The 45,232-nt window shown below is 53.2% G+C and carries 39 protein-coding genes and 2 pseudogenes; 23 read left to right on the forward strand and 18 right to left on the reverse strand.

Going from position 1 to position 45,232, the window contains the following annotated elements; all coding sequences use genetic code 11:
* Positions 1-234 precede the first annotated feature (234 nt).
* A complete protein-coding gene (locus tag AC53L6_RS23885) occupies positions 235-1,701 on the reverse strand; it encodes a restriction endonuclease (RefSeq protein ID WP_496909638.1) in 1,467 nt (488 codons plus the stop codon).
* Between the two features lie 416 nt (positions 1,702-2,117).
* Between AC53L6_RS23885 and AC53L6_RS23890 the strand changes: the two genes are divergently transcribed.
* From AC53L6_RS23890 to AC53L6_RS23900, 3 genes are all read left to right on the forward strand, one after another.
* Positions 2,118-2,354, forward strand: a complete 237-nt coding sequence (locus AC53L6_RS23890; protein WP_496909639.1) for a hypothetical protein — start codon at positions 2,118-2,120, stop codon at positions 2,352-2,354.
* A 519-nt stretch (positions 2,355-2,873) separates the two neighbouring features.
* Positions 2,874-3,221 (forward strand): helix-turn-helix transcriptional regulator, encoded by a 348-nt coding sequence (locus AC53L6_RS23895; RefSeq protein ID WP_496909640.1) that lies wholly within the window; start codon positions 2,874-2,876, stop codon positions 3,219-3,221.
* Positions 3,208-3,678: a hypothetical protein gene (locus AC53L6_RS23900; RefSeq protein WP_496909641.1), complete on the forward strand. Its 471-nt coding sequence runs from the start codon at positions 3,208-3,210 to the stop codon at positions 3,676-3,678. Before AC53L6_RS23895 ends, AC53L6_RS23900 begins: the two co-directional genes overlap by 14 nt.
* A 186-nt stretch (positions 3,679-3,864) precedes the next feature.
* Here AC53L6_RS23900 and AC53L6_RS23905 read toward each other — a convergent pair whose 3' ends face one another.
* The 3 genes from AC53L6_RS23905 to AC53L6_RS23915 all read right to left on the reverse strand — a co-directional run bounded on the left by AC53L6_RS23905 (position 3,865) and on the right by AC53L6_RS23915 (position 10,572).
* A complete protein-coding gene (locus AC53L6_RS23905; RefSeq protein ID WP_496909642.1) occupies positions 3,865-8,778 on the reverse strand; it encodes an SPM autocatalytic domain-containing protein in 4,914 nt (1,637 codons plus the stop codon).
* A 487-nt stretch (positions 8,779-9,265) separates the two neighbouring features.
* Positions 9,266-9,745, reverse strand: coding sequence for a hypothetical protein (locus tag AC53L6_RS23910; protein WP_496909643.1), 480 nt, complete (start codon positions 9,743-9,745; stop codon positions 9,266-9,268).
* 62 nt (positions 9,746-9,807) lie between these two features.
* Complete coding sequence (locus AC53L6_RS23915) at positions 9,808-10,572, reverse strand: helix-turn-helix transcriptional regulator (protein WP_496909644.1); 765 nt, start codon at positions 10,570-10,572, stop codon at positions 9,808-9,810.
* Positions 10,573-10,690: 118 nt separating this feature from the next.
* Here AC53L6_RS23915 and AC53L6_RS23920 point away from each other — a divergent pair, with 118 nt between their 5' ends.
* From AC53L6_RS23920 to AC53L6_RS23940, 5 genes are all read left to right on the forward strand, one after another.
* A complete protein-coding gene (locus AC53L6_RS23920) occupies positions 10,691-11,836 on the forward strand; it encodes an MFS transporter (RefSeq protein WP_496909645.1) in 1,146 nt (381 codons plus the stop codon).
* A gap of 570 nt (positions 11,837-12,406) precedes the next feature.
* A complete protein-coding gene (locus AC53L6_RS23925) occupies positions 12,407-13,174 on the forward strand; it encodes a hypothetical protein (RefSeq protein ID WP_496909646.1) in 768 nt (255 codons plus the stop codon).
* Positions 13,175-13,391: 217 nt separating this feature from the next.
* A complete protein-coding gene (locus AC53L6_RS23930; RefSeq protein WP_496909647.1) occupies positions 13,392-13,751 on the forward strand; it encodes a hypothetical protein in 360 nt (119 codons plus the stop codon).
* Complete coding sequence (locus AC53L6_RS23935) at positions 13,751-15,826, forward strand: type IV secretory system conjugative DNA transfer family protein (RefSeq protein ID WP_496909648.1); 2,076 nt, start codon at positions 13,751-13,753, stop codon at positions 15,824-15,826. The genes AC53L6_RS23930 and AC53L6_RS23935 overlap by 1 nt, the downstream gene beginning before the upstream one ends.
* Positions 15,827-15,846: 20 nt before the next feature.
* The gene (locus AC53L6_RS23940; RefSeq protein ID WP_496909649.1) at positions 15,847-16,653 is read left to right on the forward strand and encodes a replication-relaxation family protein; all 807 of its coding nucleotides are present in this window, start codon (positions 15,847-15,849) and stop codon (positions 16,651-16,653) included.
* An 84-nt stretch (positions 16,654-16,737) separates the two neighbouring features.
* Here the strand turns inward: AC53L6_RS23940 and AC53L6_RS23945 are convergent, their stop codons facing one another.
* Positions 16,738-20,016, reverse strand: coding sequence for a DEAD/DEAH box helicase family protein (locus tag AC53L6_RS23945; RefSeq protein WP_496909650.1), 3,279 nt, complete (start codon positions 20,014-20,016; stop codon positions 16,738-16,740).
* Between the two features lie 53 nt (positions 20,017-20,069).
* Positions 20,070-23,354, reverse strand: a complete 3,285-nt coding sequence (locus AC53L6_RS23950) for a site-specific DNA-methyltransferase (protein ID WP_496909651.1) — start codon at positions 23,352-23,354, stop codon at positions 20,070-20,072.
* Between the two features lie 351 nt (positions 23,355-23,705).
* Here AC53L6_RS23950 and mobQ point away from each other — a divergent pair, with 351 nt between their 5' ends.
* Together mobQ and AC53L6_RS23960 are read left to right on the forward strand one after the other, a co-directional pair.
* Positions 23,706-24,488 (forward strand): MobQ family relaxase, encoded by a 783-nt coding sequence (mobQ, locus tag AC53L6_RS23955; RefSeq protein ID WP_496909652.1) that lies wholly within the window; start codon positions 23,706-23,708, stop codon positions 24,486-24,488.
* A complete protein-coding gene (locus tag AC53L6_RS23960) occupies positions 24,485-24,619 on the forward strand; it encodes a hypothetical protein (RefSeq protein WP_496909653.1) in 135 nt (44 codons plus the stop codon). The genes mobQ and AC53L6_RS23960 overlap by 4 nt, the downstream gene beginning before the upstream one ends.
* A gap of 101 nt (positions 24,620-24,720) precedes the next feature.
* On the opposite strand, the gene AC53L6_RS23965 is transcribed toward AC53L6_RS23960, so the two are convergent.
* Positions 24,721-25,350, reverse strand: coding sequence for a choice-of-anchor Z repeating domain-containing protein (locus AC53L6_RS23965; RefSeq protein WP_496909654.1), 630 nt, complete (start codon positions 25,348-25,350; stop codon positions 24,721-24,723).
* Between the two features lie 740 nt (positions 25,351-26,090).
* Here AC53L6_RS23965 and AC53L6_RS23970 point away from each other — a divergent pair.
* Positions 26,091-26,849 carry a M12 family metallopeptidase gene (locus tag AC53L6_RS23970; protein ID WP_496909655.1) on the forward strand — a complete coding sequence of 253 codons (759 nt, stop codon included), beginning with the start codon at positions 26,091-26,093 and terminating at the stop codon, positions 26,847-26,849.
* Positions 26,850-26,870: 21 nt separating this feature from the next.
* Here the strand turns inward: AC53L6_RS23970 and AC53L6_RS23975 are convergent, their stop codons facing one another.
* The 6 genes from AC53L6_RS23975 to AC53L6_RS24000 all read right to left on the reverse strand — a co-directional run bounded on the left by AC53L6_RS23975 (position 26,871) and on the right by AC53L6_RS24000 (position 32,529).
* Positions 26,871-27,632: a hypothetical protein gene (locus AC53L6_RS23975; RefSeq protein ID WP_496909656.1), complete on the reverse strand. Its 762-nt coding sequence runs from the start codon at positions 27,630-27,632 to the stop codon at positions 26,871-26,873.
* On the reverse strand, positions 27,629-27,961 hold the full coding sequence (locus AC53L6_RS23980) for a hypothetical protein (protein ID WP_496909657.1): 333 nt from the start codon (positions 27,959-27,961) through the stop codon (positions 27,629-27,631). Before AC53L6_RS23980 ends, AC53L6_RS23975 begins: the two co-directional genes overlap by 4 nt.
* A 59-nt stretch (positions 27,962-28,020) precedes the next feature.
* Positions 28,021-29,106, reverse strand: a complete 1,086-nt coding sequence (locus AC53L6_RS23985) for a hypothetical protein (protein WP_496909658.1) — start codon at positions 29,104-29,106, stop codon at positions 28,021-28,023.
* A gap of 346 nt (positions 29,107-29,452) precedes the next feature.
* Positions 29,453-30,094: an eCIS core domain-containing protein gene (locus AC53L6_RS23990; protein ID WP_496909659.1), complete on the reverse strand. Its 642-nt coding sequence runs from the start codon at positions 30,092-30,094 to the stop codon at positions 29,453-29,455.
* Between the two features lie 515 nt (positions 30,095-30,609).
* Positions 30,610-31,950 (reverse strand): IS1182 family transposase, encoded by a 1,341-nt coding sequence (locus AC53L6_RS23995; protein ID WP_496909660.1) that lies wholly within the window; start codon positions 31,948-31,950, stop codon positions 30,610-30,612.
* Between the two features lie 66 nt (positions 31,951-32,016).
* Positions 32,017-32,529 (reverse strand): GNAT family N-acetyltransferase, encoded by a 513-nt coding sequence (locus tag AC53L6_RS24000; RefSeq protein WP_496909661.1) that lies wholly within the window; start codon positions 32,527-32,529, stop codon positions 32,017-32,019.
* 894 nt (positions 32,530-33,423) lie between these two features.
* Here AC53L6_RS24000 and AC53L6_RS24005 point away from each other — a divergent pair.
* The 3 genes and pseudogenes from AC53L6_RS24005 to AC53L6_RS24015 all read left to right on the forward strand — a co-directional run bounded on the left by AC53L6_RS24005 (position 33,424) and on the right by AC53L6_RS24015 (position 34,902).
* Entirely contained in the window at positions 33,424-34,218 is a 795-nt protein-coding gene (locus AC53L6_RS24005; protein WP_496909662.1) for a hypothetical protein, read from the forward strand.
* 15 nt (positions 34,219-34,233) lie between these two features.
* A pseudogene (locus AC53L6_RS24010) lies at positions 34,234-34,473 on the forward strand (hypothetical protein); the annotation flags it as partial.
* Between the two features lie 147 nt (positions 34,474-34,620).
* Complete coding sequence (locus AC53L6_RS24015) at positions 34,621-34,902, forward strand: hypothetical protein (protein ID WP_496909663.1); 282 nt, start codon at positions 34,621-34,623, stop codon at positions 34,900-34,902.
* Positions 34,903-34,953: 51 nt separating this feature from the next.
* Here the strand turns inward: AC53L6_RS24015 and AC53L6_RS24020 are convergent, their stop codons facing one another.
* The 3 genes from AC53L6_RS24020 to AC53L6_RS24030 all read right to left on the reverse strand — a co-directional run bounded on the left by AC53L6_RS24020 (position 34,954) and on the right by AC53L6_RS24030 (position 37,580).
* Positions 34,954-36,324 carry a hypothetical protein gene (locus tag AC53L6_RS24020; protein WP_496909664.1) on the reverse strand — a complete coding sequence of 457 codons (1,371 nt, stop codon included), beginning with the start codon at positions 36,322-36,324 and terminating at the stop codon, positions 34,954-34,956.
* A 358-nt stretch (positions 36,325-36,682) separates the two neighbouring features.
* Entirely contained in the window at positions 36,683-36,943 is a 261-nt protein-coding gene (locus AC53L6_RS24025) for a hypothetical protein (protein ID WP_496909665.1), read from the reverse strand.
* 4 nt (positions 36,944-36,947) lie between these two features.
* Positions 36,948-37,580 (reverse strand): tyrosine-type recombinase/integrase, encoded by a 633-nt coding sequence (locus AC53L6_RS24030; RefSeq protein WP_496909666.1) that lies wholly within the window; start codon positions 37,578-37,580, stop codon positions 36,948-36,950.
* Here AC53L6_RS24030 and AC53L6_RS24035 point away from each other — a divergent pair.
* The gene (locus tag AC53L6_RS24035; RefSeq protein ID WP_496909667.1) at positions 37,555-37,980 is read left to right on the forward strand and encodes a helix-turn-helix domain-containing protein; all 426 of its coding nucleotides are present in this window, start codon (positions 37,555-37,557) and stop codon (positions 37,978-37,980) included. The genes AC53L6_RS24030 and AC53L6_RS24035 overlap by 26 nt on opposite strands.
* Before the next feature lie 160 nt (positions 37,981-38,140).
* On the opposite strand, the gene AC53L6_RS24040 is transcribed toward AC53L6_RS24035, so the two are convergent.
* Complete coding sequence (locus AC53L6_RS24040; protein ID WP_496909668.1) at positions 38,141-38,743, reverse strand: TetR/AcrR family transcriptional regulator; 603 nt, start codon at positions 38,741-38,743, stop codon at positions 38,141-38,143.
* A 111-nt stretch (positions 38,744-38,854) separates the two neighbouring features.
* On the opposite strand from AC53L6_RS24040, the gene AC53L6_RS24045 reads away from it, so the two are divergent.
* From AC53L6_RS24045 to AC53L6_RS24080, 8 genes are all read left to right on the forward strand, one after another.
* A complete protein-coding gene (locus tag AC53L6_RS24045) occupies positions 38,855-39,445 on the forward strand; it encodes an SRPBCC family protein (protein ID WP_496909669.1) in 591 nt (196 codons plus the stop codon).
* 43 nt (positions 39,446-39,488) lie between these two features.
* Entirely contained in the window at positions 39,489-39,878 is a 390-nt protein-coding gene (locus tag AC53L6_RS24050; RefSeq protein ID WP_496909670.1) for a hypothetical protein, read from the forward strand.
* On the forward strand, positions 39,878-40,366 hold the full coding sequence (locus tag AC53L6_RS24055; RefSeq protein WP_496909671.1) for an SRPBCC family protein: 489 nt from the start codon (positions 39,878-39,880) through the stop codon (positions 40,364-40,366). Before AC53L6_RS24050 ends, AC53L6_RS24055 begins: the two co-directional genes overlap by 1 nt.
* Before the next feature lie 17 nt (positions 40,367-40,383).
* The gene (locus tag AC53L6_RS24060; protein ID WP_496909672.1) at positions 40,384-40,806 is read left to right on the forward strand and encodes an MAPEG family protein; all 423 of its coding nucleotides are present in this window, start codon (positions 40,384-40,386) and stop codon (positions 40,804-40,806) included.
* Positions 40,803-41,486 carry a methyltransferase domain-containing protein gene (locus tag AC53L6_RS24065; RefSeq protein WP_496909673.1) on the forward strand — a complete coding sequence of 228 codons (684 nt, stop codon included), beginning with the start codon at positions 40,803-40,805 and terminating at the stop codon, positions 41,484-41,486. The genes AC53L6_RS24060 and AC53L6_RS24065 overlap by 4 nt, the downstream gene beginning before the upstream one ends.
* Positions 41,487-41,772: 286 nt before the next feature.
* Positions 41,773-42,366 (forward strand): SRPBCC family protein, encoded by a 594-nt coding sequence (locus tag AC53L6_RS24070; protein WP_496909674.1) that lies wholly within the window; start codon positions 41,773-41,775, stop codon positions 42,364-42,366.
* A gap of 334 nt (positions 42,367-42,700) precedes the next feature.
* The gene (locus tag AC53L6_RS24075; RefSeq protein ID WP_496909675.1) at positions 42,701-43,420 is read left to right on the forward strand and encodes a hypothetical protein; all 720 of its coding nucleotides are present in this window, start codon (positions 42,701-42,703) and stop codon (positions 43,418-43,420) included.
* A gap of 4 nt (positions 43,421-43,424) precedes the next feature.
* Positions 43,425-44,333 carry an ImmA/IrrE family metallo-endopeptidase gene (locus tag AC53L6_RS24080; RefSeq protein WP_496909676.1) on the forward strand — a complete coding sequence of 303 codons (909 nt, stop codon included), beginning with the start codon at positions 43,425-43,427 and terminating at the stop codon, positions 44,331-44,333.
* A gap of 801 nt (positions 44,334-45,134) precedes the next feature.
* Here the strand turns inward: AC53L6_RS24080 and AC53L6_RS24085 are convergent.
* Positions 45,135-45,232, reverse strand: a pseudogene (locus tag AC53L6_RS24085) (IS5/IS1182 family transposase); the annotation flags it as partial.

Below are 45,232 nucleotides of genomic sequence, written 5' to 3' on the forward strand. Positions count from 1 at the left end.
AGACGCGTCATCTGCGCATCCGTGAGCCAGAAAAGGTCAGACATATTCACCGCTCGTTTTCGAACCGTGAATCACGCCACTAGGCGAAAATCAATGGGTCCTGACCCTAAGCCGCGTAACGCCACAAGGACAGCGCGCAGCCCAAAACCGACGTGGTTCACCGGAACTAAATAAAACAAAGCACAAGGAATTCTACCAGCGCACGAGCAAGCAGAGATATCGTCAATCACCTTGCTATTTGTGTTCCCACTGACGCCGGTAACAGTCTCGAACCTCGATAATCGTATAAACGTCATCGTCGCTTGGCTCCCGTTCGATCTGCTGCTGTACCTCCCACATCCAATCGGGATGATCTCGTTCGAGGTCCATTTTTGCCTGCTCGTACCTATGGGTGATTTGAATGAATCGGTCACGCTCCTGGCCAAATCTGACCACAGCAACATCGGTTAGCTTTAGATAGTCAAACCTGCCATCCGGATCGAATAGTCTCTTTAGCCCGCTCCGATGGTTCACGTGTGCCTGCGCTACCATGTTAGGCAATGCTATGGCGTCATCGTCGTAGATCGTCCCAAAAGCTGGCGGCGGAAAATTGTCTGGGAAAACACCTGTGTGCTTGAGACTTTCGATGGCATATTCCGCACCGTTCTGTTCGAGGTAAGCCACTGTTCGACGAACCGGCGATCCATCGACGAAGTCCACAAAGACATGTGGCAGCGCGTTCCAAGTGTCGCCTTTGTCGTCGATCACCAATATGTCTTCGTAGCGGATAATGCCATGCAGATAGAACATGCTTTGGTTCTTGAGCGGCAGGCGCTCCCAATAATCTCGCACCAACTCAACGCGCTCTCGCTCCGAGCGTTCTAGCTCAAAGTCATTCACTCTGTTGTATGGATTTCTGTGAATAATCTCCGGTTCGGCAATATCAAAAGTCCCGGCAGCTTCGTCCAAAAACGCATAGCAGTGCTTGAGGCGAACGATTACGCCACGCGGATGCAGTTCGGTGACTTCGAATTCTTTCCAGCGCGGCATGTCTTCGAAGTCTTTGTATTTTTTCTCATAGGGATACTCTCGATCCTTGGAATCTCGCGCCAAAATCCACTTATTGGCGGGGTTATCACCAAGCACCCGCATGATCTTGTTTTTGTTGATGACCTCAGAACGAATTTCCGTGGCGCGGGATCTTCGGCGACGCACGTTCGAGATACCGAAGAAGGTGAACAAAATGCGGTCGTTTTTAGGTTGATATAGCTCGGTTTCCAGTGTGGCCTTACCCCAAAGCTGGAACTCCTGCACACCACGTACGATCAACCCGTCGCGGAACGCGTCATACGCCTTCTTAGAAAAATCGGTCGCCGCTGCGAGAATGTAACCATGCGGTGGGTTGTCGGGATCGATATCTTCGAGGATTTTTTTGATCTTGTTCGGAGGCAGGGATTTTTCGCGCTTGCACTGGATCATCCATAGACTGCCCTCAACAGGCCGGATGACCTCATTTCCATCATCGTCAACAGTTGTTCGGCTCTCACGCTCGTACGCTCTTATATCAAAACCGTCGTCGTCACCGCCTTTACCGGTCGCCTCAATGGTCTGCCAATCGCGGAAATCGTAGATCAGTTCTCGAACAAGGTCTTCGAATCTTCGAGGATCAAGGTCTTCGAAATGGAGTGGGTTGGTTGTTTTAGTTGGCTTAGCGTTGGACATACTCTGAGGACACTAATTCGCGAAAACCGAAGAAGTGTAAGAGAAGCAAAGCGCAAGCTCTGTGACAAGTCTAATAGTGAGACCGGCTCGCTACATTCGTCAGACGGTGTCAACGTTGGTTCCGGGCCGCATCTAGCTCAAGAAGCGGCATAGCTCTGCAACTTTGCAGTGTCCGCTTACTGCGCAATGCGGCATTCACTACCAGTGCTGTATTGGTCGACTAGACTCTAGTTGGTATTCGCCGAGCAGCCCCAAAAACCGCTGCGTAATTTTGAGCAAAGTCTTTCAGACGCAGAAAGCAATACCGTTGCTGCTCTCAAAACCGATGCCGGGAACTCAACGGTTTCGCTGCTCACCATGGGGAGAGGTATGTATCGCTCGCGCAGCGCGCGATTTATGTTATAATTTAGATACTTATGACATCCCTAACAATCAATGACACACATGCAGCGGTCAAAAACCTGATCGCCAAGGGGGCTTCCAAAGAACTGGCGGAAGAAATAGTGGCCCTGGTCCAGACTGCTGAGATCAAAGGTGAACCAGCGACAAAAGCAGACTTGGCTGACCTAAAGACCGATGTATACAAGGCTATGCTGGTCCAGACCGGCACTATCATCGCGGCTGTGATTGGTATTCTCGCCCTGTTTTTCTAAGTATTGAGCTGATGCAACCTGTCTGTTGAGGCGGGTTTTGTACCCTGCGCCCGTACAGACCAGCAGCATGCAACACGCGCTGTGGTGATGAGCTTTGGCAAAGCTCCATGCCAAGACCTAGGGCACAACAACATCGAACAACGTGCTGCTTCTAGCCCACGCAGCGTTTTTGTACTCGGGTGGTTCTGGCTTGAAAGTTTTTTGCTCAAATTTCGTCAAGGCTTAGACAGCCAGAGAGGTGGTCAGTCGCCACCGCTCTTGGCTCTATGCATCAGTCGTTTCCAGTCGCGCTGCTGAACCGCTTGTATAACGTGGATGACGTGTTGGCGCTGTGCGGGCGTTGGTCGCCAGCATGCTTCCTGCATGCTGGTCCCCATACGCGCGCATGGCATCAAAATGTTCGTCCCTTCCTCTGTAACCACTCACCGTATTGTCCTCCGCGATACCCTGCCTGCTAGGGTATCCTTGTCTCTCACCATAGACTGACGCTCTAGACGATTATCCAATAACCCAAAGTCTATGAGTACCCAATTCGCCCTCGACCTGCGCCTTGCGCGCAGGAAGGCGGGCTATACCCAGGGAGATGTGGCCCATCTCATATCCGTAAACCAATCCTTGGTTTCCGAGCTTGAGACCGGCGTCAAACGCCCGGACCTTGAGCAGATTATCGATCTGTCGCTGATATACAGCCGCTCGTTCGAGAGTTTCTTTGGAGAGCTGCTGACAGCACGTCAGCACCGGCTGCAAGAGCGGCTGGAGACCCTGCCAGAGCTCGAGAAGCCTACGGCACATACCTTTAATCGTGCACACGCCCTGAAGCAGCTGAGACGGCGCGTGGCGAGCCAGATTGAGCATGGCGGCGCTTAGTGTTCTATCCGTCGCTGTGGCGACGGGACGCGCAGGCTATGTCTTCTTGAACGATGGTCAGCTGCAGGACTGGGGCATGACAGTGAAGTCTGTCCGGTCCAACAATGATCTGGTTGGTTTTGCGCAAAAGCTCATCAATGACCTGCAACCCGATGTGTTTGTGACCGAAGATGTCTCGGCAGGCAGTTGCCGCAAAGGCAGACGCGCCAAGACGATGATCACCGATCTCGCCACCCTGGCCAGCCATAACGAAGTGCTGGATGTGTCCGTGGCGCGTCCAAGGACATACCCGTCCAAGCATGAAGAAGCTGAAGCGCTAGCAGGAACACATCCCGAACTCACGGGGTATCTGCCAGCCCGCAAGCGGCGGATCTTCGATTATGAGCCACGCGGCATGATCCTCTTTGAAGCGCTGGTTCTGGCCAGTGAAGTAACTAGTGAACCAGAAGCGCGATAAGCACGTTGAGCCTCGCGAGACGGCACATGTTCCTTACAAAAAACCGCCCCAAGGGGCGGTTTTCCTTGTTGGTTTCATAGCAATTCAAAGGCGATAAACGATGCGATCGTTGCCTCAGACACTCCCGTGACCGCATTGCCTGAGCTTTGCCGCCGAGACAGTCCAGCGTGTCACGCTGCATGGAGCCTACCCCACGAGAATATCATCGCTGAGTGCTGCAAGCGTTGCATCCCGGACGGTCAGAGCATCGCCATTGCCAAAGTCGAACACAACGTCGTCACCGACTTGAGACGCGTGGGACATCGCGTCTGCTGCGTCGATTAACCCAAAGGCTTCAAGGCGAATGGTGTCGACGTCATCTTCAAAATCGAGGACTTCGTCGTGATCATAGTTGATCCGGAAATAGAACGTATCAGCACCCGTTCCCCCAGACAGAGCGTCATCGCCTGTCCGACCATAGAGGAGATCATCACCGATCCCACCGGAGATCCTGTTGTCACCGGAGTCTCCCCGCAACGTGTCGTTGCCATTGCTGCCAGTCAGGTTTTCGATGCTGATGTAGACATCGCCCGCAGCGGTTCCTGTGTTGGCATGAGAAAACTGCAGGTCAGCCAGGACAGCTTCGCTGCCGTTGTACTGCGCCCGGTCGAGACCGTCGCCGCCATTCAAAACGTCAGCGCCATGCCCACCCAGAAGGATGTCATTGCCATCGCCACCCAAAAGAGTGTCATCGCCCTCCCGGCCAAAGAGGATGTCGTTTCCTAACCCTCCGGACACTTCATTGGCTTGCGCGTCGCCTCGCAAGTTATCTGCGAAGTCGGAACCGCTGACATTCTCGATGTCGAAGAATGTATCGCCCATGGCGTCCCCAGTGTTCAGGCTGTCGAATTGCAAATCGACCCGAACACCGGAAACGGCATTGCTGTAGCCCGCCGTGTCGATACCTTGACCGCCATGCAGTGCGTCTGCACCACGCCCGCCCGACAGGACGTTTGCTGCATAATCGCCAATCAATACATCGTCGTAGCTGGAACCTGTCAGATTCTCGATGCTGACAAAGCTGTCGCCCGCCGCATCGCCGGTGTTATTGCCTGGAACCGCCAGGCTGACCGTTACACCTTCCGTTGCTTCACCATAGTCTGCCGTGTCTGAACCAGCGCCGCCCGACAGTTCATCGGCCCCGGCCCCGCCAGACAAGACATCATGACCGGTGCTACCATAGAGGCGATCATCTCCAGCGCCGCCATAGAGAGCATCTTCACCCTCCTGGCCGTGCAGGTCGTCAGCACCTTCGCCACCAAACACTGTGTCTGCGCCAGATCCACCCTGCACATGGTCAGTGCCAAAACCGGCTTCGATCAAGTCATCGCCATCCCCACCGTCGATCACGTCGGAGAAGTATTCAGCAACCGTCACGTTGTCAGTCACGGGTCCAACCAATCCGCTGGTCAACAGATCCACAAACTCGTCGTCTGTGTCGGGCCCGCTCACTGAGAGTTCAAGCACTTCGTCATTAAATCGTTCAAAGTAGCGGATCGTGAACTCGTGTGTTCCAGCTTCTAGAACAATCAACCCCGTTGCTTCGGAAGCCGCATGTGTCCCGTTGTGATCAATGACTTGTTGATCTCCAACCCAAAAGTCGGATCCATCATCAGAGTTCAGCAGGAACGAGTAGCTTCCTGCAGTCTCTATTTCGATTACACCCCGAAACACGACACCGAACTCTTCGCCGTTGCTGCCTTCGATGTCGGCTAAAGCCGTGACATCGATACGAGACACCAGTCCCATCCCATCCGCTACTAACCCTTCCAGCTCGGACAGATTGGAAATGGCAGTTCCTGACCGATCAAAAAACTCGTATTGTAAAAGCCCGCGTGGCAATCCGACCAAATCTCCGGTGATCCGGTCGTGGCCTGCGCCAGCATTGATGACGTCGGCCCCAAGTCCACCAACAAGTGAATCATGACCGTCCCCGCCCGACAGCGTGTCATGGCCATTGCCGCCATCCAGCACGTTGTCCTGGGCATCACCGGTCAGTTGATCATGGTAACTTGAGCCAACGAGGTTTTCTATGAGTGAGATTGTGTCGCCTTCGGCGTCCCCGCCGGAAGCGGTGCCTGCGGCCAGATCAATGGAAACCCCCTCCCTGGAGCCAACATAGCTGGCGGTGTCAAGAACACCTGCACCGCCATTAATGACATCCGCACCGGCGCCGCCTTGCAAAAAGTCGCGACTGTTTCCGCCATGAAGTGTATCGGCACCATCGCCACCGTAAAGCCAGTCATCATCCTGCCCACCGGAGAGGGAGTCATTACCGTCTCCGCCGTAGAGGGCGTCAAATCCATCATGGCCGATGAGCGTATCGTTGCCATTGCCGCCATAGAGCTCATCCGCTCCTTGCTGCCCGTTCAAGCTGTCATGGCCGTCGCTGCCAGAAAGAACATCACGTCCGCGGCCGCCCAACAGCGTGTCGTTGCCATCACCCCCGTACAGGCTGTCATCCCCTTCGTGGCCGTTCAGCGCGTCATTCCCGTCGTCTCCGACGAGCAGGTCGCTCCCACTTTGGCCAAACAAGCTGTCGTTACCGCTGCCACCCCAAATCTGGTCGGCACCACTTTCGCCGTAAATTTCATCAGTGCCCGCGCCTCCAGAGAGAACATCGGCGCTGGAGCCCCCTCTTAGTGTGTCAGCACCAGTGCCGCCGAAAAGCTGATCTGAGCCGCCTGCTCCATTCAGGGCGTCATTGCCGCCACCGCCAACGACAGTGTCGTGGCCGGAACCGCCATGGGTATGCCCCGAGTTGTTGTTGCCCCAAAGCCTGTCGTTGCCGGCCCAACCATACAACGCGGATCCGTCCCAATAATTGCCCGGGCTGTTTGTGAAATAGTAATGGTTGTTACTCCCCTCGTATTGAGAACCGTCGCCTCCACCAAACCGATTCACACCCGCGCGGATGTAATCGTCGCTCGTGTCCAGTGTTATATCCGTACTGAGGCTTAGTCGGCGACCATCGGCGAACTCAATCCGCTCAATATCCTGCATGTCTACAACAAAGCCTGAACCACGGTCGTCCAGGTCATGGTGTAGCTGCCATTGGTTGTGTCCGAGATAACGGATGTGATCAACAGTACTGAAGTCTAAGTAAAGCGTGTCAAACCCGGCTCCACCTTGAACAATTGACCAGCCAACCGCCGCTTCATTCCCGTAAAGGCCCTGAGCGTCCATGCGGAAGACATCGTCGCCAGCACCACCGCTGAGATTATTGTCACCGCGCCAGAAGTATAAAGTATCGTTCCCGTTGCCCCCGCGCGCAGTGTCATCGCCAAAGCCGGTCAGCAGTAGATCCGCGCCGGTATCGCCATCAAGGACATCATCGCCGTAGCCACCGATAAGTGTGTCGTTTCCGTCTCCGCCGAACAGCCTGTCGTCGTTGCCTTCACCGCTTAGGCTGTCATGGCCGTCGCCACCAAAAAGCTGATCATCGCCGGTTCCGCCGCTGAGTGTATCTGCGCCAATGTCACCAAAGAGAAAATCCGTCCCTAGCCCGCCGACAATCGCGTCACTTCCGGTGCCTCCCCGGAGGATATCGCCGCCATGGCCACCGGTGATTTGGTCGTCACCGCCACCCCCGGAGATCGACAGATTATCTGACAGACCTTCGCCCGATAGGGTGTCATCGCCAGCGGCCCCGACGGCGCCTTCCAAGCCGTGATCCAACAGAGTGACATTCACCGCGTCAGTGCCCGTGACAATCATCGTGTCGATGCCATCACCACCCGAGACACTGCCACCAGCAAAATCATCGGCGTCGACAAAAAGAACATCATTGCCGTCGCGTCCCTCAACGATGTCTGCGCCTGCATCGCCAGAAATCAGGTCGTCGTTTTCGCTGCCGCGCACCGTGTCATTGCCGTCACCGCCAGAGATTTGAACGGACCGCGTATGACCCGAAGCATCAAGGTTGTTGTCGCGTAAATCGCCTGTTGCACCGTCCAACACGAGATCATCAAGATCGACATGCTGTTCGCCTTCACCGTTCAAAACGGCGTATTCAAAACTCTCGCCGCTTTCGAATTCAATCGCGTATCCCAAGGCCGTCGCGGTTACGCGGTAGCCAAGTGCGTTGTACGATAGCGATACATCACCAACTCCACCCTCAAGAGTGTATACTCCATCGACTGCGACGGTGTCGTCAGAAACAGCGATTCCTGAGCCATCGTGAAGGAATGATGCCGACCCATGCAGCGTGTTGCCAAATATCGTTATGTCATCGGATGTATCAGTGTATTCGGAGCCGTCGTCGTAACCGAGATTGATCTGGGTGATTCCCCAGTCATCCAACGTGCGCAACTCGCCCGCATCGGTTACTCCGTCCTGATCCAGGTCTTGCCAGATACGCAGTTGGGACCAGATATTATCGTCCAGGGCATTGAGAAGGCCGTCATCATTTTCGTCGAATGCACGGCGCAAGGCTTGCAAATCAGTATCGCCTTCTTCACCCCACAGCGACCATACTAACTCGCGTGCTTGATCAATGACACCATCGCCTTCACCGCGGCTGCCATCAGTGTTGAGGTCAAGCACCAGGAACCCATCATCTGAGGAGGCCCAAGAACCTTGTTCCAGAAACCCGTCACCGTCGAAATCGAAGTAGGTCTCCTGTCCGTAACTGATCTCAACCCCATCGCCATCCAGATCAAGTATGACAGGCTGTGGTCCGCCAATATCTGGATCATAGGTAGGGGGACCACCTGTTGTGGGATAGCCACCCGAACCAAATCCCTCAAATTCGCCTCCGGTAGTTGTTCCGCCGCGCCCGTCGAAGCCACCTCCTGGGGTACTTGGTGAGCTTGGTTCACTAGGCGTGCCTCCACCGCCATTGTCGTATCCGGAAGAGTCTTCTCCAGTACGTGGCTCGCCTGGGTCGCTGATCGGTGAACCAGAACCGTCTGGGTTTCCACCTGGACCTATTGGGGAGTCTCCGCTTGGATCGGATGACTGTGGAGATGGCGCAGAAATAAAGCCGTCTGCATCAATGTAACCATATTCGTCGGAATACTCCCAACCTGGAGCAGGATGGTTAAAGTCATCTTGACCCACGGCATTTGTTGAACCGACTCCTGCTGCACTTGCACTACTGATCGCTTGGTCATGGAATACTCGGCCGAACGCATTGCTGTTTTGGGCAACGCCATCATTTGCTCCGGAGAGATCCATTCCAAGTTCAGACCGATCTGTAACCGGTATGCCCGAAGCCGCCTGAGCAATATTTCCAGGGCGAACACTGCCAGGAAGCTCGTATCTAGAACCGTCGAGTGAATTGGTCGCTGCAACCGCACCTTCATTGTAGATTGACACGGCATCCTGTACCGTAAGACCGTCCACGATCGTATGCAGCTCATCAATCTGACCGTCTCTCGGTCCTATTGTAATTGTACCACCAGCGCCAGGCTGTGCTTCAATCGTTACTCTAACATTTCCATCGGGATCGACTAACGCACCGGTAGTATGCGTAAAACTCGTTCCAGAAATTCTGTTTTCTCCGATTGCTATGGACCAACAATTTTCAGTCACTTTCGACTTCTCCCTATAGATTACCCCTGAAGAGCAGCACTTCCTTTATCAGATCAGCTCTGGTTTCAGAGCCAATTTTCTCAATAGACCAAATGTAGGTGTATGTGTGCGCGAGTAACCCAATAGGCAATTTCTGTATTTTGCGCCCATACACAAGATCACACCCATCAACAGAACAAAGCTGCTCAATTTCATTTTTGCGCGTGAAGTATATAGCTGGAGGAATATCGATATTATTGTCTTGATAGAGATTCTTGTAAGATTCACCTTCCGATCCGGCCGAGTCTACGAATACCTTAGATGACCAAACTCCACCCTTCCGCTCATAAATATCAAAGCCACTATTTTGCAGTTTTTCTACTAAGCTCTCTCTATCAAATTCTTCTTGAAGCGATCGGTCAAAATTTTGATAGGTTAGTTTAGGAAAGAATGCATAAGCAAGCACAAGCAAGCACAGCAAAGCAATATATTTGGAAGCTCTCTTGATCACCATCTTTAATCTCCATATCAAACTTCGCAGAAGGGTGCGAGGTTGGTCCAGTGTGGAATTCCACATCATAACAACTGAGCTTGCGCTACCAGTTTCGCAACAAGTTGGGCTGAGTTCGCAGCATCCATAACACGACGCGCCTCGAGCAGCTTTTGCTCCACTGTGCGCCGGTGGCAACCCATAAGCTGCGCGATTTCGGCGTTCGTTTTTCCAAAGTACACGTAACGCAATATCTCCAACGCATCCGGGGCCAAAGTCTCATGCTTAAAGGCTATTGGAATTCGGCGGAAGGTTAACAGGAAAACATCTAGCAACGCTTCAATCGTACGCCCTTCAGCGGCCCAAACAGCGTCTACACACTCTTGTTCAATGCACTCGACGGCGCACAAACCAAAGCCGGCGGCATAGTCAGCACCCTGTGAACAACTCGTATAACTGTATCCGTTTACGAGCCCAAGCTGCCTAGTCGCAAGATGGAGCCGTTCTTCGGCCCCAGACATCCTTCCCTCTAGGTATCGATCACGGTTGACTTGCCAACTGATTGCGCCATTGTTCTCGAGGAGCCAGTTTACGGTGAAATCATCCACAAACCCACGGTTCTTTATGAACAAGTTTTCTATCTCGCTACCGTAGCTCGATAAGATGTACGTCCCAAACAAGTTGTGGAGATTAGATTTATTCGCTCCAGCTTTACTTGCGAAGAGAATCCGATCAAAGCCAAAATCGAGCAAATGGCTTTTCAACGCAATCCAGCATACTTCAAGATGGACCGCCGACGCGCAGGTTGATATGAAATCCAAGACACGCAACTGTTGTACGTTTTTTCCCACTGTTGCTCCTTAAGCAATTGATACTAAGTACATTTGTGTACCATAGTATCAAAAACTTGCGCTGCAACCACAATCCCGTGTGACGGTGTAAGCTCTGTGTATGAACTGAGGCGAGCACTTGACCAACCAACATAACATATTCCACATCCTACCTATTTTCCTAATCACATCCGGATACGGGGTATCTTTTCCATCCCTTGCACTACAATTGGAAGCGACAGGCGCATCTTCCACTTTGATCGGATTGAATGCAGCCATGCCCGCTCTCTGCTGGATTTTGATCACGCCAGCGCTTCCTACAATACAGCGTGCCATACCGTCAAAAGTCCTGATGGCCCTCTTTATTGGACTTGCACTTGCGGGATTGTTTGGCCTTTCGAAAGCGTCCGACTACACTTTGTTAACAGTTTTCAGGTTTGTTTTCGGTGGCTCGATGGGACTATTTTTTAGGGTATTTGAGTATTGGCTGAATGCAACAACCGAGAACACGAAGCGTGGACGAACCATCGGGGCATATGCGATATTCTTCGCCCTGGGCATTGCAACAGGTAGTATTTTACAGCCAGTACTGGAGCAGCATAATTTTTTTGATCTTGCATACTCGGCTCTTTTTATTTACCTGGGTATTTCCCTTCTTCTTTTTTCAATTCCTCCGGAAGGCCACTCACCGCGTGCGAAGCCATCAAAAGGGAACTTCGCTTTATTCGCTCGAACCCTCCCGGTGCCTTTTGCTGCAGTCGCTGCGTACGGTTTTTTTGAGGACATACCAGCCTATCTGTTACCTATCTATGCTCTTAAGGTTGGCCTCGATTCGACTTTCGCCGCGTTGTCGCTCGGGTTTTTCGCCTTTGGCGGGTTAGTGTTCGCAATCCCGATTGGATTTGCGTCAGATAGACTTGGTCGCTATCCCATTCTCGCACTATGCGGTATTTTTAGCTTCTTTGGGGCAGCAGCGTTGCCGTTTTCCACCTCAAACTCCATCATGTTTCTCACCTTACTCCTAGTATGGGGAGGTTTCGTTGTTGGCCTCTACGCGACTGCGCTGGCTATTGTGGGAGATAGATACTCGGGGGCCAAACTAGTAGTGGCCAACTCAGCTTTTGGCACACTCTATGCTGTATGTTCCCTTATCGGTCCCTTGGTCAACGGTGCTGCAATGGACCTTTGGGAGCCACATGGAATTGCAATTGCCGCGGCTGCCACCTTCCTTCTTTTCTTAGCTCATATGTTTTTTACTGTGATTCAAAAAAATTTTACGAGATAATTTTTCCGCAAGACACTCCCAATTCACCTTCATTTTTTCAATAGCTTCTATTTTGGAAAATTGGCGAGCCGTTTTCTTGCGCATAGATATGGTTAAGATTAATATACAAACTTTTAAAAAAATCGCAAGAAGCACCGATGCCCTGAAGTACGCTTCTGTCAATGCCCCTAACATTGGCGGAAACGTTTAGCGCAATGCCCCTTGCATCTAATCAATTGATCCGAAGAAATAAAGAGGCGCCTCTTCCTTCATTACCGCCAGTGGTTGGATGAATTAGCCGTTGAACCAAGCCGGGATTAATGGCCTCAAAACTAATCCAAAGGGTCTCGAGCAAGCGGTCGGTGCTCAGGCGACAATTTCGGGCACACCTTTGCACATCCTGCAGCACTGGATTGACCGCGCCTCCATGGCAACCCGCCACGATATACGCCATAGCCCTCGGGCCGGAGCAACTGCGTTTGGCAGATCCAATGTGGAGTTCTCATACCCCGGCAAAAATAAGTTGACTCCAAACAGCGTCAGCCCGCAGATTTCCCGCCATTGTTGATGTACGAGTTTGGAGTATTTTAGATGCGTTCTTATGAAGCCGCGCGCGGCATGTTTGATAGAATGGAGACCTTCGCCAATATTGTGACCGCCATTGGCGTTATCAGTGCAGTAATAGGCGGGCTGGCCGGAGCCTCAATGCTCCATCCCACAATTCCAGGAATATTGGCACTGGTTCTCTGCGCATTGCCGGGCAGCTTTATCGCCATGTATGGCTCATCGGCCTTGGTCAACGCTCAGATGGGACGAGCCTCAGTGGATTGCGCAGAATATGCGCAGCTGTCCTTGAGTGTCTCGCGACAACAACTGGAATTGGCGCAGGAGGCTTTGGCACTCAGTAAAGGTCAATCGCACCCGTACTATGCGTCTAAACTGGCCAAAGCAGCCGCAGAGGCCGCCGTCCTGGTTGCCAATCCTAACGCGTCACCGGACGGTTCCGAGCAACCGTCCTACGCAGATCGCTCTTTCAATCGGTCGGAGACAGATGTTGCCGGGGACGTACCAGTTGCCGCAAAGATCGAACGGGACAACCCGGTAGTGGAAGCCGCCCAAACCACTCCGCAGTTGGAACACAAGATGGTTGTGCCCTTGGCGGGTTTGGACAATGGCGACGCGGCCGATGTTGAACCCATTTCAGTATCATCAGCAGTTTCAACCGATGTTGCCGAACCAAGTGGCGATACAGCCATCGTCTACCACGACGGCCAATTCCTCGTGGGCGGCAAACCGTTCAAAACCAAAGACGCGGCGCTCGCATACAAGCGTGATCTCCAAGCCAAAGAGACGTCCTGATGACCCCCATACAGACCCCCAACCCGTATGGGGGTGAGGTATGTGGATCAGGGCTAAACATAGGTGCGCATAGCGTCTTGGATGCGCGCTTTCTCAAACCTGACTTCACCTGCTTTTCGCAGGTGAAGTTTGCGCGCACAAACAGCGCTCCCTCAAGCGCCCAGATACCGCCCACCCCACCACATCCGGACACAGCAGTGTCTCCGAACCAATCTCGATGCGTATCAAGATAAACCACACCACCAAACAGGTTGGCTTGCTCTTCAAGAAGACGTTCGTTGAAGTGGCCGTAACGGTGCTCTTCTCTCATGAAGAAACCCAAATCATTCGGCAGCGCAATCTCACCAAAACCAAACTGATGACGCGCCGACCTGCCACCGCGAAAGTCGATGATCACGACGAGCCGTTTGAACTTAAAGTCCAGGATATCCTCAATGGCAAAACTGACCGGTTTCTGCTGGCTGATCCGTCTGCCGCCAAACGATATCAGGATGCCCTGCTGGAGACCCTGGCCCAGCTGAAACTCTGGATCAGTGACAATGCGGAATTGGGTGACGATTTTGTGGTTGAGCTCTGATGGGCCGTGACGCAACAGAGCTGGCGTTTGGCCTGGTCGGGACGGCTGTGATTGTGCTTGGCTTGCTGATTGCAGCTGCCATCATCACGCCCCTCTTTCTTATTGGCATCGCCGTCTATGTCGCGGTCCGCTTGTGGTATGAAAGCCCCGCCCGGCTGGAGCGTCTGGCATACGAAGAGACGCTGCAGCTCTATCGGCATGCGCAGGCGGGACAGGTTGTTCTGACCGATGATGAACTGGACGCCTGCCTGTCCGCCGCGTGGCCACCCACCATGCCAGAGGCGCTTTCCATGCAACTGCTGGAGATGGGGCGCGCGCTGTTTGACGCAGAAGGCCTCAACCCAGAGATCCCGCCCGTGCCCGCACTGTGCAACACAGTTGAAGGTGGCCGGTACCGCGATCTGCTGGCCCGGCTGGGGCAGGCCCGGAATGATCGCCAGATGCTGTTGGCGGCCCTCGGAACAATCTCCGAAGCTCTCTCCCCCATTGCCAAAGCTGCTCCGCCCGTGGAGGGGGATGTTCTCGTACCGGTGTCGCAATTCCTCACGCCACCTGGCCCCACCATTGAAGCGATTATCTCCCCCTTCTTCCAAGACACCGGATACAACCACTTCAAGGCCCTGCGGGAACAGCTGGATCATAACCTGCGCCAAACCCACCGCACCAACCCAATCTACCCAGCCGACTACAAAGGCGACGATGCCGTCGCGACCTATCTCTCCGGTACCCTGCTCGCCCAGCTCTTTGATCTGCGCACCCCCTTTTCCATCCCCGAAGCGCTCCGATTTGAGCACACCCATATCGTGGCGGGCAGCGGGCACGGCAAAACCCAAACCCTGCAATATCTGATTGCGCATGATCTTGTAGACGTGGCTGCGGGCGACAAATCCGTGGTGGTCATCGACAGCCAGGGCGACCTCATCCGCACCATTCTCAAAGCCAAGGCGCTCGAACCAGAAGACATTGTGCTCATCAACCCGGAGGACATTGCCTATCCCGTCTGTCTCAATCTCTTCTCGGTGGGTGCAGATCGGCTTGAGGGCTATTCTGATCTCGAACGGGAACGCCTGACCAACTCCATCATCGAGCTCTATGACTTCGTCCTGGGCTCATTGTTGTCCGCGGGCATGACCGCCAAGCAGAGTGTTGTCTTCCGCTATGTGACGCGGCTCATGTTCCACATTCCCGACGCCACCATCCACACCCTGCAGGACCTGTTGGAACCGGGCGGCGCAGAAAAGTACCAGGGATACATCGCACAGCTCGAAGGCACGCCGCGCCGGTTCTTTGAAACCGAGTTTGACAGCAAGGAGTTTGCCGCCACCAAGGTGCAGGTGCTACGCCGTCTTTATGGCGTGCTCGAGAACCAGACCTTCGAACGGATGTTTGCCAATCCGCAGTCCAAGTTTGACATGTTCACCGAGCTTAATGCGGGCAAGCTGATCCTCATCAATACCAGCAAGTCGCTGCTGAAGGATCAGGGCACCGAGATCTTTGGACGGTTCTTCATTGCCCTGATTGCGCAGGCCGCGCAGGAACGGGCCGTGCTGCCGCCTCAAGACCGTCTCCCCGCCATTGTCTATATTGATGAGGCCCAGGACTATTTTGACGCCAATATCAGCACCATCCTGTCCCAGGCCCGCAAGTACAAGGTGGGGATGGTGATGGCACACCAGTATCTCGGGCAACTGGCCAGCGGTCTGCAGGAAGCTGTTGAAGCCAATACGTCGATCAAACTGGCGGGTGGTGTGTCGGCGCGGGATGCCCGCGCCCTCTCCAGCCAAATGCATGCCCAGGCAGAGTTGATCCAGCAGCAACCCAAAGGATCCTTTGCCGCGTATCTGCGGGGTGTGACAGATCGGGCGGTGCCCATTGCCTTCCCCTTCTTTGAATTGGAGAAGCGACCGCGCAGCACAAAAGAGGAGCGTGCCGCCATTGTGCAACACAGCCGCGACCACTACGCCGAACCGCTGCAGACCAAGGCGGAACATAGCGAACCGGATGCGGATGAGCCCGAAATCCTGCCTCCGGAAAACGACGACAATGATCCAACAAAACCTTCGCCGGAGTTGTAGCTTGGCGCATTCTGTGGGTCATGACCCGCTCCAAAGCCACCGTCTCTGCTGACCTGCGTCCAACCGCCCGTGAACTGCGTTGGCTGGCGCATATTGACCGGCATGGACCGCAATCGAGTGCATTCCTCTATGAGCTGACCCGGGACACGCATCGCTGCAGAGACACGTCTTTGCGGCGCATGCAGGCGCTGCGGGAAGCAGGATATCTGCGCTACCCCAAGCAGCAGGATCAGATCGCCAAAGCACACTGCAACCCTAACATCTACGATCTGACAGCACAGGGGTTTGAGTATCTGTCGTATCGCCAGCCTCTTGAACGGCACACGCGGCCAACTGGTCACTGGTGGCACGGGGTCTGGGTGTCGGCGGTGTCGAGTGCGATGGAGATCGGCGCAACGAGAGCGGGCCTGGACTACATCCCAGCCGCGCGCATCTTGGGGATTAAAGGCGCATCAATGGCCGTGCCGCTCAAGCGTGGTACGCTCATTCCAGACCAATTCTTTGCCATCAAGTATCCCGATGGGTACCGCGCATTTGCGCTGGAGGTGGACCGGGGTACGGAACCGGTGCGCTCCCCGGCAGCGCGCAAATCCCTCCAGCGGTCTGTATCGCAATATGCTGAGGTGTTGGAGCGCAAGCTTCACCAGCAGCACTATGGGCTGAACAGCAATCTGATTGTGCTGTGGGTGTTTATGAGTGCAGCGCGGGAACGGCAGTTCCGGGAGTTGCTATCGAAAGATTGTCGGCGGTTTAGAACAGCTGTGTGCGCGCCGGGGTTTCCACGGTGGGAGGTGGTTGTGGGGGCCAAACGGTTGGTTGAGTTTTGACGGGGCGGCGGAATCCTGACATTCGCTGCAGGTGCGAAAGCACCTTGTCCAATCGCTAGAAGCTGACGTTCGTGCCGCGATTTTCTAGCATGTTTTCGTTGAAATTGATGACAGAACTCTGCTGATTAAGCTGCTTAGATAGCTCTGCTGTCCATCATCCATAAAGAGCACATGTCTGTCTTCCAAATCCGACTTGGAGGCTTGGGTCTGAATGTTCAAAAGGTTTGAATAGGGCGTATCAGACAGGATGAATGCGTTCAGTGTAAGAAAAGCGTCCTTGAGTTCAGCCTCTAAAAGCCTAATTTCCCTAAACAAGTTGAGTTTTGCGTCACTGATTGAAAGCTGACGAATGCCCTTAGGATCGACAAGCGTCAACCACTGCTGACCAGTACTGTCGTCAACAACCCAAAGCAAAAAATCTGGATAGAAATTTCCTGCGGTCGCAAATCCAAGTCCCTTACTCTGAACAGAGGGGTTCCGAAGTAAAAACAGGCTTTTCCCAGCCAACAATTTTTCGCCCTTTGGCGTTTTACAGAACTCCTCCAGATCTCGAACAAAGCGAATTTCGCTCGGCGCGTCAAAAGCCATCGGTCGGAGCTCAAGCGGGATGTTTGAGCCTCTTTCCTTACTCAAAAGAGGGTAATATAAATGCTTTTCGAAACTGATGGCTACAACACCTTTGGCCGTCCAACCGGCAGCCGCAGCTATGTCTTTGGAAGCTACAAAGTTGCTCAAGGCGGCAATCTTGTCGTAATAGCTCTGTGCTTCGTCACTCACTTCAAATTCTAAGGCGTATCTTTCTAACATTGCAGGGTGGTCTTCTTCCACGACAATCGCGTCATAGAATTGCCCCTCAAACCCCGCCTTAATCGCGGCATAAAACCGGTCTGTGAAGTCGCACAAAAGTCGAACCAGAACCGCCTGCTGCGCCGTGACATTTTCAAATGAATTGAGCAAAAAAACAACGTCAGGTGCAAACAATGTGTACCATTCGTTATCCCCTTCGCAGAAGGACTTGATTTGGTCTTTCGATACCCGGAGGTTGCTGTAGCCGCGCTGGTCCTTGTGTCGTGTAAGAGCCTCAAGAATGGCAGACCAGTCGAAACCAGAGACCGCGTCTTTGCTTAGTTTACCTGATTTACGCGCACTTGGAGCGGCAGTGCCATCTTGAGCACTCGTGTCCAATGCCTCAAGGCGGGGGTATAGATCTAAAGTGACGTGTGGCTGTTTGATCTTTCCGGCAAGTGCTCCGGGAATCTCGTAGAGACAGGGAAAGTGCTTTCGCTTGAACCCATCGGCCTCATTTTCATCGAAACCGTCGCGCAGCTTTAAACTTTTGAGCTTTAGCCCCTTTGGCAAATTCTTTTGGGTTGGAAAATCCAAATGCAGGATTTCATCGCTGGGGGTTACCCCTTCTTCCCTCATGTAGTCCTTGAAGCTCGCCATATAATTCGCGCGAACTCCGAAGATATTCAGCGTTTCCAGCTTTTCGAGAAAGGCACCTTTCGGTCTCTCGTTCGGCACGGACCGCTTTAGGGACATCCCTTGGCCTTTCAGCCTGACTCCACGACCGAACAACTGAATGATCTGCGAGCCCTCACCAGCGCCCATATTTAGGAGCCCCATTGTAGACACTCGCCAACTGGACCAGCCTTCAGTAAATTTCCGCGATCCTATCAAGATGTTCAAAGGACTCTTGTTCGAGTTTATAGCACCGAAGAGCCCGCCCCCGAAGTCGTCGCTCTCAGAATCAAAAGTCGTTTCATCGGTCGCAGTTTTTATTAACCCAGCAGCGTCACCGATGTTGATAAGCGCAAATGGCTCTGACGTTCCAACGCGGACAGCTATCTCACCATCTGTGGTTTTGAGGTTTACCAGTTTCAACCGCTGACGGGCTTCAGCGTTGAACAGCCGCCTTAGGATATCCTTGTAGATATCCTCAGAACTTCTTTGCATCAGAGGCACAAAGCGTTTTTCAAAAATGTCTTGGCCGTTAGGATCCAAGAGCTGGGCATCCTCCTCTACTAGGCTTTTGATCCGTCCAATCGATGCAGATTCATCGTTCAAGAAACGGGCCAAAAACCGGAGCACTTCGAGCACGTCGCTATCTTCACCATTGACTGTGTTACCAACGAAAACCCAAAGCGGCTTGTCTATATTAAAGCCGGAAATCTCTTTTTTCTTCGTCTCCCATAACCAAAGCTGCTGATAATAGCTGAGAAGGCAGGCTGTGAAATACAGGTCGCCGTTTTGATTGTAGGCGCCCTCGCGCAGGTTCAGGATCAACGAGTCCTTACCGTAGCCATCAGCGTAAAAATACTTGTAGCTGTAGTCTATCAACACGGCCTTGGCGTAAGCTTCCCTCACTGCAGCAATCTTAGCCTTTGCCCGGTCATCAGATGTCAGGATGACCTCGGCCTGTTCGGCTTCAGTCAGTTGACGATAGGTCTTTTCAAATTGCAGCTTGGCTTTGGCATTGAGGACATCAAGCTCGGCCTTTTCAATGGCTTTGCCCTTCGCAACAGATTGACTGAACGTCGCGCTGTACTCAAAGGCAAAGCCGCCCTCGACAAGGGCGGCTCGCCGGGCCATCCATGCGCCACCTGCACTGCCAGTCCCGCGATGGCCCTCGTCTACAAGCACCAGATTGTTCCCGGCAAACGCACTTACGGCCACGGTCTTGTCACCCATATCGTCAGCCAGCTTGTTGACGTCGATCACATCAACCCAGCCGCGATACATCCCACTCGTTTCGTTCTTGTCGAAAAGCTGGGCGTTGATTCCTGACTCGCGAAACTCTTCCAAATGCTGCTCTGACAGCCCCTCGTTCGGCGTTAGCAGGATGATACGATCCGGGTAGGATTTGGCAGCATCCGTTTGAAAATAATGCAAATACTGTTTGATGTTCACGTGCAGCAACAGCGTCTTACCGCTGCCCGTTGCATTCCAGAATGCCAACTTGTTCAGATCGTCGGCAGTATAGTCGCGAAACGGTTCTGCGCCCTTTTCGTCCCGATACGCTTCCATCGCGCCATTCAGCCCGTCTAGAAGTGCCTGGCGCCGATTGAAGTACCAATCCAGATAAATTTCGCTGAACAACAGCGATAAATACTGGAAATACTTCATCGTCAGCACAGAGCCCGTGGTGCGGTTGCGCTTTTTGGTGATCTCTTGCCAATGCGCGACGATGTTCAGGTCATAGCGGCGCAGGTCCGCGACGCTGACTTGATCGGGATCCACCAACATATGCTCAAGCTGATGGAAGAAACCGGTTTGCCCATCAGGTCGGATGCCTTCGTGATAATCATCACCCAGCCGCTCTTTAAGCGCCGGCAGTGATCCACCCTCAAAGTGGCCCAACATCCATCGGTTCAGGACCAGCTCTTTGTGAAACGACCGTTTTGGAGCCCTCGCCATTACACGTCGTCCACGTTGAACATCGCGTCCAGAAAGACAGGTTCGATCCGGCGCAACGCCATCTTTTCGGTCACGTCCACACCTTCCACTTTGGACACCAGAACGTCCGGCACGTTGTGGTCGCCGTTTACATAGATCAGGTCATAGTCTTCCTGACCGGGGACAAGCCCCAGCTCGTCAAACAAGGCCGTCAGGGCCTCATAGCCAATCACTTCGCAGTCGCGCCACACAACTTTCGTGCGCTCGCCGGAGGGGAGCGTTCCAGTGACCAACGCATAGCCCTTGTCTAGTTGCAGGTCGACGGTGCTCACACGCAACCCGATGAGATAGCTGAAAGTTTCGACCAGATCGACCTTGCGGGTCTCAAACGCCCCGGCGCTGTCCACTGCGATCTTGAGCGTGTAATCAAATGGCTTCTGGAAATCATCAACTGTAAGAAGCGAAGCCTTGGACTCCACATCCAGCATGTATCGCATCAGGTAGTCGTCCTTAGCTTCTGGTTCGAAGCTATCAAGTAAGCTTTTGTGACCTCCAGTCCGAGCAAGTGTCAGATTGTTCACTGCGTCTTCGTAATTTTCAATCTTCAAGACTTTGAAAGCATGGCTCACACCAGTTTCGGGAGCCGTAGGCTTGGCATCCTTCCAGTTGGAAGAGAAAACAGCTTTTTGTATTCTTGGCTTGAGCGCTTCGTTAAAATATGCTCCCTGCTCGACGAGAATATACGAGCGCGTGGAGCCATCTAGACGGTTCTCCGAAATCACTGCTTCCCCTGTCGTTCCAGAGCCAGCAAAAAAATCAATGACCTTCGAGTTTGCATCGGTAGTCTGCCTGACCAGTTTTGAGACAAGCGCGGGAGGTTTTGGGTTTTGCACCGAACCTTTGTAGCCGAACAGCGCTTCAAGCCGAGGCTCACCATCGGCATATTGCCGGAATACCGACGTAGCGACTACAGTCTCAACTTCGTGTAGAAAGTACTTTTGTTGCGGGATTGTTTCGTGAGAATCCTTGAACGAAATGCGCTTATCGGCAACCAAATCCTCGTACGATTGACGCCCGTCAACCGGTTTCTGCGGAAAAGCCCAGCCACGCTTAGGAGGCTTACAGGGAAAGCAAGTAAATGGATGGATCGGACGGTAAAACCTGTAATTTGGATCGTTAGGGTCTTTGGTGGTATCGGATTGCTTAGCAGATGGCATCGAAGGTTCAACTTCCCGCCAGACCCATAGCTTGGCGGCTTTTGACTTTGCTACGGCTTCTTCAATGTAGCGACCATTCGCATCGCGATACTCGGCGTGTTTGTAAGGATATATTCCTTTCCAAGGATCGGTTTTTTTGACTTCCGCGCCTGTAACACCGGTTTCTTTACAGTATTCGGCGTGCGCTGATTTTTGTTCCCTATATAGGTCAGACAGGGCTTGTTTGACCTCCAAAATTGACGCAAACCTTTGGCCCATCTCAAGCGCAATTTCCTGCACCTCAACCAGACCGGGACGCTTTTCGCGGAACATCCCCTTTTTTGCCTCTGCAACCTCAAGATTCTTTGCAAACGCTTGGACATATTCGTGATTTGTCGAATAATTCGGAGCGTTATTACTCACCGTGTCTTGAACCCAAATTAGCTCCTCGACAGCGTTATCCTTTCCGAAAGCGTTCGACATCATCGAAAAGAGATTGCTTCTTTCGCGCTTGTCGATACTTGCAAAGATTACACCCCGATCACTCAACAACTTTCTACTCTGAGCGAGTCGATCAGCCATCATCGAACACCAACTTGAAGATTGATAGTTGTCTTTGTAGACGAAACCATCCTGCCCAGTGTTGTAAGGGGGATCGATATAGGCACAATCAACTCCTGCACCAAAGGTATCTTGCAGCAGCGTTAATGCTTGAAAGTTGTCCCCGTTCACCAACAGTCCATCTGTGGTCTCGTCCAGGTCGGGCAGCGCCCGTAGAAGGTCTGCTCTGAATGCCGCATCAAATAGATTGGTATCCACCATCATGAACGGCTGCGCCTTCAGGTCATCAACGGCCCCCGCGTCGGCGCTCTCCCGCATCCCCAGTTCATGCCACTGCGCCCACTGCCTCCCATTGTCGGCGATAGCGGGGTAAATCGCCTCTGGTACCCGGTCCAGCGTCACGCAATACTCTGCCGCCACGACAAACTTCCGCTTGAGCCAGAGCTTTTTCTGGAAGTCCTCAATGCTGGCCAAGAAGGTGATCAAATCCTGCGCAATCGCCCGCAGGCACTGGATCATCCGCAGGTTTTTCTCAATCGCGGCAAAGGCTTCGGCGTTCTGCACATCATCAAGGTGCATCACCTCATTCTTGATGTAGAAATCCAGTTCCCGCCGCAGGAACGGCCCCAGATCCTTATGAATGAAGTAGTCTGCCGTGTTCTTTTGCGTGTAGGTCGTCAGATGCTTTTCCAACAGCGTGCGCTGTGGCTTCTTTTCGGTCGGCGCACGTTTGGCCAGATCGACCCACTTGGTCTTGGCGGCATCGTCAGCCAGCACAGCCGCGACGGCCTCTTCAACTAGCTTGTCCTGCTTTGTGCCCTTCGGGGCCGTGGCATAGTCGAACCGAATAATCAGTTCCCCGTCTTCCTCGCTGACGGGATCAATGGTCTCCTCGTAAGGCTCACCGTCATCATCCAACCGCGTGACCTTGCGCGCCTCGGCCAGCATAAAGCGGCGTTCTTTGTCGTTGTCCTTGCGGTTGTCCTTGGCGGTATCAGCCGCAACCAAGCGGAAGTGTACGCTACGCCCATCATCGAGCTTGAAGCTGTAATTCGAAAAGCTCTCGCCGCTTTTGATGTAGTACTGGTCACGGTTGGCCCAATGCAGCACAACCTCTTCGCCGGAATATGGGATCGCGTAGGTGTCGCCCTTGTACCGGCGTTGGCTAATGAAATCACCCTTGTCATAGTAGCGCGAGAAGAAGGTCAGCAAGTGCGAGAATACTTGGTTTTCATGCTCTGCCGCGCCGGTGGAAGTGGCGGCAAGGTCTGCCTTGAGTTGTTTGACCTTAGGCGAGTCCGCGGGATCAATGCCTGCATCTTCAGCCCCTTTTTCGGCCTTCGCCAAAGCCGCCTTGATTGCTTTAGCGTTGTCTGTCGCTCCGGCTGTCAGGGCTTCGGAAACCCGCTCTTTCAACCGTTTTGAAAGATACTCGTTGATCTCATCCGCACGCGCGTTGAGCACGCGATAGACCCCAAAATCCAGGTCTAGACGGTCGATCTGGAAGATTTCACGCAGCTTCGCCACAAGGTCTTCATATTTGCTCATAGCGATTCAATTCCCTGCTCATCATTTTTGGTCTTATAGCGCCTAAATCCAATCCAAGAACAGTCAACTGAGGCGGAACCTGCTGCACTCAGTACGAATGTCTCCTTCGACCGGCCGCACTGCAGCGCAGCCAGTGACGGCGAATGGCTGGAAAGGGCCGCAGCGGGGGTCATAGACTACTAGTGAAGCTACCTAACAGCCCTTTCTGAGCCTCTCAGATGCCATCCAGTGGCATTGTGGTGCGAAAAATCGCTGAGAGCGCATTTATGCAAACCCTTCACCTGCGGTTCCAAGATTTGCAGCAATCTCAACTCGGCAGAGTATTGTCCACTGGCCAGCTACCACCTCTCCGTGAAGACGATCAAACGCAGTGCCGGGCGCTCCGCCACGGCGGCCGCCGCCTACCGTGTCGGTGAGCGCATTGAGTGTCAGCGCGAGGGCCGTGTCCACGATTTCACCCGCAAGCAGGGCATCAAGGAAACCTTCATCGTCACCCCGGAAAATGCCCCGGCCTGGGCGCAGGATCGCTCGAAACTCTGGAATGAGGTTGAGGCCAGTGAGACCCGCTGCAACTCCGTCACTGCCCGCGAATGGGAGCTGGCCCTGCCGTCCGAGATCAGCGATAAAGATCGTTCGCAGATCACCCGCCAGTTTGCCGAAGAGCTGGTCAGCCGTTACGGCGTTGCCGTCGATGTGGCGATCCATGCCCTGCACCGCGAGGGCGATCAGCGGAACCACCATGCCCACGTCCTGACTTCGACCCGCAAGTTGGAATCGGAGGGCTTCACCGCGAAGACGCGTGTGCTCGATTCCGCGAAGACCGGAGGCGTCGAGATCGAGCAGATGCGCGGGGTCTGGGCCGATCTACAGAACCGCGCGCTTGAACGGGCAGGAGAGGTTGAGCGCGCGGATCACCGGTCGCTCGAAGCGCAGCGCGAGGCGGCGGTGGAGCGTGGTGATCGGCTCTCAGCCGAGGAGCTGGACCGTGGCCCCGAGTTGAAATTGGGGCCAGCGGCCAATTCCATGGAACGGCGGGCAAAGGCGATGGCCAGGCGGCGGTCCAAAAGCTGGACGGGCACAATGACCCGGAGCTTGGCGAGGAGGCTGGACTTGAGGCGCGCAAGGCGTCCGTGAAAGAGCGCCTGAAGGACGTGCTGAACAAGCCGCGTGAAAAGCTGGAGATCGAGGATGAGTGCGATCAGGAGAAGGATCAGGAGGTCGAAAAGGATCGTGACATCGACCGAGGTCCGAGGCATGGGATGTGAGATGCCGAAAAAACGCTCGGTGGGACACAGATCGTTAGGCTCGGCATAGTCTGTGACACAAGCTGAGGGTGGTCGGCAAACCGAGTCAGAAGTCTAACAAATCATGCGACGGTGAGGGTCTTTGTGTTGCTGAGTTTGCCGAGTGCCGTATGAATTTTGACTGGCTTATCACCAGGGTCTGAAGTCACAGTTGCATTGATCACGGTCTTTACCGTGGATTCATCGACATACTCGGCCTCGAAAAATTTTCCATCGACAATTGCCCAGCCACCCTCTGTGAAATTTGCCCCATTCAAAGTGAGAGTACCTTCCCAGTTTTGTTCGACGGTTTGCGGGTTCAGTTCGTCGATCTCTGGTCGAACGCTCAGTAGAGCCGGTGTGTCCATAGAGGAAACGTCAAATGCTGCCTCTATTTTCTCCGGGAGTTGCCGACTGGTTTCAAAAGGCCAGATCGCGGGGCAGCCATTCTTTCCAGACGCGCATCCGCACGCAACCACGTGAGTGTATTCACGTGTACTCAAATCAAAGTTTTGAAAGCCCCAATGCAACTTTCCGTCAACGGAAACTGCCTCGTGTTCCACAGGGTTCTGGTCCGTATAGGCCAACATTCTCTGCTCGCCCGGCGCAATTCGCTGTGAATGTGATATCATCTTTCCATTGGAATCCAAGAAGTTGGCTTTAGACGCAATTGCTACATTGCACTCGTTGTAGATATAGAAGTGCTTGGTCATTCGCTTCCTCGTCCAATGATCGAAAATATTGCTTCAGAGTACCAAGTGGAGAGGTCAGCACAAGCCGGACGCTCGCAGCGATCCGGAGCTTGGCGACGAGGCCGGACGCGAGATGAACCGCGCCGGGTTTGCCGGAGGCTGATCGGGATGCGCAGAGGCGCACGATTCCGAACTATGACATCGCACAGTTTTCTCATATACTTGATTCATAAACATCACAGGTATGATAAGTGAGAAAACCGCTATGAGAAGTTGCGCCATTGCATTTTTTTGTCTGTTTGCGACACCGAGTTTTTCAAATCAGTATGAGTGTCAATTCTCTGTAGACGATGTTCCGCAGCTAACAATTCCTTGCCTCATTGAGTCGGAGGTGGCAGGCAAAGAGACTTGTTCGTTCACATACTCAAAGGACGTGGAAGCAACATGCGTAGGCCTCGTTCTTATCGGTTCTGAAATATTGGTTTGTGGTTGGGCTGTGCCAGGTGCTTTCTTCGATGATGAGCGATTGGCGAACGAAAGCTCAGTCGAGTCCATTCGCGCGTTAACACCAACAAGTGACATCTACTCGGTGGGAACAGTCATTGATGCTCCGGACACAGAGACAGCGACGCTTTTTGGTCTTTCAGTTGACTACAATCACTTTTCTGGACCGACAATGCTGACAGCAGGCTGTGAAGCCCCTTGAGCATTGTCAGGTGTATTCTTCCAACCAATTCATATGATTAGATAAGGAGACGGAAATGGCTAACTTCTATGTGGACCCCGATCAACCTGAAGAAATGGCGCTTGTTCCTGATCCTCCGACAGAAAGTCTGATTAAAGAGTTGCTAGAAAACGCAACAGTTTTTGAAGACGAAGAGGGACGGCAGGTCGTTCAGATAGACTGCATGCGCTTCTTGCTGGACGACATTCGAGTCCGGGGCTTTACAGGCCCTCGCTGGACGAACGGCGAAGTTTATTATGTTTTTGACGGCAATGTTTCAGCTCGCAACAAAGATAAGTTTCGAGCCGCAACCCGTGTCTGGAGTCGAGTTGCGAACGTCACTTTCAGAGAATCAACCGCAACAAACTATATTCATGTCAAGGACGACCCTGGAAACTGGTCATATGTCGGAATGATTGGTGGAAGACAGGAGATGGGTATTTATAACTGGGGATGGAAGTATATAATTGCACATGAGATAGGGCACGCCCTAGGCCTAAGTCATGAGCATTGCCGTATCGACAGAGATACATTTGTGCAGATAAATACGCAAAATATCGTTAGTGGAGCAGAGCGCAATTTCACTAGACGTAACACGGTAAATTACTCGGATTATGATTTTTGTTCCATAATGCACTATGGGCAGTATGCGTTCTCGAAGAATAATTTACCTACTATTGAAGCTCAGCCAGGATATGAGGGCGAGGAGCCTTGCATGGGCAACCGTAGATATCTTACTGATCTCGACGGAGTTGGAATGGCTGCGCGGTACGGAGCCCGTCTATGGAAAGGGTGAAAGAAGCCGTGGATGGTGTCATTAATCCTCGATACCTAGAATAGATTTTAGCGCTTCGGCATTTTCGTCGAAGCCTGACAACGCATCCCCAAGGATGCCAGCTCCACGCCCGACTTCGGTTACGCTGATTGCAACGTTTACTGCCCGATTGCCAGTCTTGGGAATGAGTTTAGAGGTCTGCGATGCGGCAATGTCTGTCGGGCTTGACCCAATAGTATATGAAGTTGACGCGATTGGAATATTAAAGCTTGATATCAGTGTTGGTGAAGTTTCGGGTGGACCATTTACAAACGATAGTGCCGCAGAGATTGCGATTGTTGCACTGTTTCGCCCGTCCACGGGGCTGGTGGATACTGCAAACCTTTCAACTTCGAGGAAGATTGGTGTGAGCTCGACAGAATGAGGGCCACGGGAACGGATTGCTACGACGACATCGAACAAGGACGTACTGCCGTCCGCTGTCAGCCGTTGAAGGCGCAAGCACTGTCCATGCGAAAAGGAAGAGAACGTGGCTTTGGCAGCAAAGGTTTGAGTAAATCTTGAGGCCTTTTTTTCAAGGTATGACTTAAAGCTAGAGGTCAATGCATCAAATACAATTGGCAGCGCAGCATCAAGCGAAGTGCTTGATGCTGAAGCTGATAGTACGTTGCATGAGCCATAGGAAATTTGGAGGTTACGAGAGGTGTCGCCTCTAGCTTCGGGCAGGCTTATGGCGTTAAGAGTGGCGCAGCCGCTAAGCAAAAAAGCGAGTACTATGCAAAAAGGGAAGCCGCGAGAATTCATGCGAGATCGTAGGGACAAGTTATAGGCAAGTCTGGAAGTTGATCAAACGTCAGAGATATCGCGAAGGTACCTCCACTTTTGATGTTTGCATATCCAATAAGAAGCTTACCGGAAGCCGGAACGCCAGAATTGGTTTGTCCCGTGAACTCAACCAGGTAGTCTGCACATGTATCTTTCGCGAAATACTGGGCGTCAATAAGATCACTGAAAACAGACATTTCCATTCGTCGGCCATCGACGAAAGTGATTGTAACTGCCTCAGAAATGAAGGTTTTTTCAGCAAGCTCACCCACATCAAAAGGCGGTCTTACGGTAACTTCAAAATCCATCAAATTGCCTTTCTATGTGCGCCGGAATCGAACGAGTTTTCTAGGCGCTCTCACCGTAATTATTCATTTTCAGGAAGTATGATCGGGCCTCCAAGCGAAACGGACGGGCTGGCCATAGAGAACAAAGCTTCTATCTCGTCGCCGCGCTCGTTCAAGACGTCACCGGCCGCTGACGCTGACGCCGCTACCTTCACATCGAAGACGTTCGAGAACCAGTTAAAGGGGAACGAAATTGATCGCTTTCCATCGCTTGAACCAGCATAATTTACTGCGCATGCATAGTTGTTACTTTTTCGAAGCCATATAGAACCGGAGTCGCCTGGTAGGCTTATAGGGTTTGGGGAAAGTATAACGGTCTGGCGTTTAAAGCCGATCGTACCTAATCCACCGTAGCTACCATAGTTGACCGACAAGTCGGTATTCACGGAATCTACACGGCCGGTTTGCGGTCCTGTAGTGCGACCGACTTTGAACAACGTCCAACCAACCCTATAGGTCTTATAGTGGCCGGGTAACCGACCAATCGTAGGGTAGTCCGGGTTCAGCAAGCTATTTCTATCTGGTGTCGACATAGCTGCATCAAGGTAGTTGTCCGTTTTCTTCAGCGGTACGTATGAGTAAGCGCGGCCGATTTTGTCACTCCCGACAGTACCACCATCCGCCGCGCCTGGTTGTAATGTGGCGTAATAGCGACTGTCGTTGTTCCCATTGAGAACATGACAGTTGCTAGCGACGTAGAGTTGGGTCCGGTCACTGAAAATTACTATCAGCCCGCCTGTGCCAGAGCTTGTCGTAGGGCCAAAAGAGTATCCTGGTTGCGCTGGTCGAATCTTCTTGGAATAGATTGGGTGAGCTGTAGCGCTCGTTCCACTCGGCGTCGCACCCACCATGTTTGCGGTGAACTCGCCAACTACTTCGATACGGATCGGAATTTCTTCATCAGGTGATGCCCGAGAGACTAACGAGCGGATATCGTTGCTATCGGATGCAGAAAGGTCGGTTCGAACATAAATGACTAGAGCTGCTTCATCGGAGTCTGAGTCTATGTTCTCTAGGCCAACGCCAACGCCGACAACGTTTTCCTGCTCCAGAAGAGTTTGCGAGATGGTTTCTTTAGTCGCTGTAACTGAAGAAATAGACGCCATGCCTGGTGCCCTCCTCTATGAGATTTAATTCACTAGGCTTTGGTGTGGAGGCTCCGATTTAAAAGTTGCCTAGTCCAACCCAATTGCGCCGCCAGCGACATTGCAATTTGGTGTGATTAGAAATAAGTTGAATCTTAAGAAATCGCATCTTCCCCTCCATAAACTGTGAAGAAAGTGTCGCCGGAATCCGCGCTAAAGTCAACTTTTTGGTGTAGTTGTGCGTCTGGACAACCTTCATCCTTTGGCTTTGCCGTATGCTAAAAACGGTCGTTATCGCCACTGACAAAAACTATTGAAAAACGTACTGATGTGAAACATCACTAGTGCTTAGCGCAAGTCATTGCAGCTACGCACCGTCACATGCAATGCGATCCTGCTCCTGTCGAACCCTCACCACACCATCATTATCAGGCCCAATCAGTTCCATAAGGGCACTCAATGGAAATTCGGCACGGATCAACTTCTCATGCCTAGCCGTTGTAGCTGCGTTTGGTTGAACCTGGCGCAACTGCGCGTAACACTGAACTATTCGCCCTTGTTGTTCGAAGCGGTATTCAGTGAATCTCTTACCATCCACAAGAGTATAGTCGTAGACGTCATCGCCATAATCTCGATGCTCAGAAATCACTTTGGAAAAGGTATACCCAGTCGCATCTCTGTTTTGCCACTGCCAAACATGTGTTAATTCATGAGCCATAAGCCATCTGTCGGGGGCAAAAGGGCTAGTTGAGAAGTCAGATCGGTAGTACTCACGATCAAAATACACTGTATTACCGATCACAAACGCTGCTGCTCCAAAAAGCGACGGTAGACTAGAAATTAGTTTGTCAACATCTTCTCTAGCGTTCAATTCCTGGCTCGCTTCCAAAGCAAGTTGGCGCTCTGCCAGCCTCATGCCCCTTGTTTCCTGGCCGGAAAATCTAGCGTCTTCAAAAGTTACTCCCGTAGAGAAAATTCCCTCGCTGTAAGAAATCTCTCCGACCGTCATCGGCCTACTGCACGCAGATAAAACTAGTAAAGCAGCGGTCAGGCTAAAAAAGTTCTCAGGGCGTAACATATATTGCTCCGACGTTTATGTGAAAAATATCCGATCATTTTGCTTCTTTATCCAGCAAACTGCAACGGATCAGGCTTAAAAAAGCTAGGGTTGTTTATCTTCCGGAGTTCTAAGAACAAACAGACCAAGCTTTGCTAGGGGTCAGATTTCGTCCATTCCTTCTGTGATGCAACTTTAACGCTCTAGTGGAGGGACTGCTTTGCCTACATTGCGCTAAACTGTGCCCTCGCCCAAGCCGTTATTGGCGTAACCATAGTGAAGGTTTGTTACATCCTGCGGACCGGATGTAATCCCCCGCTAGAATTAGTCGGCCAAAAACGGTCGATTTAGGTGAAAAACTCGCTCTACTACATCTTGTGTTTGGCTAACGCGCGGTCCCTCAAGTCTCTGTTATCGCGCTCAAAGACAGTGTTTTTGGCGAGTGTTGATTGCTGGGGGTGCGGTGCTCAGCATGGAACCATTTTGGCAAGACGTTTTAGGTTCTGGGCGGTGGCAGCGAGGAGGAATTCTTTGTTGGCTCCCTTGAGACCTCGGAGCCGGAGGCGTTTGAAGCCGAGATGTCGTTTCAGATGGGCGAACAACATCTCGACCTTCTTTCGTCGTCGTCGGCTTTCGTCATAGGCCGCCGTGTCACGCAGATCACGCACGGCTTGGCGGGCCTCTTCATCCATGTGGCGCGTGACGGTTCGAAACGGCGCGTCGGTGCAAGCCTTCTTGATCGGACAGGTGCCGCAAGTGTCTTTCCCGACGAAGTAGCTTTTGATCCGGTCTGCCTGCTTGATCCGGCGCAGCGGCATTTCATGGCCTTCAAGGCAGGTGAAGCTGTCGCGCTCCGGGTCATACTGGAAATGGCTGAGGTCGTATTTGCCCTTGGTTTGATGCTGGCGATCCAGCACAGGTACATGCGGTGTGACTTCGCGCTTCAGAAGCCAGGCCAGGAACGGGCCGGTGCCGTATGATCCATCTGCCGCCACCCTGTCGGGATAAAAGTAGTGACGGTCTCGGCTGCGGTCGAGCATCTTCTTGGCTGCAACGATCTCCTGGCTGAGCCGGGCGGGCGTGGCCTCGACATCCACGATGATGCCGTGATCAGTATCGACCAGATAGTTGGTCTCGTAGCTGAACCGGCCAGGGCCATCCTTCAGCGACCAGGCCGCTTCCGGATCAGTCTCCGAGATATACTTGGGTGGCTTCTTTTTCGGGCCGGATTGTGCTGCCCCATCGGCGTCAGCCAGTTTTTCCAGATAGTCAGCAACAGGGCGCTGCACCTGATCCTTGTGCGACCAGACTTTCTGAACCGCGTCCGGCGCATCCTTACGATCCCAGTTCGCATCTGCCTCGATGGTGCTCCCGTCAATGGCCGCGTCTGTGCCGCCAACAATGCCGAAGCCGATGCACTTTTCCACGACGCTTTCGAACAGTCGGCGCAACACGTCACCTGCGGCGAAGCGCCCGTGGCGGTTCTTGGAAAAGGTCGAACGATCCGGCACCCGGCCTTCCAGCCCGAGCTTGCAGAACCACCGGTAGGCCAAGTTGAGATGCACTTCTTCGACCAGCCGACGCTCCGACCGGATGCCATAGAGATAACCGATCAGCAGCATCCTGAGCATCAGCTCTGGATCGACGGATGGGCGGCCTGTGTGGCTGTAGAGCACGGTCAACTCTGCGCGGATCGCGTCGAAGTCCAACAGCCAGTCGATCCGGCGGAGAAGATGATCCTGCGGAACGTGGTCTTCGATCCGGAACCGATAGAACAGGTTCTCTTGTGTCTCCAGCCGTCCCATCATCGCTCAATCCTCCCTATCAATATAGAAATTGAATCAGCGACTTGAGCCTCGATCAAGGACTAATGACTAAGTGAGTACTGTCGGCCCAGATCGCGCGTAAATTGCTTGAATAGCCACAAATCGGTTGAGTCTCGTTTCCTCTGTGAAACCCAGACCCTCAAGCATCCTGCATGACGCCGCATTCTCAGTCTGAGTTTCCGCGATCACCCGATGCAAGCCCAGATCGTTCAGAGCGTGATCGACAACGCGAGCCGTTGCCTCACGCGCAAAACCCTTTCCCCAGACTTTCGGGCGGAACTGATAGGAGACTTCGTAGTCCTCGTCATCTTTGTGTGGACTCAGGACGAGAAGGCCGATTGAATGTTCCAGGTTGAGCGTCCTGACAACCCAAATCCCGACTTTTGGGTGCCCCCTGCGATACGCTCTGAATTGCTTCAGCCTCTGACGCCATGGAACGGGGCCACCTAGGAACTGGCGAACACGGACATCACCGACCAGACGAACAAAGAAGATGAAGTCCCCAAATGCGATGGGATCAAGCGCCAGCCTTTCTGATCGTAAGTTCCCCGAAAAATCCATAACCGCACCGTAACATATCCCTGCGAAGACGATACCCGCGTAGGAGGTTCGGATCTTTTCTCGCCTCAGGAGGCCCGGAGTTTTTCAACAGTATCGGTCGTTTTTGACCGAGCGCCACGCCTTACCCAGGATAAAGCTCTTAGCTAGCACAAAAAAACCCCGGCATAACTCTTGCGATTTTGGCAGGTTTTTGTCTCAGTTGAGGAAGGGCATTTTCAACCTTCTGTCAATGTCTGCTTCCGGGAAGCTGCGATGCAGCATTGAACCGTACACTCAGCGTCCGGTATGGGCCGCTTTAGAGCTTGGCGCGTTGGAATGCGTCCTCCCATCTTCTAGCGACGCTGGGGTCGGACGTGGAGTTTGCCATTCTAAGGTGGGCTTCTCGCAACTCCGCCATGAACGCTTTTTGAAGTTCCTATCCACCTTCCTCCAACTCTTAATTCCGGACTGTCAGCCTCTGCTCAACCGGCAGCTTGCAGATCTGAGAACGGTATCCTATTCTAAAAATGCTCTCCGCAGGAGCATGGCACTCGCCGTTTCGAAGCTGCAGGCAGCACTGCTCATCATTTTTTTTCCTCAACAGCTCACTTTCCGGCTTGAGGGACGTCTGGCGAGTGGCGTTTTATCTCAGGCCCGGAGATAGCAATGTTGATCGAAGATATCCAACCTACGACCCTGACTGGGGTCAAAAGGCTTGCCAAAGACCTAAAAAAGACCAAGGGCATCAAACACGCTGATGCTTTGGACATGGCTGCGCAATCTGCCAATTGCGAAAACTTTCACCACGCTCAAAAGATACTCCCGATGCGTGGTTCAGAGTACGCCGCACCTTACGTCCTTCTCACGATTTATTGGAGTGACAAGGATCGCGGTCATCGCGTTGGCCGGGAAACCTTGCGCATCGACCTCACCAAACCCATCCTCGCGCTTTGCGACAAGAGCGGCCTGAAATATGTCCGAGGTTTCAGCGATCTCCGGATGGTCGCTAGCGACCATTTCGTCTGTGACGACATCGCACCAAACCAGGACTATGCAAGGCGCAGGCTGTGTACTGCAGAACGGTCTTTGCGGTTCATGGAGCACACGGGCTTACAGCCCTATCGGAATCGGACCACTTATCCAAAGGTCCTTCGCGATACCAAGCTGCCAAACACCGATCATGCAACATCCTGGATCGACCATGAGCACGGCCAGTTCATCTTGATTGATGAGCCCTATGGCAATGTGCCTGACGCCGACGCGCGTGCTGAATGGTCCGAACACACCGGTTGGCGCATTGAGAAGAGCACGTGGCCCGGCATGTACAGCCCCTACGATTGTGATCTCTACGTCGGCGTCGACGGCAGGTCTGGCTATGATTTCGACGCCTTGATGGCAAAGATCAACGCGATGCATGCCCCCATTGTAAGCGAGGCTTGGCCTGGAGAGTCCGTGTTCTCATGGGAGACCTTCTTGAGCCCGATGGCGAAGACGCGCCAGGACAAGCGCCGCGCAAGATGCAAAGGCATGATCTATCCGTCGCCGAGCAAAAGCACCGTGCCCTATAACTTCAACCCGGGCTGTCGCAACCGTCGCCCGGTCGGTGAGCTTGGTATAGAGGGCCACATCGACGCGGGACGGATCATAAAAACCGCGATGCGATCGCACCATTCAAGCGAGGCCGTCTACACACGCATGAGCTCACTTTGATGCGAACTCGAGAACTGGTTAGCACTAGAAGCGGGACGCGAGTTTTATGAAACCCGCGAGTTTTTTCAGGTCTATTACGGTTGGACCGAGGAGGATGAGACCACATTGAAATCGTTCGAAACCAAGGATCAGGTGATCAAGGGCCTTCGAGGCCTGGAACGAAAGTTGAAGCGTGCTTACACAGATTGCGCGCCACTCCGGCAACAACTCCAGCGGATCAGGATGTCAGTGTCGCGCCTTGAAGGTGCGCGTTAATCAGTGCTTTGATGGTTCCTGCATCCTGGATGCTTTCGTTTCTTTTGGAGCTGACCCCGTCAAAGACGGGTAAGCCCCCAGCAAAATTTGGATCGGCATAGTGGATGTGCCGATCCATGGCTCTGTCAGAAAAGGACCCATTCGATCATGAACTATGCCGACATATGCAGAGACGCCTTCGCTTTGGTCGATGACATCGGCAACGGGTCGTTCAACACCGAATTTAGCGAGCGTGGGACACTCGCCACCACAGTTGAGGTGGCCATGCCCGTGCTGGCTGTATTTCGAACATTGAACCCGGATGATCCGGCCTCGGTCATTCAGGCCAGATCGAAACTTGCTACACTTGCCGGCTCGGAGCAGGGCGTGTTCTCCCGATACCCCGCCCTGGCGGCCTTTGCCCTCGGCGAAAGCATCGTCCTTCAATAGCCGGCACCCAGCACGAGCCGGTCGCAGACAGACTTCCCGAAAAGAGACGGCCTATTTGCCGTCCCGAATGCGCTTCAGAAGATCCCGATCTGTCGGGTCGACGCCATTCATGATGGCCTCCACCTGCCGAAGATGTTGAGAAGCCCGTCTCATATCGCGTGGAATGAGTGCGCGGATTTTGGTACGCGACCGATCCTCAACAACCTTATGGCCTTCGTGAATGGCCCATCCCATAAAACCCGTTTCAAAGCGCTCTTTGATATCGCCTTGCAGCGACAGCTTTCGCACCGGTTCCCCCTCGCGGATGCGCAGAACTTGAAACTCCCTGTGGAAGCCGCCGCGCCAATTCTCTTCCAGAGCGTCTGACTTTCGGGAGTTCTTCGGCATCGGTGTGAGTGACGCATGCAAATATACATCCGGGTCATCAATGTCGACCAAAGCTAAAGCCAAATCTAGGGGCTCGCCCAGTTTACTCATCGTCCAGATGCTATGATCGATCAGGTACTTGTCCTGATGCGCCCAATACTGGCCCGTCGGGATCCAGAACATGGGCCGGTGATCAAGATGATCCGGAGCTGCAAAATCTTCAGCTTCCCAGATCTGCATGAGCGGTTGAGACAATTTGAACCGGACGACCCCAGCATCTTCGAACTGTTTCAGACCCAGATGAGGGACTGTGGCAGACGCCAGCCGTAGCGCCAAATCGACATCCGTGATCGACGGGGTTTCTCCTTCATCCAACAGCACACGTGCGCCTTGCGACGTGAAACTGTCATCAAGATCGCGGCTGTAATGTTCGGGGATCGATACCACGCAGTCGAAAGGCCCAAGAAGGATGCAAAGGGACGCACAAGCCCCCTGTGCCAGTGTGGGATAGAGATCAATAGAATCGAGATTTTGTACGGTGTTGTAGACAAGTTTCGCCGCATGTGGGTCGAGATCGGGTGCATAGACCCTTTGAACAATAAGTTCTCCGTTCCTGCTCACGATGAGTTTGGCATAGATCGACGCCTCGCTATACCCATTGCCCTCCGTGACATTCAGCTGCAGCCCGATGATCGGATCGCCAGCATAGCGCATGCCAAACAAGGGGCGGACTTCCGTTGTCAGGTCGATCAGCTCCATCCTGTTCTCGTCACGTTTAATCTCAGCAAGCCGCGCAGGATGGTCAGGTGCGGCTCGATCCATCGGCGGGATCACTCTCGTATTGTCTTCGGAGGCCACGGGTTGTTGTCCGGACGCTCTTGCTCGCAACGCGCCCCAATTCGATCCTGGGCTTAACGCGGCCGCGAGATCGTTCAGAAGCGTCAGTTTGGTGGGGCGATCGTCACCGATCCACCGTTGCAAGATGCGATCAACACCTTTCGACAGGTGATCAAGATTGACTGGTATTGTTCCGGCTGGTCCAGGTCTTTCGGGCATGTTCATTTTGCTCATCCCTCTCACGCGCTCTTGAATCCAGTTTAAGCCGTGGGCCCTATAGCAGGAGTCAAAAAGCACGTGGCTGATTGAGCAAACTGAAGTCATCTAGACGCTCGGCAAACCAGGATCCAATGGGCCCGGATCAGGTTCGCTGGGTTTGTTTCCACCTACCGCGCCGACCTGCCTGAGCAGCGCGCCAGCCCCATATGAGCTAAGTCAAGTTTACGAAGTTTACGATCACGACGCAACTAGCCCTGTGGACTGGGATGTCGTGGTCTGTGTTGTGCTACTTAGCATGTAGTCTGCTGATGAGGACTAGCGAAAGGAGTGCTCCAGAGCCGAGAGCGCCGTCTGTCAGTCAATCATAAAACGACCGCAGTGTGTTGCAGACCTGCATGCCAATTTCACGATCGTCCGCGCCATGAGCGATCATCGTGCCGCCCAGCATCTCCTGATCTTCGGGGATGAACCGAACAAGTGGGCCGGTCGTGTCGCAGGGCCAGCCTATGAGATCGAACAGACATGCAGGTGCAGCGAATGGCAGCTCTGACGGGCCGCACCGCAGAAACTCAAAAGTCGGTTCAAAGTCCGGTTTGGGCCGCCCGCGAAGACGGCCCATCTTTCTAGATTTCAATCGCTTCGGCGATGGCCAAAGCATCTTCAAGTTCGACCCCAAGATATCTGACTGTACTGTCCATCTTCGTGTGACCAAGCAATAGCTGCACGGCGCGAAGGTTTCCGGTCTTCTTGTAGATCTGAGTTACCTTGGTTCTGCGCATCGAATGAGTGCCGTATGCACTCGCTTCGAGACCAATCGATGTCACCCAATCGCGGACTATCCGCGCATATTGGCGTGTGGATATGTGAAGGCGCTCATGAAACCGGCCTGGCCAAAGATACTCTGATCCAACCATCAGTTCGTCTTCCATCCATTTCTCAACGGAAGCGCGGGTGCCTTCCGAAATCTCAAAACGCACAGGCTTCTGGGTTTTGCTTTGCAGGACGGACGCGCGCTCTTTGATTTGACCCGAAGCCATCACGTCCACCACCTTCATCTTGACCAGGTCGCAACCTCGGAGCTTGCTGTCGATTGCCATATTGAATAGCGCCAGATCGCGATGGTTCTCAGCAAGCTCCAGTCGTACACGGATCGCCCAGACATGCTTTGGTTTGAGCGGGCGTTTCTGACCAACTATGCGGCCCTTGTTCCAGGCAGGGCGACGCGCGCGAATGGCAGGTAAGTTTGGTGTTTCCATGACTGATCCTCCGATCCGCCATTCCCTCCCAAAACGACAACCCGACGTTGACCACGCCATCATATCACAGGAAGCTGCGCTGCATTCGAGGTCAGCAATGAGTCCAAAACGACCGATGCTGCGCTATGCCCGAACGTCCGCTATGGTGCTACGCCACTCCTTCCATCATAATGCATATATATCGCATCCACTTGGAAATCGATTGAAATTGGAGCGTCAGAACCAAGGCCGAACCATTGATGCGCTGGCAACTGAATCAGGCGTCAGTCGCTCGATGATCTCAAAAGTTGAACGTGGTGAAGCACAGCCAACGACATCCGTTCTGGGCAAGCTTGCGGAAGCACTCGATCTGTCGATTTCGCTACTGCTTGTGGCTCTTTTCTGGCGGTTCAATGCTTGACTACTGTCATGGCCTGAAGGAAGATTCGGCTAATCAGTTCGATCTCGGGTTTCGACGAACTGCCTACCGCACCTAAGAAATTCATGAAAAGGCGCCAATAAAACTCCTGCCAAGCGTGGCCTTGTCCATTCTGATCGCCTGAGGCGGGTAGATGGCGGATTTACAATGTTTTGTTGCGCCAGCCATCGATTACGGCATTGCCAATCAACGCAACATCTGCCGCTGCCGTTGTCTTGCCTTCGACGCGGATCATGGCAAGAGCGCCCCAAAGCAACCCCAACAGATAAGCCGCCCGTTTTTCAATCAGACCGGCATCGGCAACCATTTCTCCATGTGTACTGGCGTTTCGCAGCGCCGAGACAAATGCGCCACGCAACATTGCCCGATAGCCATCGATGCGGGCTTTCACTTCATCCGAAGCGCGCCTGACATCCAGGACCGTGTTCACCATGAGACATCCAGAATGCGCCGGAGCGCCAGTATCCGCAGGCGCGCTCATCGCGGTAAACAGATGCTGGATTTCCGCGAGCCCGCCTTGTGCAACCATGCCTTCGTAAACCTCGACCGCGCCAAGATGGTAGCGATCAAGCGCAGCCAGAAACAGCCCCTCCTTGTCACCAAACGTATTATAAAGGCTGATCCGTTTAATGCCGGTGGCGGCCTCAAGCGCACCTACCGGGGTGTCGTCATAGCCGGTCCGCCAGAACGCGACCATTGCAGCATCGACAACTGTATCTTCATCAAAACTTCTTGGGCGGGCCATATCACACCTAATTTATAATCTAGAGTATATAACTCTGGACAGTCAATTTGGCAAACGTTAGATATTATATAACTTACGTTATAGAACGATTCTCAAATCTGGAATGATGCAATGTTATGTCACCTACGTCACGTCGCCATCTCGGCGGCGATCGCTCTCTCTTTGCCTGCCGCAGTGTTTGCCGATACCGCCCGGCCGGCAATCGAAGCCGCACAATACACTGAAGCGACGCTACGCAGGGTCGTCACCATGGAGTTCGGTGCACCTCCTACCGAAATCATTCCGCTGCTATTGACCCGTGTCGATCTGTTCGACCCGACAATCACAGAAGTGCGTTTTGATCATAGTCAAAGTGTGACGCCCGGCCAGTTCGGCGTCGGGTCACGCCGCATCTGCATATTTGAAGACGGGCGAGAATTGGTCGAGCCGCTGCTCGTGTACGATCCACCGCACGCTTACGGATACACAGTCGATGCTGAAGCTTCGACCATGTCGCTGCCAGTACGCGAAATCGTTCTTCTCTACGACTTCACAGAGACCGCCGGTGGCGGGACTTCCCTGTCGGTCCGGGCTTTCTATGACCCGCGCATTCCCGGAACCGGCCCTGTGATTGAGCCCGTTCTGACGGGCACGCTGCGCCGGACCTTTCAAACCGCTGTCGATGTGTTCGGCGGCACTTATCTCGGCGACGAGAAACCCTGAGGCGCAGTGCCTCTGATCCCCAACCAACTCAGGAGACCTCCGAATGTCATTTACATCCAAACTACGCACGCTCGCTTTGGCAGCCACTGTGGCCCTTCCTACTGCTGTCTTCGCCGATGGCGCAACAGTGGTTGAAATTGTCACGTTTGACGCACAGCCCGGCGCTGATGCCGCAGCTGTCAGCGCGGCACTCGCTCCAATCGCCGAACAGATGGGTCAGTACAATACCCTTGTCGCTCGGTCCGTTGCCGAAGGCCCGGACGGAAAGTGGACCATGATCAACTACTGGACCGACCGCGATGCGATGAACCGGATCAACGAAGAAGCTCTAACGTGGCCGGAGTTTGGCGCATTGCCGGGTGTTGCAGACCTTGAGACTTTGCAGATGCAACAGCTCGACATCGCGTCCTCCGTCGGTCTGGTCGCCGAATAATGCAAATCGCACGCAACCTTCATATTGCCGCATCTGTCGAAGATCTGTGGAAGATACTTGCCACTGATTACGCGGACGTCGGGCAATGGGCGCGTGCGGTGCAGTCGTCTGAGCCCAATGCCGCTGTTGCCCCCCTTCCGGGGGCATCAGTCGGGGGGCGGATCTGCACCGCGTCGATTGGCGCCGTGACCGAGACTATCCGCACATACGATGCGGACAATCACATCCTTGCCTACGATGCCAAAGCGAAATCCATGCCCTTCTTCGTTCGCAATTTGAGCGGTCGATGGAAACTGCATGGGATTGGCGGCGGCACCGAAGTCGATCTGTCGTTTGTTGCCGACCTCATGCCGCCGTTCGGCGCGTTGATGGGGTGGGCTATGCGGCGTCAGTTCAGCACCGCGATCGATGAGACGCTCGAAGATCTCAAACTGTTCGCCGAAACCGGCAAAATCCACCCTGACAAGGCCAAGGCACTGGCCGTCTAATACTTAAGGAAAATATAATGACACTCGAACTCTGGTCGGTCTTTGTGACTGGCGGCATGTTGTGGCTCTCAATTGTCATACAGCAACTCCACCTCGATAAAGTCGGCGGGACGGCCTACGCGCTGTCTAATCGCGCAGACCCACCTCCAGAGTCCCCCGCACAATCTCGTTTGCTGCGCGCGGTCCGCAATCAAAGCGATGTCGCGGCCGTATGGATCGCGCTTGTTGTCGTGCAACAGCTGCTCGGCACATCTGGCGCGCTGACCTATTGGGCTTCCTTTGCGATGATCGTTTCGCGCGTGTTCTATCTGCCGCTCTATGCATTTGGCATCACGCCCTTCCGCAGCCTTAGTTGGGCGTTGTTCCTTGTGGCTGCCCCCGTCTTTGCCGTTGGTGTCATTCTTGGTCTGAACACAATCGGTGTGGTAGCAGGCCAATGAATTGGCTTTCGCGCCTTATGACGTCCGATGTGCGGTCCAAAGCGGACCGCACCCAAGACGGGCCGCGCCGCGCTCAGGATACGATAGAACTGGCACAACTCGATCCGTCCCACACGATCCTGGAGATCGAACCCGGTAAAGGTTGGTTCACAGGGCTTTTACTGGAGCTTCTGGACGACACGGGCACTCTGATCGTGCAACAACCCGCAACGTTGGATGCATTCTTCGGCAAAGATGCGCGCAAACGGGTTGAGCGTGCGGGTAGGAATAACGCCTGTTACAGCGACGCAACCTGGGAGTCGCTAGGCGCACAAGACGCATCTGTTGATCGGGTGGTCTGGCTGCAAGGGCCACACGAGTTGTGGTTTGAGCCGCAACCGGGGATCAGCTTTGGACGACCAGAGAAGGTCTTTGCAGAAATTGCGCGGGTTCTAAAGCCCACAGGAAGATTCTTCTTGATCGACAATTTGTCCCCGATTGGAGTCCCCCAACCAGAGGCGGGCTTGCTGCACCGAAGTGTGCCAAGCGTGCTGCAAAACCTTGCCAATCAAGCGGGCCTACGAATGGCAAATGAGGATTTGGAATGGATTGCGAGCCCTGCGGACCCGCTTGATATCCCAACGTATGATCCGAAGGTTCATCTAAAGACAAGCCAATTCGCGCAGGTCTATGAAAAGTAGAATATCAGGACTGGTGTTCACCGACAAGGAACGGAGAACAGCTTTGTCCATAGATGGAAATGCGGAAGTAGCAGGCAGTTGATGATAGCTATGACGAACGTCAAGAACGTGATCTTCAAACAAGCCACATACCCTAAATGTGGGCGGGCATTTGAATTATTCCATGATCCGCGCATGGGCAACACTATGCGATCTTGGCAACGCGGGGACTGTGCTACGCCGGAGGAATGCGTGGAAAGATTCATGCCGACCCTCAATGTCAATACTGTAGGCGCAGAAACATAAAATGCACAAAATCTATATCCTTATTGTCGGTCTTTTGGGCTGTGCTCTGATTGCTGGATGTTCCGCTGCCTTGGGTGTGAGTGCACCAAATCCCGATCGTCCCCCCGCCTTGAGAGCAGCCACCAGCTATTCGATCCATACAACCGAGCGGATCGTGGACGGCCCACAGCAGGCCGTGAAATCGTGGTTGGAGGAGACGCGCCTTGTGACCTTTATGGAGTCTACGCAGGGAATTCCGGGCGTTGTGTCGACGACACCGATATCCGGGACATGGGGTGAGGACGGAGCGCTCAGATATGCAAACCTGGACAACGGACATACGGCCATCGACCGCATCATTCAGAACCGAGACCCTGATCTATTCCATTATCAGATTTTCGGTTTCACGGCCCCATCAAGATATGTCGTGAACCACATTGTGGGTCGTCTTGAATACGAGGCGGTGTCCGCTGGACAGACACGCATCACGTGGAGCTATGCCATCGCTCCTACGTCGCTAATCACCGCTCCCGTCGCTGCAAATTTTCTTTCGAACCGGATCGCACCGTTCATGGAAAACACAATGGACAATATGGCGGCGGCCGCCCCGTTCTGAAAATAAGTTCAACACCCAAGCAGACATCCGGGAAAACACTTCAATTGGCGGGTTTGTCCGCGATCTGTGAGTTCGAACAGGTCAGGATTTTTGCAGCGCGGCGAAAGTCCGGTCTGACGGGCCGCGTTGCAGCATGCGGGACCTGGGACGGACGGCAGCTTTGGGCCGATAGTCGGAAAGCTGTGTAGCGGGCGGAATTGGCGGAAGGGGTGTCTGAAACCAACTTGTAAACAAAAGAAGTCGTAGCAGAGAGAAAATTGGATATACTGCGGGTCAATCTTTTGGACGTTAGTTAGTTCACACCAAACCTGTTGAATAAAAGGAAAGATGAGAATTGGAAGAAAGTAATTTGAATTTCAAGGTAATAGCTGCGGTTATGGGAGTTGCTTCCGGTTTGCTAGCTGGTTTTTCGGTAAGCCCCGTTGTAGGGGGCGTCATATCCAGCATAGTTGCGGCCGCCTTTGTGGTTCTTAGTATCGCACCAGATTCAAGCAAGGTGTCGTTGGAGCACAGAAGGGTCCGCGCCATCCCGTATTTTGTTTTGCCGTTGGTCCTTGCGCTTGGCCTAGGCGCCTATGCTCGAACGCATCATCTGTTTCTGCCATCTCCGATGGAGATAGACTTTCTTCAAATGCAAGCAATCGGTGTTGATCCCGCTTCGGCTCGATCTGCGATTACCGCAAAGTACATAGGGACCGAGGGCACGGGCGAGACTACTGGCCTCAACGCTATGCCGTCTAACTTACCTCCGGATGGTGCTGACCTTGCACCGTTGATGCAGGCTAACTACAATACTATTCACAGTATTGCGACCTACATTTCCTCGACTCCAGACCAGGCTCAGAACCCTGATCTTGTAAACATCCAGCTCAATGCAAAGAGTGTTGCCGTGTTTGTTCGATCTCTACTCGAGACGCGGCTTGGAGAAGGCCCCGCGCTGATTTGGTACCGGCTGCAATTAGCTCCTCCTAGCGAGTTTTTACGTCTTGAAGAGCAATTTTTGGAAAGCAGCCCATCCGATTTGACAAAGTTGAACGATTTCCTCGGAAGGTAAGCCCATGCGGCGCGCGAAAGTGATACTTGTCGCTTGCATTTATGCAATTCTTGCTCCCAGTGCGGTATTGGCGTGCACACAAAGAGCAATTTTCGGAGGTGAGGGTAATCATCGAAGAATGGCCGAAACCCAATTCATCATATCTAAGCAGCTAGCTTGGCAAGAGGGTCTGCTAACATCCGCGTCCAAAGACTCTCTTCGCATCAGTTTTACGTCTCAGAACGAAAACAACATTTGGATTTCTGGAAACACAGTTTTTGTGTCGGAGGCGTTCCTACAACTAACTGCACACCACGCCTTTGCATACGCAGTCACCCGAAAAAATCCAGAACTTGCTACACCTGAGAATATGATAAACTATCTCAACCTTTTGCACTCCAATGCTAAGAACGGGGTCAATACACCGGTTTTTACAAGATACATTGGACTAACCTTAGATCAGTGTATTGAAATCTGGAACGACCAGACCTTTCCACTGGACAATGTATACCCGGTAACCCTCTCGAGCTTCATGAGGTTTTGGTTTCTACATGAAATTGGGCATAAGGCCTTGGGACACAAACCGACAACAGACACAGATCTATCTTGGAAACAAGAGTACGAAGCTGATCGTTTTGCCTTGAGAGCCTTGCGTGCGTTGGCAAATGATGCTGTTTTTGTTGCTTTCTCCGGCGCCTACTTCCGCGCTACGATGATGTTCCATAGTGCCGACTTCAATGAGATGGCCATCCCAACAGTGACGCACCCACCAACGGTATGCCGACAATATGCTGTCTTAGAATACATCAGATCTCTGGATCTACAGACCAGTGAAATTACTCACAATCCGGAAGCGTTGATGCAACTAGATCTAAATCGCGCCGCACGTGAGTTTCTTGAGGCAGGTTTTAAAGATAGCGACACAGAATGCTGAAAGCCATATTCCCGAACACTTCGCTCGTTAGGAAGCTATCTGCACATTTTGGGTTGTTGAGTTTGGTTCTCATTTTTTCCTACCCAGCTCAGGTCAGAGCGCAATCCCACCCAACCTGCATAGACCCCCTCGGCCGAGCGGTCCTATACGTCGCCGACTACAGTGTTGATGATATTGCAATAGCGGGAACGTTTGCGAATGGGTGGCCCGGCGTCAGGTGGAATCCAAACGTTGTGGCCGCAGCCCGTCCTGTGGTCGTTGACTTCTTTTACTATCATGAATGCGCTCATCATGTTCTGGGCCATGTCTTGAATCGTGAGAATGGGCCTGGAACTGAAGCCTCGGCAGACTGCTGGGCGAAAAGAGTAATGTTTGAATTGGGAGTGCTGGATGAGACTATATATCGTTCGTTACTTAGCGAGCTGCTGGTTGGTTCCAAGCCCACAGTCGATTTTGCTGATGGTCGAGCTAGGGTCGATCTGATCGTAGCGTGCTGATGCCATCTATCGCTGCTGAGCTCGAGCTGCCTGATGCGGTCTACTAAGGTTCGTTTTGCGAGAGACAACTTTGCCAGATGGCCCGATCTAAGTCGAGTGTAGGTCTCAAACCTCGCGCCTGTGGCGCTATTTCGAAGTCGCCTCCAATTGATTAACGGCGGCGGCAACCCGGCTGGGACAATGTTTTGTCCGCTGATTTGCTTGTTCGATGACCGCAGAGATTTCTGTTACATTGAACGTTGGCAATGCAGGATGAGGCTGCATAAAAGGCCGCCAATAGGTCAAACCCGCCTAGGGTCAGGACTCATAGCCAGTAAATCACGAGTGCTGCGAGGGCGATAGCTGACAGGAAGACCTTTGGGCACCTGTCGTATCGCGTTGCGACACGCCGCCAATCCTTCA

It is taken from the genome of Tateyamaria sp. LSS28, from assembly GCF_059611725.1.

Excerpts from the sequence above, each read along its gene's own strand:
- AC53L6_RS24065 (WP_496909673.1), top strand. The coding sequence starts at position 40,803 with ATGAATTGGCTTTCGCGCCTTATGACGTCCGATGTGCGGTCCAAAGCG.
- AC53L6_RS23900 (WP_496909641.1), top strand. The coding sequence starts at position 3,208 with ATGGCGGCGCTTAGTGTTCTATCCGTCGCTGTGGCGACGGGACGCGCA.
- AC53L6_RS24020 (WP_496909664.1), bottom strand. The coding sequence starts at position 36,324 with ATGCCCGAAAGACCTGGACCAGCCGGAACAATACCAGTCAATCTTGAT.
- AC53L6_RS23930 (WP_496909647.1), top strand. The coding sequence starts at position 13,392 with ATGCGTATCAAGATAAACCACACCACCAAACAGGTTGGCTTGCTCTTC.
- AC53L6_RS23985 (WP_496909658.1), bottom strand. The coding sequence starts at position 29,106 with ATGGCGTCTATTTCTTCAGTTACAGCGACTAAAGAAACCATCTCGCAA.
- AC53L6_RS23975 (WP_496909656.1), bottom strand. The coding sequence starts at position 27,632 with ATGAATTCTCGCGGCTTCCCTTTTTGCATAGTACTCGCTTTTTTGCTT.
- AC53L6_RS23990 (WP_496909659.1), bottom strand. The coding sequence starts at position 30,094 with ATGACGGTCGGAGAGATTTCTTACAGCGAGGGAATTTTCTCTACGGGA.
- AC53L6_RS24035 (WP_496909667.1), top strand. The coding sequence starts at position 37,555 with ATGGCAGGTAAGTTTGGTGTTTCCATGACTGATCCTCCGATCCGCCAT.
- AC53L6_RS23940 (WP_496909649.1), top strand. The coding sequence starts at position 15,847 with ATGACCCGCTCCAAAGCCACCGTCTCTGCTGACCTGCGTCCAACCGCC.
- AC53L6_RS23935 (WP_496909648.1), top strand. The coding sequence starts at position 13,751 with ATGGGCCGTGACGCAACAGAGCTGGCGTTTGGCCTGGTCGGGACGGCT.
- AC53L6_RS23950 (WP_496909651.1), bottom strand. The coding sequence starts at position 23,354 with ATGAGCAAATATGAAGACCTTGTGGCGAAGCTGCGTGAAATCTTCCAG.
- AC53L6_RS24045 (WP_496909669.1), top strand. The coding sequence starts at position 38,855 with ATGTTATGTCACCTACGTCACGTCGCCATCTCGGCGGCGATCGCTCTC.
- AC53L6_RS24000 (WP_496909661.1), bottom strand. The coding sequence starts at position 32,529 with ATGGATTTTTCGGGGAACTTACGATCAGAAAGGCTGGCGCTTGATCCC.
- AC53L6_RS23890 (WP_496909639.1), top strand. The coding sequence starts at position 2,118 with ATGACATCCCTAACAATCAATGACACACATGCAGCGGTCAAAAACCTG.
- AC53L6_RS24055 (WP_496909671.1), top strand. The coding sequence starts at position 39,878 with ATGCAAATCGCACGCAACCTTCATATTGCCGCATCTGTCGAAGATCTG.
- AC53L6_RS23925 (WP_496909646.1), top strand. The coding sequence starts at position 12,407 with ATGCGTTCTTATGAAGCCGCGCGCGGCATGTTTGATAGAATGGAGACC.
- AC53L6_RS23965 (WP_496909654.1), bottom strand. The coding sequence starts at position 25,350 with ATGACCAAGCACTTCTATATCTACAACGAGTGCAATGTAGCAATTGCG.
- AC53L6_RS23970 (WP_496909655.1), top strand. The coding sequence starts at position 26,091 with ATGGCTAACTTCTATGTGGACCCCGATCAACCTGAAGAAATGGCGCTT.
- AC53L6_RS24060 (WP_496909672.1), top strand. The coding sequence starts at position 40,384 with ATGACACTCGAACTCTGGTCGGTCTTTGTGACTGGCGGCATGTTGTGG.
- AC53L6_RS23885 (WP_496909638.1), bottom strand. The coding sequence starts at position 1,701 with ATGTCCAACGCTAAGCCAACTAAAACAACCAACCCACTCCATTTCGAA.
- AC53L6_RS24040 (WP_496909668.1), bottom strand. The coding sequence starts at position 38,743 with ATGGCCCGCCCAAGAAGTTTTGATGAAGATACAGTTGTCGATGCTGCA.
- AC53L6_RS24080 (WP_496909676.1), top strand. The coding sequence starts at position 43,425 with ATGCGGCGCGCGAAAGTGATACTTGTCGCTTGCATTTATGCAATTCTT.
- AC53L6_RS23995 (WP_496909660.1), bottom strand. The coding sequence starts at position 31,950 with ATGATGGGACGGCTGGAGACACAAGAGAACCTGTTCTATCGGTTCCGG.
- AC53L6_RS23910 (WP_496909643.1), bottom strand. The coding sequence starts at position 9,745 with ATGGTGATCAAGAGAGCTTCCAAATATATTGCTTTGCTGTGCTTGCTT.
- AC53L6_RS24030 (WP_496909666.1), bottom strand. The coding sequence starts at position 37,580 with ATGGAAACACCAAACTTACCTGCCATTCGCGCGCGTCGCCCTGCCTGG.
- AC53L6_RS23980 (WP_496909657.1), bottom strand. The coding sequence starts at position 27,961 with ATGGATTTTGAAGTTACCGTAAGACCGCCTTTTGATGTGGGTGAGCTT.
- AC53L6_RS23895 (WP_496909640.1), top strand. The coding sequence starts at position 2,874 with ATGAGTACCCAATTCGCCCTCGACCTGCGCCTTGCGCGCAGGAAGGCG.
- AC53L6_RS23945 (WP_496909650.1), bottom strand. The coding sequence starts at position 20,016 with ATGTTGGGCCACTTTGAGGGTGGATCACTGCCGGCGCTTAAAGAGCGG.
- AC53L6_RS24025 (WP_496909665.1), bottom strand. The coding sequence starts at position 36,943 with ATGGGCCGTCTTCGCGGGCGGCCCAAACCGGACTTTGAACCGACTTTT.
- AC53L6_RS24050 (WP_496909670.1), top strand. The coding sequence starts at position 39,489 with ATGTCATTTACATCCAAACTACGCACGCTCGCTTTGGCAGCCACTGTG.
- AC53L6_RS24070 (WP_496909674.1), top strand. The coding sequence starts at position 41,773 with ATGCACAAAATCTATATCCTTATTGTCGGTCTTTTGGGCTGTGCTCTG.
- AC53L6_RS24015 (WP_496909663.1), top strand. The coding sequence starts at position 34,621 with ATGAACTATGCCGACATATGCAGAGACGCCTTCGCTTTGGTCGATGAC.